This window comes from Janthinobacterium sp. P210006 (assembly GCF_036231885.1).
Classification (GTDB): Bacteria; Pseudomonadota; Gammaproteobacteria; order Burkholderiales; family Burkholderiaceae_D; genus Janthinobacterium; species Janthinobacterium violaceinigrum.
The window spans coordinates 114154-171824 of record NZ_JAZARD010000001.1; the positions used below are offsets into that span (position 1 = coordinate 114154).

General features: G+C 58.0%; 50 protein-coding genes (1 of these 50 running past the window's edge). 34 read left to right on the plus strand and 16 right to left on the minus strand.

Annotated features, from left to right (window positions below):
• Positions 1–999: the 5' portion of a short-chain fatty acyl-CoA regulator family protein gene (locus tag VPH41_RS00515; RefSeq protein ID WP_328568614.1), read on the minus strand. The gene continues 384 nt to the left of window position 1, outside the view; 999 of the gene's 1383 nt are visible here — the first part of the coding sequence; it begins with the start codon at positions 997–999; its stop codon lies beyond the left edge, outside the window.
• 158 nt (positions 1000–1157) lie between these two features.
• On the opposite strand from VPH41_RS00515, the gene VPH41_RS00520 reads away from it, so the two are divergent.
• From VPH41_RS00520 to mmsB, 5 genes are read left to right on the plus strand one after another with little or no spacing between them, the layout of a single operon-like run.
• Positions 1158–2666, plus strand: a complete 1509-nt coding sequence (locus VPH41_RS00520) for a CoA-acylating methylmalonate-semialdehyde dehydrogenase (RefSeq protein WP_152282137.1) — start codon at positions 1158–1160, stop codon at positions 2664–2666.
• Positions 2667–2675: 9 nt separating this feature from the next.
• Positions 2676–3836 carry an acyl-CoA dehydrogenase family protein gene (locus VPH41_RS00525; RefSeq protein WP_133989165.1) on the plus strand — a complete coding sequence of 387 codons (1161 nt, stop codon included), beginning with the start codon at positions 2676–2678 and terminating at the stop codon, positions 3834–3836.
• Positions 3833–4618, plus strand: a complete 786-nt coding sequence (locus VPH41_RS00530; RefSeq protein ID WP_152254840.1) for an enoyl-CoA hydratase — start codon at positions 3833–3835, stop codon at positions 4616–4618. The genes VPH41_RS00525 and VPH41_RS00530 overlap by 4 nt, the downstream gene beginning before the upstream one ends.
• Entirely contained in the window at positions 4611–5741 is a 1131-nt protein-coding gene (locus tag VPH41_RS00535; protein WP_328568615.1) for an enoyl-CoA hydratase/isomerase family protein, read from the plus strand. The genes VPH41_RS00530 and VPH41_RS00535 overlap by 8 nt, the downstream gene beginning before the upstream one ends.
• A gap of 22 nt (positions 5742–5763) precedes the next feature.
• A complete protein-coding gene (mmsB, locus tag VPH41_RS00540; protein ID WP_328568616.1) occupies positions 5764–6669 on the plus strand; it encodes a 3-hydroxyisobutyrate dehydrogenase in 906 nt (301 codons plus the stop codon).
• Between the two features lie 187 nt (positions 6670–6856).
• Here the strand turns inward: mmsB and VPH41_RS00545 are convergent, their stop codons facing one another.
• Together VPH41_RS00545 and VPH41_RS00550 are read right to left on the minus strand one after the other, a co-directional pair.
• The gene (locus tag VPH41_RS00545; RefSeq protein ID WP_152282134.1) at positions 6857–7438 is read right to left on the minus strand and encodes a hypothetical protein; all 582 of its coding nucleotides are present in this window, start codon (positions 7436–7438) and stop codon (positions 6857–6859) included.
• Positions 7439–7479: 41 nt separating this feature from the next.
• On the minus strand, positions 7480–8085 hold the full coding sequence (locus tag VPH41_RS00550) for a hypothetical protein (RefSeq protein ID WP_328568617.1): 606 nt from the start codon (positions 8083–8085) through the stop codon (positions 7480–7482).
• A 244-nt stretch (positions 8086–8329) separates the two neighbouring features.
• On the opposite strand from VPH41_RS00550, the gene VPH41_RS00555 reads away from it, so the two are divergent.
• Positions 8330–9055: an HAD family hydrolase gene (locus tag VPH41_RS00555; protein ID WP_328568618.1), complete on the plus strand. Its 726-nt coding sequence runs from the start codon at positions 8330–8332 to the stop codon at positions 9053–9055.
• A 115-nt stretch (positions 9056–9170) separates the two neighbouring features.
• Positions 9171–10187, plus strand: a complete 1017-nt coding sequence (gene hrcA / locus VPH41_RS00560; RefSeq protein WP_034745713.1) for a heat-inducible transcriptional repressor HrcA — start codon at positions 9171–9173, stop codon at positions 10185–10187.
• Between the two features lie 48 nt (positions 10188–10235).
• On the opposite strand, the gene fur is transcribed toward hrcA, so the two are convergent.
• A complete protein-coding gene (gene fur, locus VPH41_RS00565; protein WP_034778781.1) occupies positions 10236–10667 on the minus strand; it encodes a ferric iron uptake transcriptional regulator in 432 nt (143 codons plus the stop codon).
• A gap of 195 nt (positions 10668–10862) precedes the next feature.
• On the opposite strand from fur, the gene VPH41_RS00570 reads away from it, so the two are divergent.
• Genes VPH41_RS00570 through VPH41_RS00580 form a run of 3 tightly spaced genes read left to right on the plus strand, consistent with a single transcriptional unit; the run spans position 10863 to position 12662 of the window.
• The gene (locus VPH41_RS00570; protein WP_328569598.1) at positions 10863–11498 is read left to right on the plus strand and encodes an outer membrane protein assembly factor BamE; all 636 of its coding nucleotides are present in this window, start codon (positions 10863–10865) and stop codon (positions 11496–11498) included.
• A 19-nt stretch (positions 11499–11517) separates the two neighbouring features.
• On the plus strand, positions 11518–12327 hold the full coding sequence (dapB, locus tag VPH41_RS00575; protein WP_152282132.1) for a 4-hydroxy-tetrahydrodipicolinate reductase: 810 nt from the start codon (positions 11518–11520) through the stop codon (positions 12325–12327).
• Between the two features lie 8 nt (positions 12328–12335).
• Positions 12336–12662, plus strand: a complete 327-nt coding sequence (locus tag VPH41_RS00580) for a barstar family protein (RefSeq protein ID WP_328568619.1) — start codon at positions 12336–12338, stop codon at positions 12660–12662.
• 54 nt (positions 12663–12716) lie between these two features.
• Here the strand turns inward: VPH41_RS00580 and VPH41_RS00585 are convergent, their stop codons facing one another.
• Complete coding sequence (locus VPH41_RS00585; protein WP_328568620.1) at positions 12717–13964, minus strand: CaiB/BaiF CoA transferase family protein; 1248 nt, start codon at positions 13962–13964, stop codon at positions 12717–12719.
• A complete protein-coding gene (locus tag VPH41_RS00590) occupies positions 13964–15142 on the minus strand; it encodes an acyl-CoA dehydrogenase (RefSeq protein ID WP_152282129.1) in 1179 nt (392 codons plus the stop codon). The genes VPH41_RS00585 and VPH41_RS00590 overlap by 1 nt, the downstream gene beginning before the upstream one ends.
• Positions 15143–15302: 160 nt before the next feature.
• Between VPH41_RS00590 and VPH41_RS00595 the strand changes: the two genes are divergently transcribed.
• Positions 15303–16199, plus strand: coding sequence for a LysR substrate-binding domain-containing protein (locus VPH41_RS00595; protein WP_193317418.1), 897 nt, complete (start codon positions 15303–15305; stop codon positions 16197–16199).
• 6 nt (positions 16200–16205) lie between these two features.
• Here VPH41_RS00595 and VPH41_RS00600 read toward each other — a convergent pair whose 3' ends face one another.
• Entirely contained in the window at positions 16206–16598 is a 393-nt protein-coding gene (locus VPH41_RS00600; RefSeq protein ID WP_328568621.1) for a VOC family protein, read from the minus strand.
• Between the two features lie 52 nt (positions 16599–16650).
• Entirely contained in the window at positions 16651–17439 is a 789-nt protein-coding gene (locus tag VPH41_RS00605; protein ID WP_328568622.1) for an AraC family transcriptional regulator, read from the minus strand.
• 131 nt (positions 17440–17570) lie between these two features.
• Between VPH41_RS00605 and leuS the strand changes: the two genes are divergently transcribed.
• The 23 genes from leuS to VPH41_RS00720 all read left to right on the plus strand — a co-directional run bounded on the left by leuS (position 17571) and on the right by VPH41_RS00720 (position 49032).
• Positions 17571–20210 carry a leucine--tRNA ligase gene (leuS, locus tag VPH41_RS00610; RefSeq protein ID WP_328568623.1) on the plus strand — a complete coding sequence of 880 codons (2640 nt, stop codon included), beginning with the start codon at positions 17571–17573 and terminating at the stop codon, positions 20208–20210.
• 2 nt (positions 20211–20212) lie between these two features.
• Entirely contained in the window at positions 20213–20812 is a 600-nt protein-coding gene (locus VPH41_RS00615) for an LPS-assembly lipoprotein LptE (protein WP_328568624.1), read from the plus strand.
• Between the two features lie 10 nt (positions 20813–20822).
• Entirely contained in the window at positions 20823–21839 is a 1017-nt protein-coding gene (holA, locus tag VPH41_RS00620) for a DNA polymerase III subunit delta (protein ID WP_058048018.1), read from the plus strand.
• 23 nt (positions 21840–21862) lie between these two features.
• Positions 21863–23134 carry a glutamate-5-semialdehyde dehydrogenase gene (locus tag VPH41_RS00625; RefSeq protein WP_328568625.1) on the plus strand — a complete coding sequence of 424 codons (1272 nt, stop codon included), beginning with the start codon at positions 21863–21865 and terminating at the stop codon, positions 23132–23134.
• Between the two features lie 84 nt (positions 23135–23218).
• The gene (locus tag VPH41_RS00630) at positions 23219–23656 is read left to right on the plus strand and encodes a CopD family protein (protein ID WP_034745744.1); all 438 of its coding nucleotides are present in this window, start codon (positions 23219–23221) and stop codon (positions 23654–23656) included.
• Between the two features lie 10 nt (positions 23657–23666).
• A complete protein-coding gene (locus tag VPH41_RS00635; protein WP_287776881.1) occupies positions 23667–24281 on the plus strand; it encodes a 2-hydroxychromene-2-carboxylate isomerase in 615 nt (204 codons plus the stop codon).
• A 156-nt stretch (positions 24282–24437) separates the two neighbouring features.
• The gene (locus VPH41_RS00640) at positions 24438–25643 is read left to right on the plus strand and encodes a THUMP domain-containing class I SAM-dependent RNA methyltransferase (protein WP_405002792.1); all 1206 of its coding nucleotides are present in this window, start codon (positions 24438–24440) and stop codon (positions 25641–25643) included.
• A 73-nt stretch (positions 25644–25716) separates the two neighbouring features.
• Positions 25717–26997 (plus strand): multidrug effflux MFS transporter, encoded by a 1281-nt coding sequence (locus VPH41_RS00645; RefSeq protein ID WP_264372543.1) that lies wholly within the window; start codon positions 25717–25719, stop codon positions 26995–26997.
• 203 nt (positions 26998–27200) lie between these two features.
• On the plus strand, positions 27201–29354 hold the full coding sequence (locus tag VPH41_RS00650; protein WP_328568626.1) for an HDOD domain-containing protein: 2154 nt from the start codon (positions 27201–27203) through the stop codon (positions 29352–29354).
• A 5-nt stretch (positions 29355–29359) separates the two neighbouring features.
• A complete protein-coding gene (locus VPH41_RS00655; RefSeq protein WP_152254858.1) occupies positions 29360–31564 on the plus strand; it encodes an EAL domain-containing response regulator in 2205 nt (734 codons plus the stop codon).
• A gap of 3 nt (positions 31565–31567) precedes the next feature.
• Complete coding sequence (locus tag VPH41_RS00660; RefSeq protein ID WP_328568627.1) at positions 31568–33142, plus strand: SEL1-like repeat protein; 1575 nt, start codon at positions 31568–31570, stop codon at positions 33140–33142.
• 365 nt (positions 33143–33507) lie between these two features.
• On the plus strand, positions 33508–34146 hold the full coding sequence (locus tag VPH41_RS00665) for a DUF4197 domain-containing protein (protein WP_328568628.1): 639 nt from the start codon (positions 33508–33510) through the stop codon (positions 34144–34146).
• Positions 34147–34526: 380 nt separating this feature from the next.
• The gene (locus VPH41_RS00670) at positions 34527–37463 is read left to right on the plus strand and encodes a YjbH domain-containing protein (RefSeq protein WP_328568629.1); all 2937 of its coding nucleotides are present in this window, start codon (positions 34527–34529) and stop codon (positions 37461–37463) included.
• A 56-nt stretch (positions 37464–37519) separates the two neighbouring features.
• Positions 37520–39454 carry an SLBB domain-containing protein gene (locus VPH41_RS00675; RefSeq protein WP_328568630.1) on the plus strand — a complete coding sequence of 645 codons (1935 nt, stop codon included), beginning with the start codon at positions 37520–37522 and terminating at the stop codon, positions 39452–39454.
• Between the two features lie 52 nt (positions 39455–39506).
• Entirely contained in the window at positions 39507–40718 is a 1212-nt protein-coding gene (locus VPH41_RS00680) for a GumC family protein (RefSeq protein ID WP_328568631.1), read from the plus strand.
• Between the two features lie 86 nt (positions 40719–40804).
• Positions 40805–42181: an MATE family efflux transporter gene (locus tag VPH41_RS00685; RefSeq protein ID WP_328568632.1), complete on the plus strand. Its 1377-nt coding sequence runs from the start codon at positions 40805–40807 to the stop codon at positions 42179–42181.
• 10 nt (positions 42182–42191) lie between these two features.
• Positions 42192–42752, plus strand: a complete 561-nt coding sequence (locus tag VPH41_RS00690) for an acyltransferase (protein ID WP_328568633.1) — start codon at positions 42192–42194, stop codon at positions 42750–42752.
• Positions 42753–42755: 3 nt separating this feature from the next.
• Positions 42756–43385 (plus strand): acyltransferase, encoded by a 630-nt coding sequence (locus tag VPH41_RS00695; protein WP_328568634.1) that lies wholly within the window; start codon positions 42756–42758, stop codon positions 43383–43385.
• Positions 43367–44515: an NAD-dependent epimerase/dehydratase family protein gene (locus VPH41_RS00700; RefSeq protein WP_328568635.1), complete on the plus strand. Its 1149-nt coding sequence runs from the start codon at positions 43367–43369 to the stop codon at positions 44513–44515. Before VPH41_RS00695 ends, VPH41_RS00700 begins: the two co-directional genes overlap by 19 nt.
• Positions 44516–44786: 271 nt before the next feature.
• Positions 44787–45671: a glycosyltransferase family 2 protein gene (locus VPH41_RS00705; protein WP_328568636.1), complete on the plus strand. Its 885-nt coding sequence runs from the start codon at positions 44787–44789 to the stop codon at positions 45669–45671.
• A 36-nt stretch (positions 45672–45707) separates the two neighbouring features.
• Entirely contained in the window at positions 45708–46901 is a 1194-nt protein-coding gene (locus tag VPH41_RS00710; RefSeq protein ID WP_328568637.1) for a glycosyltransferase, read from the plus strand.
• Positions 46898–48115, plus strand: a complete 1218-nt coding sequence (locus VPH41_RS00715; protein WP_328568638.1) for a hypothetical protein — start codon at positions 46898–46900, stop codon at positions 48113–48115. The genes VPH41_RS00710 and VPH41_RS00715 overlap by 4 nt, the downstream gene beginning before the upstream one ends.
• On the plus strand, positions 48112–49032 hold the full coding sequence (locus VPH41_RS00720) for a glycosyltransferase family 2 protein (protein WP_328568639.1): 921 nt from the start codon (positions 48112–48114) through the stop codon (positions 49030–49032). The genes VPH41_RS00715 and VPH41_RS00720 overlap by 4 nt, the downstream gene beginning before the upstream one ends.
• A gap of 408 nt (positions 49033–49440) precedes the next feature.
• Here the strand turns inward: VPH41_RS00720 and rfbD are convergent, their stop codons facing one another.
• The 8 genes from rfbD to VPH41_RS00760 all read right to left on the minus strand — a co-directional run bounded on the left by rfbD (position 49441) and on the right by VPH41_RS00760 (position 57402).
• Positions 49441–50313 carry a dTDP-4-dehydrorhamnose reductase gene (rfbD, locus tag VPH41_RS00725; RefSeq protein WP_442906211.1) on the minus strand — a complete coding sequence of 291 codons (873 nt, stop codon included), beginning with the start codon at positions 50311–50313 and terminating at the stop codon, positions 49441–49443.
• Between the two features lie 38 nt (positions 50314–50351).
• On the minus strand, positions 50352–50897 hold the full coding sequence (rfbC, locus tag VPH41_RS00730; protein ID WP_152254872.1) for a dTDP-4-dehydrorhamnose 3,5-epimerase: 546 nt from the start codon (positions 50895–50897) through the stop codon (positions 50352–50354).
• Positions 50898–50918: 21 nt separating this feature from the next.
• The gene (gene rfbA / locus VPH41_RS00735; protein WP_328568640.1) at positions 50919–51812 is read right to left on the minus strand and encodes a glucose-1-phosphate thymidylyltransferase RfbA; all 894 of its coding nucleotides are present in this window, start codon (positions 51810–51812) and stop codon (positions 50919–50921) included.
• Positions 51812–52891, minus strand: a complete 1080-nt coding sequence (gene rfbB / locus VPH41_RS00740; RefSeq protein ID WP_328568641.1) for a dTDP-glucose 4,6-dehydratase — start codon at positions 52889–52891, stop codon at positions 51812–51814. Before rfbB ends, rfbA begins: the two co-directional genes overlap by 1 nt.
• Positions 52892–52972: 81 nt before the next feature.
• Positions 52973–53794: a 2OG-Fe(II) oxygenase gene (locus VPH41_RS00745; protein ID WP_328568642.1), complete on the minus strand. Its 822-nt coding sequence runs from the start codon at positions 53792–53794 to the stop codon at positions 52973–52975.
• Between the two features lie 54 nt (positions 53795–53848).
• On the minus strand, positions 53849–55312 hold the full coding sequence (gene wbaP, locus VPH41_RS00750) for an undecaprenyl-phosphate galactose phosphotransferase WbaP (RefSeq protein ID WP_328568643.1): 1464 nt from the start codon (positions 55310–55312) through the stop codon (positions 53849–53851).
• A gap of 63 nt (positions 55313–55375) precedes the next feature.
• Positions 55376–56794 carry a mannose-1-phosphate guanylyltransferase/mannose-6-phosphate isomerase gene (locus VPH41_RS00755; RefSeq protein WP_328568644.1) on the minus strand — a complete coding sequence of 473 codons (1419 nt, stop codon included), beginning with the start codon at positions 56792–56794 and terminating at the stop codon, positions 55376–55378.
• 251 nt (positions 56795–57045) lie between these two features.
• Positions 57046–57402 (minus strand): diacylglycerol kinase, encoded by a 357-nt coding sequence (locus VPH41_RS00760; RefSeq protein ID WP_328568645.1) that lies wholly within the window; start codon positions 57400–57402, stop codon positions 57046–57048.
• Positions 57403–57671: the final 269 nt, after the last annotated feature.

Genomic DNA, 57671 nt, shown 5'->3' on the forward strand with positions numbered 1-57671 from the left:
ATTGCCCGCGCGGTCGACGCGCACGAAGAAGAAGGGCAAGCCCGCCGCATCGGGGCGCTGCATGGTGCTCAGCCGGTGGCACACGGCTTCAAAACCCACGCCGAACTGGTGCGCCAGGCGCTCGATATCGTAGGCGCGGCTTTCCGCCGCCTGCAAAAAGCGCTGGTAGGGCATCAGCAGGGCGCCGGCAAAGTAATTCGAGAATGCCAGGCGCGCGCCCGTTTGCGCGGCCGCGCCGGACAAGCCCGCCGCCAGCACGAGCGCGTCGATCAGCTCGCTGTGTTCGAGCAGGCTGATCTGCGCCGCCATCTGGAACGCGCGCTGGCCGCCCGTCAGGGTGTCGGGCAGCCACAATATGTGTTGCTGGGCATCGTAGCGGTGCTTGCGCACCATGCCCGCGTCGCCATCGGACAGTTGCACCCGGATGCCGTGGCGTTCCAGCAGACGCCCCTGCAGCGCATCGAGCGTGCGCAGGGACGGATCGAGTTCGCCCGCCACGCGCTCCGCGGCCCGGTCCAGCTCATCGATGTAATTTTGCCGCCGGTTCAGGTATTCGCGCACCTCCTCGTCCGTGGATGGCGCCGCCGAGCTGGCGCCGCGGCTGCCGTCGTCGAGGCGCGCGGCCAGCGTATCGGCCCGTTCCGCCATCACCCGGTAGCGCCGCTGCAACAGCAGGATCGAGCGGGCCAGTTCCGGCATGTTTTCCACCAGCATTTTCAATTCCGCCATCGAAGTGGGAGGCGCGTCGGGCAATTCGCCGAACACGTCGCGCACGTCGGCCACCAGGCTGGCGCTGTCGTGTTCGGAAAAGATTTGCGGATCGACGCCCAGCACGCTGCCGATGCGCAGCAAAATCGGCACCGTCAGCGGGCGCTGGTTGCGTTCCATCTGGTTCAGATAGCTGGGCGAGATGCCCAGGGACTTGGCCAGCGCCACCTGCGTCATGCGCCGTTCCTCGCGCAGGCGCTGCAGGCGCACGCCCATGAAAACCTTCGCCATCGCGTCTCCTCTTCCCCCGGTTTGCGGAATCTGCAAATTTACAATCTTTGCAGATTAACAGATTCATCTTTGCATTATCTCGCATTTTCACGCCTTGTTCGTGGCGGCGATTGTGCGAATAATGCAAACAGACCTATACCCACACAAGGAGACACCGAGTGACCACGCAAAACGCTATTCCGACCGTTCCCCTCTTGATCAACGGCGAGTGGGTTGAATCCCAGACCACCGTCTGGCGCGACGTCGTCAACCCCGCCACGCAGGAAGTCCTGGCCAAGGTGCCGTTCGCCACGCCGGACGAAGTGAACGCGGCCATCGCCTCGGCCCAGCGCGCCTTCAAAACCTGGCGCAAGACGCCGATCGGCGCCCGCGCGCGCATCTTCCTGAAACTGCAGCAGCTGATCCGCGAAAACATGGCCGACCTGGCCGCCACCTTGACCATGGAACAGGGCAAGACCCTGCTGGACGCGGAAGGCGATGTGTTCCGCGGCCTGGAAGTGGTGGAACATGCCGCCAATATCGGCACCCTGCAAATGGGCGAATATGCGCAAAACGTGGCCGGCGGCGTCGATACCTACAGCGTGATGCAGCCGCTGGGCGTGTGCGCGGGCATTACCCCGTTCAACTTCCCCGCTATGATCCCCTTGTGGATGTTCCCGATGGCGATTGCCTGCGGCAATACGTTTGTCTTGAAACCGTCGGAGCAAGATCCGCTGGTGACGGAAAAGCTCGTGCGCCTGGCCTTGCAGGCGGGCATCCCGGCCGGCGTGCTGAACGTGATACACGGCGGCGAGGACGTGGTCAACGCCCTGTGCGACCATCCGGACATCAAGGCGATCTCGTTTGTCGGCTCCAGCAAGGTGGGCACGCATGTGTACCAGCGCGCCAGCCTGAACGGCAAGCGCGCGCAATGCATGATGGGCGCCAAGAACCACGCCGTCGTGCTGCCGGACGCCAACAAGGAACAGACCCTGAACCAGTTGCTGGGCGCGGGCTTCGGCGCCGCCGGCCAGCGCTGCATGGCCGCCTCCGTCGCCGTGCTGGTGGGCGAGGCGCGCGAGTGGCTGCCGGAACTGGCGGCCAAGGCGCAAACCCTGACGGTAGGCGCAGGCAAGGACAATCCTGACCTGGGCCCTGTCATTTCCTGCGCAGCCAAGGAGCGCGTGTTCAGCCTCGTCGCCAAGGGTATCGAGCAGGGTGCCGTGCTGACCCTGGACGGCCGCGACGTCAAGGTTGATGGCTATCCGAACGGTAACTTCGTGGGACCGACGATTCTCTCCGGCGTGAAACCCGGCATGGTCGTGTATGACCAGGAAATCTTTGGCCCTGTCCTGATCGTCGTCGAAGTCGACACCCTGGACGAAGCGATTGCCCTCGTCAACGCGAATCCGAACGGCAACGGCACGGCCCTGTTCACGCAAAGCGGCGCGGCGGCCCGTTACTTCCAGGAAGAAATCGACGTGGGGCAAGTCGGTATCAACGTGCCCATTCCCGTGCCCGTTCCCCTGTTCAGCTTTACGGGTTCGCGCGGCTCCAAGCTGGGCGACCTGGGCCCGTTCGGCAAGCAGGTCGTGCTGTTCTACACGCAGACGCAGACGATCACCCAGCGCTGGTTCACGGATGCGGCCTCGGTGGGCAAGGTCAACACCACCATCAGCCTCAAGTAAGGAGCTGTCATGGACTTTGAACTGAGCGACGAGCAGCGCGAGTTCCAGCAGGCGGCGCGCGCGTTTGCCGAAGGCGAACTGGCGCCGCACGCGGCGCATTGGGATGCGGAATCGATCTTCCCGGTGGAAACCATTGCCAAGGCGGGTGAGATGGGCTTTTGCGGCCTGTACACGCCGCAGCGCTGGGGCGGCCTGGGTCTGTCGCGCCAGGATGCGGCCATCGTGTTTGAAGAGCTGGCGGGCGGCTGCACCTCGACGACGGCCTACATCACGATTCACAACATGGCCACCTGGATGCTGTCGCGCTGGGGGCAGGAAGCCCTGTGCGACGAGTGGGTGCCGGCCCTGGCCGCCGGCCAGAAGCTGGCCAGCTATTGCCTGACGGAACCGCAATCGGGTTCCGATGCGGCGTCCCTGCGCACGAAAGCCGTCAGGGACGGTGACTTTTACGTACTCGACGGCACGAAAGCGTTCATCTCCGGCGCGGGCCAGACGGACATGCTGATCGTCATGGCGCGCACGGGCGGCGAGGGCGCGGCCGGCATTTCCGCGTTTGCCGTGCCGGCGAATTTGCCCGGCATCGTGTATGGCAAGAAAGAAGAAAAGATGGGCTGGAACAGCCAGCCCACGCGCATCATCAGCTTCGACCAGGTGAAAGTGCCTGTTGCTAACTTGCTGGGCGCGGAAGGCGAAGGGTTTGCCATCGCCATGAAGGGCATCGATGGCGGACGCATCAATATTGCCGTGTGCTCGGTGGGCACGGCCCAGGCCGCCCTCACGCGCGCGCAGGCCTACATGAAGGAGCGCACGCAGTTCGGCCGCGAGCTGGCGCAATTCCAGGCCTTGCAATTCAAGCTGGCCGACATGCTGACGGAACTGGTGGCGGCGCGCCAGATGGTGCGCCTGGCGGCCTGGAAACTGGACCAGGAAAGCCCGGACGCCACGGCATATTGCGCCATGGCAAAACGCTTCGCCACGGATGTGGGCTTCAATGTAGCCAACGATGCGCTGCAGCTGCATGGCGGCTACGGCTACATCCGCGAGTACCCGCTCGAGCGCCATGTGCGCGACACGCGCGTGCACCAGATCCTGGAAGGGACAAATGAAATCATGCGCCTGATTGTCGCGCGAGCGATCTTGAAAGACGGCGCCACGGAGACCTTACGATGACCAAAGTGTATACCAATCTGCTGCTCGAGCGCCGTGGTCACACGGCCCTGGTGACCCTCGACAACCCGCCCGCCCACACGTGGACCCTGGCCAGCCTGAACGCGCTGAGGGACCTGGTGGCCGACCTGAATGGGGACCCGGACGTGTATGCACTGGTGATCACGGGCGGCGGCGCCAAGTTCTTCTCGGCCGGCGCCGACTTGAAAGTGTTTGCCGACGGCGACAAGGACATGGCCTTCAAGATGGCCGCCGCGTTTGGCGAGGCGTTCGAGGCGCTGTCCGCGTTTCGCGGCGTCAGCATCGCCGCCATCAATGGCTATGCCATGGGCGGCGGTCTCGAATGCGCGCTGGCCTGCGACATCCGCATTGCCGAGGAACACGCGCAGATGGCCTTGCCGGAAGCGTCCGTCGGCTTGCTGCCGTGCGCGGGCGGCACGCAGCACTTGCCGTGGCTGGTGGGCGAAGGCTGGGCCAAGCGCATGATCTTGTGCGGCGAACGGGTCGATGCGGCCAAGGCCCTGGCCATCGGCCTGGTCGAGGAAGTTGTGCCGACCGGCAAGGCTGCCGCCACGGCGCTGGCGCTGGCCGCCAAGGTGGCCCGTCAAAGCCCCAGCAGCGTGACGGCGTGCAAGACCCTGATCCAGGGCGCGCGCAGCCATCCGCTGGTCGCTTCCCTGCCCGATGAACGCACGCTGTTCCTGGGCCTGTTCGATACCCAAGACCAGAAAGAAGGCGTGCAAGCCTTCCTGGAAAAACGGCCGGCGGAGTGGAAGAATGGTTGAAATCGTCAATGTCGAGACAGTGAAACTGGAAGAGCGCGACTGTCCCGGCGGCATGAAGCTGGGCGTCATCACGCTCGATGCGCCGAAGTCCCTGCACGCCTTGACCCTGGACATGATCCGCGCCATCGATGGCGCCCTCGTGCGCTGGGCCGTTGACGACGCCGTCGCCTGCGTGGTGCTGCAATCGTCGACCGACAAGGCATTCTGTGCCGGCGGCGACGTGCGCAGCCTGCGCGGCGCCGTGGCGGAGCAGCCTGGCGTCGTGCCCAACCCGCAGGCGCTGGCTTTCTTTGCCGAGGAATACCGGCTCGACCACCGCATCCATACGTATGCGAAACCGCTGCTCGTGTGGGGCGGCGGCATCGTCATGGGCGGCGGCCTGGGCCTGATGGCAGGCGCCAGCCACCGTGTGGTGACGGAAAGCACGCGCATCGCCATGCCGGAAATCACGATTGGCCTGTTCCCCGACGTGGGCGGCAGCTGGTTCCTCGGTCGCATGCCGGGGCGCAGCGGCCTGTTCCTGGGCTTGACGGGCGCACCGCTGAACGCGGCCGATGCCCTGTTTGCGGGCCTGGGCGACCATTTCCTGCGCCAGGAAGAGCGCATCATGGTGCTCGACGCGCTGGCGCTGGCGCAATGGCAAGCGAGCCCGCAGGCGAACCACCAGCAGCTGGGCCGCTTGCTGCGCGGCTTGTCGGCGCCAGCGTCCATGCTGCCCGTCTCCGAAGTGCGCGCCAATTTCGATGCCATCGCCGCGCTGACGCAAGCGCCCACCTTGCCCGAAGTGGTGGCCGCCATCGCCGCGTATGACGGCGATTCGGCCTGGCTGCAAAAGGCCGCCCACTCGCTGGACAAGGGCGCGCCCAGTTCGGCCGCCCTGGTATGGGCCATGCGCGAACGCACGCGCCACATGAGTCTGGCGCAAGTGTTCCAGCTGGAGCTGATCGTTGCCGTGCAATGTTGCGCCCATGGAGACTTCAGCGAAGGCGTGCGCGCCTTGCTGATCGACAAGGACAACGCGCCGCAGTGGCAGCCGGCCAGCCTGGCTGACGTCAGCGCAGCGTATCTGGACGAGTATTTTACGGCGCCATGGACGCAGCATCCCTTGGCTGACTTATCTTAAAAGAACAACAGGAGACATACACATGCAACATATCGCTTTCATCGGCCTGGGCAACATGGGTGCGCCGATGGCCCGCAACCTGGTAGCCGCCGGCTTCCACGTATCCGTGTACGACCTGGCGCCGGCCGCCGTGGCTTCGCTGGTCGAGGCGGGCGCCACGGCGGCCGCGTCCGCCAGCGCGGCCGTGCAGACGGCCGACGCCGTCATCACCATGCTGCCAGCCAACAAGCACGTGCAGGAGCTGTATCTGGCGGCCGGCGGCGTGCTCGATTCGGCCAAGCCGGGCGCCCTGTTCATCGATTGCAGCACCATCGCCGCCGATGTGGCACGGCAAGTGGCGCAGGCGGCCGGCGAGCGGGGTTTTGCCATGATCGATGCGCCCGTCTCGGGCGGCACGGCGGGTGCAGCCGCCGGCACGCTGACCTTCATCGTCGGCGGTAGCGAAGCGGCCTTGCAGCAGGCGCGGCCCCTGCTGGAAAAGATGGGCAAGAACATTTTCCATGCGGGCGAGGCGGGTGCGGGCCAGGTGGCGAAGATTTGCAACAACATGCTGCTGGGTATCTTGATGGCCGGTACGGCCGAGGCGCTGAACCTGGGCGTGGCGCATGGCCTCGATCCGAAAGTGTTGTCCGACATCATGGCCAAGAGTTCGGGCCGCAACTGGACCCTGGAAGTGTACAACCCGTGGCCCGGCGTCATGGAGGGCACGCCCGCGTCGCGCAACTACACCGGCGGCTTCGGCACGGCGCTGATGCTGAAAGACCTGGGACTGGCGCAGCAGTCGGCCTTGTCGGCTAACGCGCCCACGCCATTGGGCGGCCTGGTGCGGCAGCTGTACCAGATGCATGCGCAGGCGGGATATGCGCAGCAGGATTTCTCCAGCATCGTGCAAATGCTGCAGCCTGGTTTGCAGACGCCTGCCGCCTGAGAAATTTTGGGCAAAAAAAAGCCCGCTGGTGAAAGCGGGCTAAATCCAATTCTTGGAAGAGTTGGAGGAGACAGATGCATTATGCTGCATCGCCACATATAACTCCAATTTATCTTTGGAATATCAACTATAGATTTCCGTGATATCTCTTCCTGGCAGCCGCAAAACGGCTGCCAGTGTCACCGCATCAGGCCGGATTGCAGATGACCTGTACGGTGGTCACGTTCGCTTCGCCCATGACGCCGACGCCGGTGTTCGGGGCCACGTCGCACTTCAGGCCAGTCGGCTGCGTGAACACGCTGATGCCATACTTGTCGCCATCGGCAACACGCGTTCCCAAGGTGAAGGTCGTGCTGGACTTGAGTACCGTGGTTTGCGACGTGCCGTTGATCAGGACCAGGCCGTCGGCTGTCAGGCCCGTCACCGTGCCGCCCACCGTATAAGTGTTTTGCAAGCACGAGACCGCTGCCTGGATGCTCAGGTAGTGGCCAGCCGAACCGGAACCGCCACTGATGCCGCAAGTCATGTGAGCAGGCTGTTGTTGCACGGTAATGTCGTACTCGGTGCCATAGTCGATGCGCTGGGCAAAGGCAAACTTGGTCTGGCCGGATGCAATCGGGAGGTTGACGCCGCCGTTGGCCAGGATCAGGCCGTTGGTGTTCAGGTTGCTGACGGTGCCGCCGACTTCATACGAGGCCTTGCCGCCGCAAGCGGCCAGTCCCAGGGTCAGCAACAGCGCGGTCAGCGGGCGCAGGCAGGATAACTTCATGTATTTCTCCAATGCAATATAGTAGTGACGAAGCGCGTGGCTTACAGCGCCGTGCAGTTCAGTGCGGTACCGGTCGTGGCGGCTGAACCCATGGTGCCGTTGACAACGCGGCCGTCGGCGCTGGTGTTGGCAGAGGCCGCGAATTTGCACGTCTGGCCTGCTGGATAGGTCGATATGGAAATATTGTAGGCGATGCCGTCATCGATGGCGGGGAAGGTATAGGCGGTACTGCCTTTGAGCGGGCTGGTGCTGAGATTGCCGATCGCCAGGGTCAAGCCGTCGGCGGTCAAGCCCGTGATGGCGGCGCTGAGCGGGTAGGAATTGGTCTTGCAAGTCACCACGGCCGTGGTCACGGAGTAGCTCGATGCCTTGCCCGCGCCATTGGCGATACTGCAGACGGCGCCCTTGGGCTGCTGCGCGATGGTGATGTCGTAGCGGTCATCGGTATTGACCAGCTTGGTGAAAACAAAGCTGCTCTGGCCCGCAGGAACCGGCAGGCTTTCCCCGTTATTCAGCAGAATCAGGCCATCTTTGGCCAGGCCGTTGACTGCGCCTTGCAGGTACAGGTTGCCGCCGCTGCCGCCGCAGGCTGCCAGTGTGGCGGCGCAAGCCGCCGCCAGCATCGAGCGCAGGTACAAATTTTTCATACATTCTCCAAAACGAATTAGGTTGGGTAGCGCAACACGGACGCTGGCGCCGCATTGGAATGGCGCCTATTTTAGTCTATCTGGCAAGCTCGATGATCTTGCCTTGTATCACCCTGTAACAATTTTTCTCCGGGAAGCGCTGGCCTGGCCCCATTTCACGGGGGCGCAGCCATGCTGGCGGGGGCGATCGGTGCGACAATAGATGCAGGCTGCGCACCGTGGCGCGGCATTCACCGTGAGTCCCATGTCCCTTGCCCCTGTAAAACCCGCCGTGCCGCCCAAGGCCATCCTGTTCGACCTCGACGATACCCTGTGGCCCATCGCGCCCGTGATTGCCGCCGCCGAAACGCTGCTGCATGACTGGCTGGCCACGCATGCGCCCAAGGTGGCGCAGCAGTTTTCCATCGAGGTGCTGCGCCAGCACCGCCTGGCCATGCTCAACGAGCAACCGCATTTCCATGGCAACCTGATCGAGTTGCGCCGGGCCGGCCTGCTGTCCGCCTTCGAGGCGGCCGGCGAAGATCCCGCCCTCGTCGACGGTGCCATCGCGCAGTTCCTGGCCGCGCGCAACCGCGTCCGGCCGTATGACGACGTGTTGCCCGGCCTGGCCTGGATGCGGCAGCGCATGCTGGTCGGTTCCATCTCGAATGGCAATGCGGACCTTGAAATTATCGGCCTGGCGCAGCATTTCAAGGTATCGATCGCCGCCAGCGAGTTTGGCGTGGCCAAGCCCGATGCCAGCATCTTCCTGGCCGCCTGCGCGGCGCTGGACGTGGCGCCCCATGAAGCCGTGTATGTGGGCGACGACCTGTATTTCGACGTGACGGGAGCGCAAGGGGCGGGCATGCGGGCCGTCTGGATGAACCGCAAGGGCAGCGATGCCCACCTGGCCGCCGGCGTGCAACCCGACGCCATCTGCGCCAACTTTGACGACTTGCTGCTGTGGCTGCAGCAGCAACTGGAAGATTGATCGCCGCGAAACGGGCGAACGTGCATAATAGGCGCTGTTGATGCACGTTCGGCCGCTTTCGCTGCCGCTTGCCTAAAAGAATACTTGCTTAAGATACTTGCTTAAATAAAACACCATGCAACTCGATACACGTGCCCAAACACTGCTGAAAGCCCTGGTCGAGCGATATATCGCCGACGGCCTGCCGGTCGGTTCGCGCGCCTTGTCGAAAATTTCCGGCCTGGACCTGTCGCCGGCCACGATCCGCAACATCATGGCCGATCTGGAAGAGCTCGGCTATGTGTCCAGTCCGCACACTTCGGCCGGACGCATACCCACGCCGCGCGGCTACCGCATCTTTGTCGACACCTTGCTGACCGTCCGGCATCTGGACGAGCACCTGGTGGAGTCGCGCATGCGCCTGCAGACGCCGCAGCCGCAAAAAACCATCGCCAACGCGGCGCAGATGCTGTCGTCGCTGTCGCAGTTTGCCGGCGTCGTGCTCAGCCCGCGCCGCGAATCCGTGTTCCAGCAGATCGAGTTCCTGCGCCTGTCGGAAAAGCGCATCCTGCTCGTCATCGTTGCCCCCGGCGGCGACGTGCAGAACCGCCTGCTGCTGACGGAAGCGGATTACACGCCGGCGCAACTGGTGCAATCGGCCAACTATATCAATCAGAATTATGGCGGCCTGTCGTTCGACGCCGTGCGCGTGCGCCTGCAGGGCGAATTGCGCCAGCTGCGCGACGATATGGGAAGCCTGATGCAGGCGGCCGTGGAAGCGGGCAGCGAAGCGATGGCCGACCATAGCGACGACATGGTGATTTCCGGCGAGCGCAACTTGCTCAGCGTGAGCGACCTGTCTTCGAATATGCATTCGCTGCGCCAGATGTTCGACATGTTCGAGCAAAAGACGGGCTTGATGCAGCTGCTCGATGTATCGAGCAAGGCGACGGGCGTGCAGATTTTCATCGGCGGCGAATCGAACCTGGTGCCGATGGATGAAATGAGCGTGGTGACGGCGCCGTATGAAGTCAACGGCAAGATCGTGGGAACACTGGGAGTGATCGGACCGACGCGCATGGCTTACGAGCGCGTCATCCCGATTGTCGATATCACGGCCAAGCTGCTGTCAAGCGCACTGAGCCATCATTGATCGTACTGCCTGGCGCGCTGGCCGCCCCATGGGAGCGGCCAGCTGTGGTCAGGCTGTTTTGTGCGGGCAAGCCGTCTTGATGCAGTTGCCGTAGATGGCCAAAGCGTGTTCGGCGATCTTGAAGCCGCGCTCTTCGGCTACTTTTTGCTGGCGGACTTCGATGTCTTCGTCGAAGAATTCTTCGACCCGGCCACAATCGAGGCACACCAGGTGATCATGGTGGGAACCTTCGTTGAGTTCGAAAATCGCCTTGCCAGTTTCAAAATGGTTGCGATTGAGCAAGCCAGCTTGTTCGAATTGCGTGAGGACGCGGTACACAGTTGCTAAACCGACATCCATATTGTCGGCCAGCAGAATCTTGTAGACGTCTTCCGCGGTCAGGTGGCGTACCGGGCTACTCTGGAAGATATCGAGTATCTTCAGCCGTGGCAGGGTGGCTTTCAGGCCGCTTGCCTTGAGATCACTAGGATTGTTACTCATGTTTGTTGCTCGTATGTGGGTCAGGTGCTTTATCATATAGCGTTTTAGCGGGGAGTGCCAAAATATGCATTTTTTGGCAGGCCGGCCACTCCTGGCGTTTTGTTCATCAAATTGAGGTCATTTATGCGCGTAACACCGGCTGTATTGCCATCTCTCTGGCACCGTATTTCATTTCGAGCACCAGTCATGGCAGGCATGGTCTGTGTCGCGCTGGCCATGTCCGGCTGCGCCAGCCGTGGCATCCTTGGCGAAAAGCCGGCCGCCAGCCAAAAAGAAGGCAAGGAACTGGTTCCTGAACAGGGCGCCCAGACGACCACCATTACGCCGCTGCAAAAATTCATGTGGTTTTTCTCGCCGTATCGTCCAGACATTCAACAAGGCAACTTTGTCTCCGAAGAGATGCTGGCCCAGTTGAAAGTGGGCATGACGCGCGACCAGGTGCGTTTCGTCCTGGGTACCTCGCTGCTGACCGATATCTTCCATGCCGATCGCTGGGATTATCCATTCCGCCTGGCCCGGGGCAGTGGCGAAACCACCAGCAGCCGCGTGGTCGTGTACTTCGGCAAGGATGGCAAGGTTGAACGTTTCGAAGGCGGCAACTTGCCGACGGAGAAAGAATACATCGACCGTATCGCGGGCCCGTCGCCGTTCGCCAAGGTCGCCAAGGCTGATGTGCCGGCCGCTGCCGTACCATCGCCCGTGGCGCCGAGCGCCGTGCCCGTGCCGGCCGATGCGGCTCCCGCCATTCCTGTGAGCAAGCCTGACGTGGCTCCCGCACCGGCCGCGGCGCCTGCCGCCGAGCCTGCACCCGCTGCCGAACCCACCAAATAAGTTGCTGTAAGAGAATAAAATGACTGAACTGAAAATTGCCATCGCTGGCGCCAGCGGCCGCATGGGCCATATCCTGATCGAAGCGGTCAGCAATGCGCCCGACGCCGTGCTGGCCGGCGCGCTCGACCGCGCAGGTTCGCCTGCTGTCGGCCAGGATGCGGCCGCCTTCCTGGGCAAGCCTGCCGGCGTGCTGATCGAATCAAGCCTGGCCACGGGCCTGGCGAACGCCGATTTCCTGATCGACTTCACGCGTCCCGAAGGCACTTTGCAGCACCTGGCGTATTGCGCCGAGCACGGCATCAAGATGATCATCGGCACCACCGGTTTCGATGACGCGGGCAAGGCCGCCATTGCCGCCGCCGCCGAAAAGACGGCCATCATGTTCGCACCGAACATGAGCGTGGGCGTGAATGTCACCATGAAATTGCTGGAACTGGCCGCGAAAAGCCTGTCCGAAGGCTACGACATTGAAATCGTCGAAGCGCATCACCGCTTCAAGGTCGATGCGCCGTCGGGAACGGCCCTGCAAATGGGCGAAGTGGTGGCCGGCGCCTTGGGGCGCGACCTGAAGGAATGCGCCGTGTACGGCCGCGAAGGCGTGACGGGCGAACGCGACCCGTCGACCATCGGCTTTGCCACCATCCGCGGCGGCGATATCGTGGGCGACCATACGGTGTTGTTTGCCGGCATCGGCGAGCGCATCGAGATCAGCCACAAGTCGAGCAGCCGCGTCACCTACGCCCACGGCGCCCTGCGCGCCGCGCGTTTCCTGGCGGACAAGCCGACCGGCCTGTTCGACATGCAGGATGTGCTGTCGCTGAAGAACTGAGGAGCACCATGGCCACTGCCATCCTGAATGGAAAAGACATCACCGACGCAGCGAGTTTCCACGCGCAATGCGCGCAAGCGTTCGGTTTCCCCGAGTTCTACGGCAACAGCATGGATGCCTGGGTCGATTGCCTCAGCTACCTGCGCGACGAGGACGGCATGAGCAAGTTCCGTCTGCAGCCGAACGAAGTGCTGGATATCGTGGTGCAAGATGCGGAAGCAATGAAGGCGCAAGTGCCTGATTTACTGGAAGAAATCACGTTCTGCATCGCCGGCATCAATGAGCGCTATGAAGATTACGGTGAAAAACCGGCGCTGAAGCTGGTGCTGAAGTAAGGCAGCAGACATACAAAAACGCCGGACAGTGTTGCCACTGCCCGGCGTTTTTCTTTAGACGACCTTGCGTTCGCGCAAACCGTCGATCTGGCCGCCATCAAGGCCCAGCCATTGCTGCAACACCTCGTCCGTATGTTGCCCCAGCAACGGCGGCGGCAGGCGGTACTGCACCGGCGAGCCGGACAGGCGCACGGGATTGGCCACCAGCGCCACCGTGCCCGCCGTCGGATGCGGCATTTCCACTTTCAAGCCACGCGCCACCACTTGCGGGTCGGCAAAGACCTGGTCGATGCGGTTGACGGGGCCGCATGGCACGGCTTGCGCCTCGAATGCACTGATCCACTCGGCCGTCGTGCGCATGACGGTGGCCTGGCGCATCAAGGGGATCAAGGTCGCCCGGTGTGCCACGCGCTGCGGATTGGTGGCGAAACGCTCGTCCTGCGCCCATTCCGGGTGGCCGGCGATGGCGCAAAAGCGCGAGAATTGTCCATCGTTGCCGATCGCCAGAATCATGTCGCCATCGGCCGTGGGGAAGTCCTGGTAGGGCACGATGTTCGGATGCGCATTGCCCATGCGCTGGGGCACTTTTCCTCCGCACAAGTAATTGGCTGCCTGGTTGCCCAGCGCCGCCACTTGCACGTCGAGCAGGGCCAGGTCGATATGCTGGCCCAGGCCCGAGCGTTCGCGTTCGGCCAGCGCCGCCTGCACGGCAATGGTGGCGTACAAGCCCGTCAGGATGTCCGTCTGCGCCACGCCCACTTTTTGCGGGCCGGCGCCGGGCTGGCCATCGGGCACGCCCGTGATGCTCATCAGGCCGCCCATGCCCTGGATCAGGAAGTCATAGCCGGCGCGCGCCGCGTACGGCCCATCCTGGCCAAAGCCCGTGATGGAGCAATAGACGAGACGCGGATTGAGGGCCAGCAAGCTGGCCGCGTCCAGGCCGTATTGCTTCAAGCCGCCCAGTTTGAAATTTTCCAGCAGTACGTCTGCCTCGGCGGCCAGCCGGCGCACGAGGGCTTGCCCTTCCGGGGCGGCCAGGTCGATGCACAAGGAGCGCTTGTTGCGGTTGGCGCACTGGAAGTAGGCGGCCTCGGCGGTGTCGCGGCCGTCTTCATCCTTCAGGTAGGGCGGGCCCCAGGAGCGCGTGTCGTCGCCGCGTCCCGGTTGTTCAACCTTGACCACGTCGGCGCCCAGGTCGGCCAGCATTTGCCCGGCCCACGGGCCGGCCAGCACGCGCGACAGGTCCAGCACGCGCAAGCCGGTCAGCGGCGCGGGCCGCAGGGTGGAAACCAAGGCGTCCATTAGTTGAACGCGGCGATGCCGGTGATGGCGCGGCCGATGATCAGCGCGTGCACATCGTGCGTGCCTTCGTAGGTGTTGACCACTTCCAGGTTGACCAGGTGGCGGATGACGCCGAACTCGTCGGAAATGCCGTTGCCGCCCATCATGTCGCGTGCCACGCGGGCGATGTCCAGCGCCTTGCCGCAGCTGTTGCGTTTCATGATCGAAGTGATTTCCACGGCGGGCGAGCCTTCATCCTTCATGCGGCCCAGGCGCAGGCAGCCTTGCAAGCCCATGGTGATTTCCGTCAGCATGTCGGCCAGTTTCTTTTGCACCAGCTGATTCGCGGCCAACGGACGGCCGAATTGCTGGCGGTCCATCGTGTACTGGCGCGCTTTCAGGTAGCAGTCTTCGGCCGCACCCAGCGCGCCCCAGGCGATGCCGTAGCGGGCGCTGTTCAGGCAGGTGAACGGGCCTTTCAAGCCGCGCACGTCGGGGAAGGCGTTTTCTTCCGGGCAAAATACTTCATCCATGACGATTTCACCGGTGATGCTGGTGCGCAAGCCCACCTTGCCGTGGATCTCGGGCGCCGACAGGCCTTTCCAGCCTTTTTCCAGCACGAAGCCGCGGATCGCGCCTTCATCGTCCTTGGCCCAGACGACAAACACGTCGGCGATCGGGCTGTTGGTGATCCACATCTTGGCGCCGGACAGGCTGTAGCCGCCCGGTACCTTGCGCGCGCGCGTGACCATGCTGCCGGGATCGGAGCCGTGGTTCGGTTCCGTCAGGCCGAAGCAGCCGATGTATTCGCCCGTGGCCAGTTTCGGCAGGTATTTCTGTTTGGTTTCTTCGTTGCCGAAGGCGTTGATCGGCACCATCACCAGCGACGATTGCACGCTCATCATCGAGCGGTAGCCCGAATCGACGCGCTCGACTTCGCGCGCGGCCAGGCCGTAGCAGACGTAGTTCAGGCCGGCGCCGCCGTACTGTTCCGGAATGGTCGTGCCCAGCAAGCCCAGTTCGCCCATTTCGCGGAAGATGGCAGCGTCCGTGCGTCCGTGGCGGAACGATTCAAGTACGCGCGGCACCAGGCTGCCCTGGCAATAGTCGCGGGCCGCTTCCAGCACGGCGCGTTCGTCGCCCGTCAGTTGTTCTTCCAGTAGCAGGGGGGAATTCCAGTCGAATACGGTTTTGCTCATCACAGGCCTCGCAGGTGAGCGCCGGTGATCGGCGCAAGATTGAATATGGCTCATGGTAGGTTTTTGCCTAGCCTTGCGCAAACGATTTTTTCGCACCCAGACATGCGTATCATGCATATCTTGCGGCATACTGGCGGTCTTTTACCGGCCGGATATCCCCATGTCACGCAAAATCCCCATGCTGCAAGCCTTGAATTGCTTCGAGGCGGCCGCGCGCCACCAGAGCTATACGCATGCGGCGCGCGAATTGTCGCTGACGCAAAGCGCCGTGTCGCGCCAGATTTCATCGCTGGAAAGTTTTCTCGGTGTGCAACTGTTCCAGCGCACGCGCCATGGCGTGCTGCTGACCAGCGCCGGCGCCGCCTATGCGCGGCAGATCGCGGCGCGCCTCGATGGCCTGGAGCGCGACACGCTCGACACCATGGCGCGCCAGGGCGGTGGCGGCGCCTTGCAGCTCGCTTCCGTGCCCACGTTTGCCACGCGCTGGCTGATGCCGCGGCTGTCCTCGCTGGCGGGGCAGCACCCGGACATCGTCGTGCATATCGATGCCTATACGAAACCGTTCATGTTTGCCGATACGGAATACGACGGCGCCCTGTATGCGGGCACGCCCGAGCAACTGGCGCGCTGGCCCGGCACGCGCGCCACCTTGCTCATGCATGAAGAGATCGTGCCCGTCGCCAGCCCGCGCCTGCTGGCGGCGCGCAGCCATTGGCAGCCGCAGGACTTGTTGGAGCTGACCCTGCTGCAGCAAAGTACGCGCCCGGGCGCCTGGCGCCAGTGGTTTGACGCCATGCAAGTGGATGGCGCACTGGCCCGTTATGGTGCCCGCTATGAATTGTTTTCCATGCTGGCCATGGCCGCCGTGCAAGGGCAGGGCGTGGTCTTGCTGCCGCGCATGCTGGTGGAGGCGGAACTGGCGCGCGGCGAGCTGCGCATCGCGTGCGAGCGCCCACTGCGGGGGCAGCGGGCCTATTACCTGATTACGCCGGAAGCGGCGCATGAAAAAACGGCCTTGCAGCAATTCCGGCTGTGGCTGCAAGGCGAAGCCGCCTGAGGCAACTCAAACCACCTTGGCCGTATCGAAATGGGGATTGTCGATGAGGCCGATCTGGTTGCCGAACGGGTCGAGCAATTCCACCGTGCGGATGCCGTCGCCCACGTCCGTGATCGGGTGGTGCAGGGTGCCGCCCAGTTTGATGATGCGCTCGACTTCCTGTTCGATGCCTTCCACGCCCCAGTACGTCACGCTGCCTTGCGTGCCCGCTTCGCCGCCGGGCAGCAGGCCCAGCTCGAAGCCGCCGATGGCAAACCCCACATAAAACGGCTGGTCGAAATACGGCGCCGTGCCAAATACCTGGCTGTACCAGGCCTTGGCCTGGTCCAGGTCGGGGACGGGATAGGTGACGGTGCGCAAGCCCTTGATCATGTTCTGCTCCTGTTGGTTGAAATGCATGACGCCATGATGCCACCGGCGCGCGGCGCGCGATTGGAAAAATGGAAGGTGGTCACGCGCGCCGGCCCGTCAGCCATGCCTCGGGCGAGCTGTGGGCGAAATCCTGGAAGTCGTGGATCAGGTGCGACTGGTCGAAATAGCCATATTTCAAGGCCACTTGCGCCCAGTCCGGCTGTCCCGCCAGGCTCTTCACGCCCAGGCTGGCGGCACGGAAGCGGCAGATACGGGCAAACAGCTTGGGGCTGATGCCGACTTGCTGGCGAAACTGCTGCGCCAGGTGCTGGCGCGACACGCCCAGCTGCCGTGCCAGGCCCTCCACGCGCACCAGGCCCTGCGCGCCTTCGATGGCCGCGATGGCGTGGACGGCCACGCCCGCCGGCGCCAGGGGCGGCCCGGCGCGCAGGCGCAGCAGCAGATAATCTTGCAAAATGGCAATGCGTTGCATATTGCTTAGGGGATCGCTCCACAGCGCATCGTCCAGGCGTGCCGCCAGGTCGCGCCCCCACAGTTGCTGCAATCCCGCGCGGCCATCGTTGAGTTCGCACAAGGGCAGCTGGAAGAAGCGCGCCGCCGCGCCCGGCTTGAAGCGGGCCGCCACCGTCTGCACGCGGCCCTGGCTGACGACGGCAATCGGCGCCGTCATCATGCCGACGGCAAAGCTGGCATCGTGCTGGTCCTGGCACAGGATGTCGATGCAATTGTCGGGCAAGACCTGGTGCGTGAGGGGCGTGGCGCCCGTTTGCACGCGGCACGTCCAGACGCAGTCCAGCCAGGGCCGCAGGGCGGGGATGGGCGGATATTCCTGGTAGACGATCATGGCCGGCGTTGATGCAAAGAACAAGATTGTGACATATGACACAGCATAATTGGACACCGGCAAAAATATGCGAGACGGGGCCGCCAGCGCGCCGCGCTATCGGGTGGCGACAACCAGTATAATGCTCGGTTCATATCCACTATTGGCCGCACATCATGCAAGATAAATATAGTCCCGCCGACGTCGAACAAGCCGCCCAATCGCACTGGAAGGCGATCGACGCCTATAAAGCCGTCGAACACGACCCGCGTTTCCCAAAAGGCAAGTATTTTGCTTGCTCGATGCTACCTTACCCTTCGGGCAAGCTGCACATGGGTCACGTGCGCAACTATACGATCAATGACGTGATGTACCGCTACCTGCGCATGAACGGCTACAACGTGCTCATGCCGATGGGCTGGGATGCGTTCGGCATGCCGGCGGAAAACGCGGCCATGGCCAACAACGTGCCGCCCGCGCAATGGACGTATTCGAACATTGCCCACATGAAGCAGCAGATGGAATCGATGGGCCTGGCCATCGACTGGTCGCGTGAAATGACCGCCTGCAAGCCCGAATACTACAAATGGAACCAGTGGATGTTCCTGAAGATGCTGGAAAAAGGCATCATCTACAAAAAGACCGGTACCGTGAACTGGGACCCGATCGACCAGACCGTGCTGGCCAACGAACAAGTGGTCGACGGCAAGGGCTGGCGCTCGGGCGCGCTGATCGAAAAGCGCGAAATCCCCATGTACTACGCGCGCATCACCGATTACGCGGAAGAGTTGCTGGCGTATGTGGATGACAAGCTGCCGGGCTGGCCCGAGCGCGTGCGCATCATGCAGACCAACTGGATCGGCAAGTCGACCGGCGTGCGCTTCGCCTTCCCGCACACGATCGCGGATGCCGAAGGCAGCCTGATCGGCGACGGCAAGCTGTATGTGTTTACCACGCGTCCGGACACCGTCATGGGCGTGACCTTCTGCGCCGTGGCCGCCGAGCACCCGCTGGCCATCCACGCCGCGCAGACCAATCCCGCACTGGCCGCCTTCAACGCCGAATGCAAGCTCGGTTCCGTGATCGAAGCGGACATGGCAACGATGGAGAAGAAGGGCATGCCGACGGGCCTGTTCGTCACCCATCCGTTGACGGGCGCGCAGGTGGAAGTCTGGGTCGGCAACTACGTGCTGATCACCTACGGCGATGGCGCCGTGATGGGCGTGCCGGCGCACGACGAGCGCGATTTCGGCTTTGCCAAGAAATACGACCTGCCGATCAAGCAAGTGATCGAAGTCAAGGGCCAGGAATTCTCGACGGATGCCTGGCAGGAATCGTATGGCAGCAAGGATGGCGTCTGCGTCGCTTCCGGCAAATACGACGGCCTGCATTTCGCCTCCGCCGTCGATGCGGTGGCCGCCGACCTGGCCGAACTGGGCCTGGGCGAAAAGAAAACCACGTTCCGCCTGCGCGACTGGGGCATTTCGCGCCAGCGCTACTGGGGCACGCCGATTCCGATGATCCATTGCGCCGACTGCGGCGTGGTGCCTGTGCCGGAAAAAGATCTGCCGGTGGTGCTGCCGGAAGACTGCGTGCCGGACGGCACGGGTAATCCGCTGAACAAGTATGAAGCTTTCCTCCAGTGCGACTGCCCGCAGTGCGGCAAGCCGGCGCGCCGCGAGACGGACACCATGGATACCTTCGTCGATTCGTCGTGGTACTACATGCGCTATACCTCGCCAGGCTCGAACGACGCCATGGTCGACGCGCGCAACGATTACTGGATGCCGATGGACCAGTACATCGGCGGCATCGAACACGCCGTCATGCACTTGCTGTACGCGCGCTTCTGGACCAAGATCATGCGCGACTTCGGCCTGGTCAAGTTCGACGAGCCATTCGTGAACCTGCTGACGCAAGGCATGGTGCTCAACGAAACCTACTTCCGCAAGGATGCGGCGGGCAAGACCACCTGGTTCAACCCGGACGACGTGCGCCTGTCGCTCGATGACAAGGGCCGTCCGCAAAGCGCCATCCTGGTGGCCGACGGCCAGCCGGTGGAAATCGGCGGCACGGAAAAAATGTCGAAATCGAAGAACAACGGCATCGACCCGCAAGCGCAGATCGAGCAGTACGGCGCCGACACGGCCCGCCTGTTCACCATGTTCGCCTCGCCGCCGGAACAGACGCTGGAATGGTCGGGCAGCGGCGTCGAAGGCGCGAACCGCTTCCTGCGCCGCGTGTGGAACTTCGGCTACGCGCAGTCGGCCGGCATCCAGGCGGCACTGGCCGGCGGCGCCGCGCCTGCCACGGGCGACGCACAGAAAAACCTGCGCCGCGAATTGCACAAGCTGCTGCAGCAAGCCGATTACGACTTGAAGCGCATCCAGTACAACACCGTGGTGTCGGCCTGCATGAAGATGCTCAACACCCTGGAATCGGCCAAGCTCGACGACAGCGCGCAGTCGAAGGCCCTGATCGCCGAAGGCTTCTCCATCTTCCTGCGCCTGCTCAACCCTGTCGCGCCGCACATCACCCACGTGCTGTGGCAGGAGCTGGGCTACGCGGGCGTGCATGGCGACCTGCTCAACGCGCCGTGGCCGCAAGTCGACCCGGCCGCATTGGAACAGTCCGAAATCGAGATGATGATCCAGGTGAACGGCAAGCTGCGCGGCTCGATCACGGTGGCCAAGGATGCGGACAAGGCCAGCATCGAAGCGGCCGCGCTGGCGTGCGAAAGTGTGCAAAAGTACGTCGAGACCACGCCGAAGAAGATCATCGTCGTGCCAGGCAAGTTAATCAGCATCGTGGTGTAATCATGACGACCTCCTCTTCCGTATCGCTGCTGGGCGGGCGCGCATGGCGCGCCATGCTGGCCATTGCCCTGACCATGCTGTTGTCGGCCTGCGGCTTTCACTTGCGCGGTTCGAACGGCAGTTTCATGCTGCCGTTCGCGACGATGTATATCGGCTTGCCCGATACGTCGCCGCTGGCGATCGGCCTGAAGCGCTATATCCGCGCCATCGGCAGCACGGAGGTGGTGAACACCAAGGATGGCGCCGACGCCATCCTTGAAGTGCTCAGCGACCCGGAGAGGAACCGTACCAAGACCATTCTGTCGCTGAACAAAAATGGCCGGGTGCAGGAATACCAGCTCGGCTACTCGATCAATTTCCGCGTCGTCGACAAGGCCGGCAACCAGTTGCTGGTACCGACTACCATCAGCCTGGTGCGTCCGATCACCTTCGACGATTCGCAGGTGCTGGCCAAGGAAACCGAGGAAGCGGCGCTGTACCGCGACATGCGCAACGACCTGGTGCAGCAGATCATGCGCCGCCTGGCCGCCATCAAGCCGGTGCTGCCGGCCATGTCGGTGGCGCCCGTGACGCCGGTCGCACCGCCTGCCCCGCAGCAGTAACGGGGACGCCATGCAATTGCGGATAGACGCGCTCGACGGGCATGTGGCCAAGCCGCTGGCGCAGCTGTATGTGATCACCAGCGACGAGCATTTGCTGGCGCTGGAAGCGGCCGACAAGATCCGCCGCGCGGCGCGTGCGCAGGGTTACTCCGAGCGCGACGTGCTGACGGTGGAGCGCAGCTTCAAGTGGGGCGAACTGCTGGCGGCGAACCAGGAGCTGTCGCTGTTTGGCGATAAAAAACTGATCGAACTGCGCATCCCCACCGGCAAGCCGGGCAAGGATGGCGGCGCGGCGCTGCAAAGCTATGCGAAAAACCTCAGTCCCGACAACCTGACCCTGATCACCTTGCCCAAGCTGGACTGGGCCACGCAGAAGGCGGCGTGGGTGGCCAGCCTGCAGCAGGCGGCCGTGTATATCGACATCCCGAATGTGGAACGGGCGCAGTTGCCGGCCTGGATATCCCAGCGCCTGGCCGCGCAGGGGCAGAGCGCCGAACGGGCCAGCATCGACTTCATCGCCGAACGCGTGGAGGGCAATTTGCTGGCGGCGCATCAGGAAATCCAGAAACTGGGCTTGCTGCATGCTGCGGGCAAGCTGACGTACGAGCAAGTGCAGGACGCGGTGCTGAACGTGGCCCGCTACGATGTCTTCAAGCTGTCCGAAGCCATGCTGGCCGGCGATCCGGCGCGCCTGGTGCGCATGCTCGAAGGCTTGAAGGGCGAGGGCGAGGCGCTGCCGCTGGTCTTGTGGGCCGTCTCCGAGGAAATCCGCACGCTGTTAAAATTGAAGGCCGGCATGGCGCAAGGGCGTCCATTGGGCGCGCTGCTGAAGGAATACCGCATCTGGGGACCGCGCGAGCGGATGATGGAGCCGGCCCTGCGGCGCATTTCGCTGCCCGTGCTGGAAGCGGCGCTGCAGCAGGCGGCGCAGGTGGACAAGATGATCAAGGGCTTGCGCGCCAAGGGCTACGCGGGCGATGCCTGGGATGCCATGCTGCAGCTGGGCCTGAAGATCGCCCGAGGCTAGTTTTTTACTATATGGATACGAGCATGGACATCACAGAATATATGCAGGACGTGGGCACGCGCGCACGCGCCGCGTCGCGCGCCATGGCGCGTGCCGACAGCGCCACGCGCAACCGCGCCTTGAGCCTGATCGCCGCCGCCATCGTGCGCGATGCGGACCTGCTGCGCGCGGCCAACCAGCGCGACCTTGACGCGGCGGCCGCCGCCGGTCTGGCGCCGGCCATGCTCGACCGCCTGACCCTGTCCGACGCCGCCATCGCCACCATGGTCGAAGGCTTGACGCAGATCGTCGCGCTGGCCGATCCGATCGGCGAAATCTCGAACATGAAGTTCCGCCCGACGGGCATCCAGGTGGGCCAGATGCGCGTGCCGCTGGGCGTCATCGGCATCATCTATGAAGCGCGGCCGAACGTGACGGTGGACGCGGCCGGCCTGTGCATCAAGAGCGGCAACGCGACGATTTTGCGCGGCGGCTCGGAAGCGATTCACTGCAACCGCGCGCTGGCCAAGCTGGTGCAGGAAGGGCTGCTGGGGGCAGGCTTGCCGGCCGATGCCGTGCAGGTCATCGATACCACCGACCGCGCCGCCGTCGGCGCCCTGATCACCATGCCGCAGTACGTGGACGTCATCGTGCCGCGCGGCGGCAAGGGACTGATCGCACGCCTGATGGACGAGGCCACCGTGCCGATGATCAAGCATCTCGACGGCATCTGCCACGTCTATATCGACGCCAAGGCGGATCTGAAAAAAGCGCTGGAAATCGGCTTCAACGCGAAATGCCACCGCTATGGCACCTGCAACACCATGGAAACCCTGCTGGTGTCGCGCGCCATCGCCGCGACCGTGCTGCCGCAGCTGGCCGAACTGTACCTGACCAAGCAGGTGGAACTGCGCGCCGATCCGGAAAGTCATGCGATCCTGGCCGCCGCTGCCTATCCGCACCTGGTGCCCGCCACCGAGGAAGACTGGCGCACCGAATACCTGGCCGCCATCCTGTCGGTAAAAGTGGTCGACGGCATCGACGAAGCGATGGACCACATCAACCGGTATTCGTCGAAACACACGGAAGCCATCATCACGGAAGACTACAGCGATGCACTGCGCTTCCTGCGCGAAGTCGATTCCGCTTCCGTAATGGTGAATGCCTCGACGCGTTTCGCCGACGGCTTCGAATATGGCCTGGGCGCCGAGATCGGCATTTCGAACGACAAGCTGCACGCGCGCGGCCCGGTGGGACTGGAAGGCCTGACTTCGCTCAAATACGTGGTCTTTGGCCACGGCGAAGTGCGCAAGTAAGAAACGTAGGTAGTACGCGTGCGCGGGCGGCCCACGAGGTGGCCCGTGCTCTCATTTCTGTAGCTCTCTGACACTGGGAACCCCATGCTTTTTCTCTGGACCAAAGCCTTCCACATCATCTTCGTCATGTCCTGGTTCGCCGGCCTGTTTTACTTGCCGCGCATTTTCGTGAACCTGGCGATGGAGACGGAAACAGTGGCGACCGAGCGGCTGCTGCTGATGGCGCGCAAGCTGTACCGCTTCATGTCCCTGCTGGCGTTGCCGGCCATGGTGCTGGGACTGGCGTTGATGTGGATGTTGTACGGCGGGGGCGAAGGCCGCATGAAGATGCCGGGCTGGATGCACGCCAAGCTGACGTTCGTGGTGCTGCTGCTCGGCTATCACCACGCCTGCGGTTCCATCCTGCGCAAGTTTGAAAAAGGTCTCAACAAGCGCAGCCACACCTGGTTCCGCTGGTTTAACGAGGTGCCGGTGGTGATGCTGCTGGCCGTCGTCGTGCTGGTCGTGGTCAAGCCTTTCTAAGGGAGTCGAGATGAGTGCAAGCCAGAGCAAAGTCGTGCAGTATTTCTTCGCGCCCCACTCGCCATGGACCTACCTGGGCCACGCGCGCCTGATGGCCATCGCCGCGAAGACGGGCGCGCAGATCGACGTGCGGCCCTTCGACCTGGGCAAGGTCTTCAGCGTGTCGGGCGGCCTGCCGCTGGCCAAGCGCGCGCCGCAGCGCCAGGCGTACCGCCTGGCCGAACTGGCGCGCTGGTCGGCCTTCCTGCAAGTGCCTTTGAATCTGCAGCCGAAGTTCTTTCCCGTGTCGCCGGAAGCGTCGGCCAAGCTGATCATCGCCACGCGCCTGGCGCATGGCGTGGAAGCGTCGCTGAACCTGGCGCACGCCATCATGCGGGGACTGTGGGCCGAAGAGCGCAACATCGGCGACGAAGAGACGCTGGTGCAGATCGCCGTCGACGCGGGCTTTGATGGCCGCCAGTTGCTCAAGACGTCGGAAACGGCCAGCGTGCAGGCCGAATACGATGCCAACACGGAGGCAGCAACTGCCGCTTCCGTCTTCGGCTCGCCGTGGTACATCGTCGATGGCGAGGGTTACTGGGGCCAGGACCGCCTCGATTTTGTCGAGCGGGCGCTGGAAAAGTAGTTTGTAGAGAGTAGTCAGTAACCCCAAGAGCAGAACTGGGGTCGGTCCCCGCAGGATCGGGATGTGCCCCACTGGGACGCATCCCCCTCAGGGTCCGACCCCGGCCTTTTTTGGGGTTTTCATTGAACGTGTTTTTCAACGGATAAAAGGTACACCATGGCTTCATATTTTTGCCCATGCCCGCGCGGCATGGAAGCGGCGCTGGCCGAGGAACTGGGCGAGATTGCCCAGGACAGTTCGACCATGAAGGTCCACAACCAGGTGCCGGGCGGCGTACATTGCTCGGGCGACCTGCTTGATTCCTACCGCATCAACCTGCATTCGCGCATTGCTTCGCGCGTGCTGATGCGCATGGCCCATTCCGGCTACAAGACGGAAAACGATATCTATGACCTGACCCTGGCGCAATCCTGGGAAGACTGGTTCGGCGTGCACCACACGATCCGCGTCGACGTCACGGCCGTGAAGTCGCCGCTGCGCAGCCTGGAATTCACGACATTGAAGATCAAGGATGCGATCTGCGACCGCTTCCGCGACCAGTTCAACGAGCGTCCGTCGGTCAACACCAAGACGCCGGACATGCGCATCGTCGGCTTCCTCGACGCGCACACGTTTACCGTGTATCTCGACACCTCGGGCGAAGCCCTGTTCAAGCGCGGCTGGCGCGAAGAGACGGGCGACGCGCCGCTGCGCGAAAACCTGGCCGCCGGCCTGCTGCGCGTGTCGGGCTGGAAGCCGGGCATGGTGCTGTTCGACCCGATGTGCGGTTCCGGCACCATCCTGGCCGAAGCGGCGCAGATGCTGCAAGGCATTCCGCCGGGCGCTTCGCGCCAGTTCGCCTTTGAAAACTTCCACGACTTCGATCCGGCGCCGTGGAATGCCATGAAAAACGCCATCAAGGTCAATCCGCTGCCGGCCGAGCCGACCATTTTCGGCAGCGATATCTCGGGCGACATGGTGGCGATGACGCGCCATAACCTGCGTTGCGCCGGCGTGCGCTTCGAGGTGCCGCTGAAGCAGATCGAGGCGCAGGAAGTCAAGCCGCCAAGCGACGTGCCTGGCATCATGCTGACCAACCCGCCTTACGGCGAGCGTATCGGCGTGCGCGGCGACAGCACCATTCCGGAAGATGAACTGTCGACGTCCTTCTATTCGGCCATGGGCACGACCCTGAAGCAGCGTTTCGCCGGCTGGACCGTGTTCCTGTTTACGGCCGACCTGGGCCTGCCCAAGCTGCTGCGTCTGAAAGAAGCGCGCAAGACGCCATTCTTCAACGGCGCGCTGGAATGCCGTCTGTTCCGTTTCGATATGGTCGCCGGGTACAACCGTAGAGAAGAAGCCAAGCCGAAGCCACAGCAGTAAGCGTTCGTCGCAAGACCCCGCAGTAACCCCGCGCGCGGACCGTCACCGGTCCGCGCGCCACTTTGGACCCACCATGTTTCCCACCCCTCCGGCCGATGTGCCGCCCGACCCGGTCACGCCCGTTCCGCCTCCCACACCGAGCCATATGGCGCCTTTGAGCCGCGGTGCGCTGGCCATGATGCTGGCCGGCCTGTCGATGCTGGGACCCCTGTCGATCGACACCTATCTGCCTGCCTTTGGCGCGATCCAGGGTTCGCTGCAGGCGTCGCCGCTGGAAGTGCAGCAGTCGCTGACGTTCTACATGCTGGCCTTTGCCGGCATGGTGCTGTGGCATGGCGCGATCTCGGACACCTTCGGCCGGCGCAACGTCATTCTCGTGTCCCTGCTGATGTTTGCCATCGGCTCGCTCGGCTGCGCTTCGGCGCACACGGTGCACTATCTGTGGTTCTTCCGCATCATGCAGGGCGTGTCGGCCGGCGCCGGCGTGGTGATCAGCCGCGCCATCATCCGCGACCTGTATTCCGATGCGGCGGCGGCCCGTTTGCTGTCGCTGGTGACGATGATCTTTTCCATCGCCCCGGCCGTGGCGCCGATTCTCGGCGGCTGGATCGTCATCTGGTTCGACTGGCGCTCTATCTTCCTGTTCCTCGCCTTTTACACGGTGATCCTGCTGGCGTTCTGCTACTGGCGCCTGCCCGAAACCCTGCCGGTGGAAAAGCGCCAGCCCTTCAATCCCCGCTTTTTGGCGTCGAGCTATGGCCAGATCCTGCGCTCGCCCCTGTTTCACATCAAGGCCGGCATCGTCGCCCTCAATTTCGCGGGCCTGTTCCTGTTCATCACGGCCGCGCCGGAAATGCTGCCCAAGCAGCTGCACCTGGGGCCATCGCAGTTCGGCTGGCTGTTCATCCCCTGCGTGAGCGGGATTTTCATGGGGGCGCTGGCGGCCAACCGCATCGCCGGCAAGGTCACGTTCGCGCGCCAGATCGGCATCGGCTTCGCCTTCCTGCTGTGCGCAGCCAGCGTCAATGTCGTGTACCACCTGTTCCTGCCGCCATCGCTGCCCTGGTCGGTGCTGCCCCTGTTCTTCTACACCTTCGGCATGTCGCTGGTGGGGCCGGGCGCGACCTTGCTGGCGCTGGATCTGTTCCCGCATATCCGCGGCACGGTGGCCTCGTGCCAGTCGTTCGCCAGCACCTTGCTCGGTGCCGTGGTGGCTGGCGTGATCTCGCCGCTGCTGTCCGGTTCCGTGCTGTGGCTGGCGTCGGGCCAGCTGGGGTTTACGGCGCTGGCACTGGCGCTGTGGCTGCTCTCGCGGCGCTTCCGCCACCGTTTACTTGGTGCCATCAAGGCATAAGTTTCCATCGCAGAACGCTGGATTTATTTCAACTTAATTTTCTATATTGCAAGTAATATCCGAGGCTTATGATAAGATGACTTTTTTCCCGGCATCCTCTCAGGCAGTCTATTTTTTGGTTACAGGAGTGGAGGATTCCTCTGAACGTGGCCGCGCTTCGCTGCTGAGCGCTCTTCCTTATCGAACCGGCAATGCCTGATACGATGCATCAATCTGATCACGATATTCGCAATCGCCTGCTGATTGCCCGCCTGCCGGCCATGCCGCAGATCCTCATCAAGCTGATCGCCCACCTGCAGGCCGACGATGCCGGCATGCCGGAGCTGGCCGCGCTGATCGCCAAGGATGCGGGCATGACCAGCAAGATCCTCGGCGTGGCCAACAGCTCGGCCTACCACCGCCAGGGCAAGGTCGTCAGCCTGGAACAATCGCTCGTCTCGCTGGGCACGGACATGATCAAGACCCTGGTCATCAGCGAATCCGTCTTCCAGACCTTTAACAGCTTTCCCCATTCCGGCAGCACGGATTTGCGCGCCTTCTGGAAAAGCTCGCTATCGGCTGCCGTCATGGCGCGCGCGCTGGCCAAGGCCATGGCCTATCCGCACGCCGAGGAAGCGTATCTGGCAGGCTTGCTGCACAACGTGGGCCGCCTGGCCTTGCTGGCCACGGCGCCGAAGGAATACGCGTTCAATTTCACGGCGCGCGACGATGCCGCCCTGTGCGCGGTGGAGCAGCGCACCCTGCAGATCACGCATGCCGAAGCGGGCGCCTGGCTGATCGAACGCTGGCATCTCGATTCCTTCCTGGCCGACAGCGTGCTGTATCACCATGAACCGCTGGCGCGCCTGGAAGCGAGCCATCCCCTGATCCGCATCGTGCGCCTGGCGCATCTGCTGTGCAGCCATGCCGACGATGCGGAGTCGATCGCGCAGGCGGCAAGCCTGTGTGCGCTGGACGTCGCGGCGCTGGAAGACCTGGCCGGCAGCGTGGCGCGCCAGGTGGAGCAGGCCGCGCAGCACCTGGGCATCGACCTGGCCGGCGCGGACGATATCGTCACGCCGCCCGCATATGCGCCGCCAGCCGTCGATCCGGTGCAGCAGCGCCTGTCCGATGAAGTGCGCAACATGGTACTGGTGTCCGAGGTGGGGCAGACCTTTGCCCGCCAGCAGGGCGAGAGCAGCCTGCTGGAAGCCATTACGCGCTCGGCGCGCATCCTGTTCGACTTCGACACGGCCGTCATCCTGCTGCAAAACCCCACCGGCCATGCGCTGGTGGGCGTGGCGGCGGGAGAACATCAGCAGCGCCTGGCCGGTTTTTCGATCCCGCTGGCCAAGGGCGGTCCGCTGGCCGCATCGGCCCTGGAATGCAAGCAGGCGTTCTTAAAGCGCGACATGCCGGCGCTGGGCATCGTCGAGGAGCAGCTGTTCCGCATTCTCGGCACGGACAGCCTGGTCTGCGTGCCGCTGGTGGCGGGCCAGCGCAGCCTGGGCGTGCTGATCGGCGGCGTGGCGGCGTGGCAGATTCCCGCCTGCCAGAAGCGCGAGGGTTTCCTGCGCGCGTATGCCAACCAGGCCGCCACGGCGCTGGAAACGGCCATCAGCGCGCGCGGCCTGGCACGGCGCCAGCTCGATCACGTGGCCGAGGAATACCGCGCCGCATCGCGCCGCGTCGTGCATGAAGTGAATAACCCGCTGTCCATCATCAAGAACTACCTGAGCGTGCTCGATCACAAGCTGGAGAAGCAGGAGCCGGTGACGGGCGAGATGTCGATCCTGAACGAGGAAATCGACCGGGTCGGCCAGTTGATCAGCGGCCTGGCCGATCTGCAGCCGGCGGCGGCCAGTGGCGTCACCGATTGCGCGCGCGTGGTCGACGACGTGCTGCGGCTGTTCCGCGCCACCGATTTCCTGCCGCCGAAGATCGAAGTGGTCACGCGCATGCAGGATGCGCCATGCGAGGTGGAGGCCGATGCCGACATGCTCAAGCAAATCCTGCTCAACCTGCTGAAAAACGCCGTCGAAGCCTTGCCCGATGGCGGACGCATCGAAGTGGCGAACCGTGGCCACGTCAACCGCGACCGCCGCCTGTACCTGGAACTGTGCGTCAGCGACAATGGCGCCGGCCTGGCGCCGGAAGTGCTGGCCAATCTGTTTTCTCCCGTGCGCAGCAACAAGGAAGGCGCGCATCACGGCCTGGGCCTGTCCATCGTGCATGACCTTGTCACGCGCCTGCATGGCGTGATCGGCTGCCGCAGCAGCAAGTCCGGCACCTCGTTTGAAATCCTGCTGCCCATTCCCTTGCCGGCGGCCGCCGCAGCCGCGCTGCCCGCCCCCGGCAACACCGCCCTGTCTTCGTAACGTCCATGAACTCCTCCGCCATTCCATTTGACCTGGAAAACAGCCCGCGCATCCTGCTCGTCGACGACGAGCCCCGTTTGCTCGCCTCCCTCCACGAATTGCTGAAGGACCGCGGCTACCAGCTGTACACGGCCACCTGCGGCAGCGAGGCGCTGGCGCAGTTGTCGAAACTGCGCTTCGACCTGATCCTGCTCGACCTGCGCCTGCCCGACATGAGCGGCCATGAAATCATGGACCACATCAACCGGCGCGGCATCGAGGGCGACGTGATCGTCATGAGCGGCGACGTCGGCATCGAGGCGGCCATCGGCGCCCTGAAACGCGGCGCCTATGATTATCTGCGCAAGCCCTACAGCCGCGAAGAGCTGCTCAAGACGGTGGAGAACGCGCTGCAAAAGCGCAAGCTGGCGCTGGAGAACGAGCGCATCGCGCTGCAGCTGGAAAACTCGGAAAAGATGTACCGCTACCTGGTCGACAGCTCGCCCGACATCATCTATACCCTGAACCACGAAGGCCGCATCACCTTCATCAACGACCGGGTGCACCAGTTGCTGGGCTTTAGCCGCGAAGAACTGATCGGCAGCCATTACTCGATTCTCGTCCACGATGAAGACCAGGAGCGGGCGCGTTATGCCTTCAACGAGCGCCGCCTCGACGAGCGCGCCTCGCGCAATGTGGAACTGCGCCTGAAGTGTCATAGCGGCAGCGGCAGCGACCGTACCTTCAACAATACCCTGATGACGATCCCGCTCAATTCGATCGGCATGCACAGCCTCGATCACGAAGCCCGCAAGCAGGAATACTTCGGCACCTACGGCGTGGCGCGCGACATCACCGACCGCAAGCGGGCCGAGGAAGTCATTTCCTACCAGGCCTACCACGACATCCTGACGGACCTGCCGAACCGCATGCTGTTCAAGGACCGCCTGGGGCTGGCCGTGATCCAGGCGCGGCGCAAGCTGACGGAGCTGGCCGTGATGTTCATCGACCTGGACCGCTTCAAGCTGGTCAACGATACCCTGGGCCACGTGAAGGGCGACGAGCTGCTGCAGCAGGTGGCGCTGCGCCTGAAGGATTGCCTGCGCCGCGGCGATACCCTGGCGCGCCAGGGCGGCGATGAATTCACCATCGTGCTGCCGGAACTGCGCGACCGCCAGGATGCGCGCCTGATCGCCGACAAGTTCCTCGAATGCCTGCACCAGCCCTTCGACCTCGATGGCAACCAGGTGCACATTTCGGCCTCCATCGGCATCGCCATTTATCCGGGTGACGGCGAGACCATCGACGAACTGCTGCGCCATGCCGACATCGCCATGTACCAGGTCAAGGCGCTGGGCAAGAACGGCCACAGTTTTTATCACGAGTCCATGCTCGACGTGTCGCACCAGAAGATCGCGCTCGAGCAGAGCCTGCGCAAGGCGCTGGAGCTGAACCAGCTGGAGATGTATTACCAGCCGCAGGTCGATGTGATGACGGGCCGCATCGTCGGCGCCGAAGGCCTGATGCGCTGGAACCACCCGCAACGGGGCTTGCTGACGGCCGGCGAATTCCTGCCGTTCGCCGAGGAAAACGGCTTGATGCTGCCGATCTCGGACTGGATGCTGGGCGCCCTGTGCCGCGATCTGGTGCAGTGGAACGCGGCCGGCGGCGAAGCCGTGCGCCTGTCGCTCAATTTGTCGCCGCAATACCTGGACCGGGGCGACTTTTTCGAGAAGATGCGCGGCGCGCTGACGCGCTACGGCATCGCGCCGGAAAAGATCGAAGTGGAAATCACGGAAAACATCTGCATCCGCAATCCGCAGTATGCGATCGAGCAGTTGAACAAGCTGTGCCAGCTGGGCGTGTCGGTCGCCATCGACGATTTCGGCACCGGCTATTCCTCGCTGTCGTATCTGCACCGCTTCCCCATCCACACGATCAAGATCGACCAGTCGTTTGTGAAGGAAATCCACGACGAGCACGGGCACTATCCCGTCATCCTGGCCATCATTTCCATCGCGCGCGGACTGGGCCTGCACCTGATTGCCGAAGGCGTGGAAACGGAAGGCCAGGCGCGCTACCTGCAGGACAAGGGCTGCACCACGATGCAGGGCTATCTGTACCACCGGCCCATTTCGCTGGGCAGTTTCATCGGCGTGCTGCAGGAGCAGAACCGCCTGATCGCCGGTGCCGCACCGGGCGAACCGCAGCCGCTGGCCATCGAGGCCTGATCCATGCCGCCTGCAGATCCCCGCCACACGGCCGCTCATTACACGGCTGACTACCTGCGCCTGAAAGGACTGGCGGAGAAGGGCAATGCGAACGCCCAGCATAGCCTGGGCTTCATGTATTTCAATGGCCAGGGTATCGAGCAAAGCTATGCGCAGGCATTGCACTGGTATGGCCTGGCTGCCGCGCAGGGACTCGAGCACGCGCAATACAACCTGGGCGTGATGAGCCAGAAGGGACAGGGCGTGCCGCAGGATTTCGTGCAGGCCGCGCACTGGTACCAGCAGGCGGCCGAGCAGGGCTACGCGGCGGCGCAGTACAACCTGGGCTGGCTGTATGCCAAGGGCCAGGGTATCGCGCAGGACAGCGGGCAAGCCATGCTGTGGTTCAGCCGCGCAGCAGAGCAGGGCGACGCGGGCGCGCAAAACAATCTGGGCATGATGTATGACAATGGCAAGGGCGTGCCGCAGGACTTCGTGCAAGCCATCGCCTGGTACCGCAAGGCGGCCGAGCAGGGGTATGCGCGCGCCCAGTTCAACCTGGGCCTGCGCTACGACAATGGCCAGGGCGTGCGCCAGGACCGCCAGCAGGCGAGCGCCTGGATGCGCAAGGCGGCCGAGCAGGGATACGCGCCGGCCCAGTTCAACCTGGCGCTGCGCTATGCAAATGGCGACGTGCTGCCGCAGGACAGCGGCCAGGCCATCGCCTGGTACCGGCGCGCGGCCGAGCAGGGCCACGCCAGTTCGCAGTTCAACCTGGGCCTGATCTACGACAATGGCCAGGGCGTGCCCTGCGATAAACAGGCGGCGCTCGAATGGTACGTGAAGGCGGCCGGCCAGGGGCACGCGGCGGCCCAGCACAACCTGGGCCTGCACCATGAACATGGTGCGCAGGACTATACGCGGGCGCAGGTGTTCTACCGCCAGGCGGCCGGGCAGGGTTTTCCCGCGGCACAGTATCAGCTGGGACTGCTGCATGAACATGGGCAGGGCATGCCTGTCGATGCGCAGGAAGCCATCTTCTGGTACCGCAAGGCGGCCGACCAAGGGCATGTGCGGGCGCAGTTCGACCTGGGCCTGCGCCATGAACATGGCCAGGGCGTGCCGCAGGATCTGGCGCTGGCGCTGGAATGGTACCGCCGCGCCGCTGAGCAGGATTACGCGCCGGCGCAATACATGCAGGGCGTGCTGCACGACCGCGACGACGGCCCGGCGCCCGACAGCCAGCTGGCTTGCGCCTGTTATTGCCGCGCCGCCGCGCAAGGCCACAGCCTGGCCCAGTTCGCGCTGGGCCTGCGGCACGACAATGGCCAGGACGTGCCGCAGGATTATGCCGCCGCCTGGGACTGGTATGCGCTGGCCGCGCGCCAGGGCCATGCGCGGGCGCAAATGAATCTGGGCTTGATGGCGGCCAGCGGCCAGGGTGGCCCGCTCGATTTGCAGCAGGCGTATATCTGGCTGTCGATGGCGGCGGCGGCCGGCGTGGCCGGCGCGGAAAAATCCTTGCGCCAGACGGCGGCGCGCATGCGCGAGACCGACTTGATACAGGTGCGCCAGCGCCTGGCAGCGCTGGCCGATTAACCTCGATTGCATATCGCGGCATTGCCTGTGCGAAACGGGCGTGCCGGGCCATGCCGACAGCTGTTTCGTTGATCCGCAGGCGTCTTTCGCCCGCCGGCGCGCGCCGGCCCCTCCCATCCATACCATGCGGCACCGTCCAAACGTGCGTGGATACAACAGGATTTGTTGTATCGTGCGCTCCCGCGCCGGTACCCACGTATATTTCTTCAGCGACAAAAGTGCCGGCGCCGCCGTGGTTTGCTATGCTAAGGGTTCAAGAATCGCCCGATGCGCCATTGGCTCTTACACAAAGGATGATTATGCGCCCGAAATTTCTCCCCGCTCCCTCCGCCGCCCTGTTGTGCGCTGTGGCGTTGTGCTCGTCCATGGCAATCGCGGCCACCCCGCTCGCGGCCCTGACCAATCAGGAGGCCAGCAGTGGCTTGAAGGCGGCGCTGGATGCCGGTTCCGCCGCTGCCGTAGCCAAACTGGGCGTTGAAAATGGATTCCTGAATAACGACAAGGTCAAAATCAAGCTGCCCGGCATCCTGGAGCAAGCCAAGCCCTTGCTGAAGATGACGGGGCGCGGCCAGCAACTGGACGATCTGGTGGTGGCGATGAACCGTGCCGCCGAGTCTGCCGTGCCCATGGCCAAGCCCTTGCTGCTCGACGCGGTGAAGTCGATGAGCGTGACGGATGCGAAAAATATCCTGTCCGGTGGCGATACTTCGGTGACGGACTTTTTCCGCCAGAAAACATCCGCACCCCTGGCCGTCAAATTCCTGCCCATCGTGAAATCCGTCACCGACCGCTCGGGCCTGGCCAGCAAATACAACAGCACCATGAGCCAGATCGGCAAGACGGGCCTGGTGCCGCAGCAGCAATCGACGGTGGAAGCTTATGTCACGGACCGTGCGCTGGACGGCCTGTACCTGATGATCGGCGAGGAAGAAAAAGCCATCCGCAGCAATCCGCTTGAATATGGCAGCAAGATTATCGGCAAAGTGTTTGGCAGTTTGAAGTGAATGTTTAAGCCTGCAGCAAGGCCGCAGGCGGCGTTTGCGCCACATTGACAGGTGTGGCGCAAGGGAAACAAGTTAAGCATTTGCTACAAGAAAACAATGTTAAAATTCTGCGACATAAATTCCTGAGGCATGGTCAAGCAACTATCAACTGCTCAGGAGTGCCTGGTTTTAGTGGCGAACTGATGCGTGGCATTGCAAGATGCCCGTCGGTTGGCCTTTTTTCGTTTCATTCACGTTTCCCCAAGCTCATTGATTTTCTGAATACATTGTCAGGAATTCCAGGTGCAGGATATTTTAGGTAGCCGGATTTGTTAAGCGTACTCAGAAAATCAATTAAATATACCTGGTGTGGTTGCTTGGTGCTTGGCGCGCCTTCGGCGATGGCCGCCACCCCGAATCATGGTGGCCAATCCGGGTATATCAATATGCCCAGTGCCTTGGTGGAAACAGACGGGACCTTCAGCGTCGGGTATAGCTACGACAGCCCGTATGGCCAGTTGTGGGTCACGGCGGATATCCTGCCTTTCCTGCAAATGACGGGGCGTTATGTGTCGATCACGGGCATTCCCGGTTTTACCAACACGCCCGGCGAATACGGCAGCGGCTATGGCCGCTACAAGGATAAGGTCGTCGACGGCAAACTGCGCCTGTGGAGCGAATCGGAGTGGATGCCGTCGGTCGCCGTCGGCATGACGGATCTGTTCGGTACCGAGTTGTTCAAGGGCCAATATTTGGTTGCCACCAAGACTTTTGGCGCCAGCAAGAATATCGAAGCGAGCTTGGGTTATGCGCACAAGCGCCCGGACGGCGTGTTTGCCGGCGCACGCTGGACCCCGGCCGCGCTGCCGCGCTGGTCGGTGGTGGCCGAGTACGATACCACCAATTATCTGCGCGATTTCCGTGCCAGCGAAACGAACGCCGGCAAGCGCCGCAAGGGCGCGTCCGTGGGCCTGGAATACCGCTGGGGCTGGCTTGCCCTGCAGGCGGCGCGCAACCGCGACCAGTTCAGCGTGAACGCCTATGTCAGTATTCCGTTTGGCGAACGCGAGTTCGTTCCCAAGGTGTATGAGCCACCATATTTCGTGGATGACAAGAATCCGCCGCCGCTGCCCAGCAAGGAAGAATGGCACCGCGACGCCGTGTATGGCGCCGACCTGGTCAATGCCCTGGCGAAGCAGGACTACAAGAACATCCGTGTCGAGCAAGAAGGCAATGTCCTCAGCCTGAGCCTGACCAACAGCCGTATTTCGAATATGGGCCGGGCCGTTGGCCGTGCTGCGCGCACCGCCGTCGCCTTCACGCCGAAGGGCGTGACGACCCTGCGCATCACGTACACCAAGCTGGACCAGCCAATCGCCACCTACGAATTCTTTGACCTGCCAAAACTGAACGACTATCTGGCCGGCAAGATCGACCGCAAGGCGTTCCTCGACGTCGTCCTGCTGCGTTATCCGGAGAAAAGCGACGTCATCCGCGATGATCAGCAAAGCTGGCTGCAGGAATTCCTCGACAAGCCAGCGCCTGTCGTGGCGGCCGCACCGGCACCGGCACCGGCACTTGCGGCGGCTCCTGCCAGCGCGCCTGCTGCCGTTGCGCCAGCGGCAGCTACCCCTGCCGTTTCCGCGCCAGCTCCAGCCAAGGCTGCCAGTGTCCTCAAGGACGATGGCAAGCTGGCCGTCGGTGTCGGCGTCGATGGCGACGTGGTGCAGATCAAATCGCTGGACCGGGAAGCGAACCGCTTCAAGGTCGCCCCGAAGGTGGGCTTCTTCTTCAATGATCCGAGCGGCGCCTTCCGTTATTCGATATCGGCGGTCGCCAATTATGACCGCCGCCTGGGCGATGGCCTGTACCTCAATAGCGCCGCCAGCCTGCAGTTGCTGGAAACGGTGTCGGGCGTCAAGCAGCCATCGAACAGTAACTTGCCGCACGTGCGTACCGATGTGGCGGAATATTTGCGCGGCGGGCGATTCTCGCTGAGCCGCGTCTTGCTGAACAAATACAACAATCCCGCCGAACGCGTGTATACCCGCATGTCGGCGGGCCTGTATGAAGATATGTTCCGCGGCGTTGGCGGCCAGGTGTTGTACCTGCCGAAGGACAGCCGCTGGGCGGCCGATGTGGCGGTCGATGCCTTGCAGCAGCGTGGCTATAAAGGCTTGCTCGATACACTCGACTACAAGACGGTGACGGCGATCGGTTCCCTGCATTACCGCTTGCCGCACGACATTACCGTGACGGCCCGCGCCGGTCGCTTCCTGGCGAAAGACACGGGCGTGCGCATGGAGTTCAAGCGCCGCTTCCAGTCCGGCATCGAAGTCGGCGCCTGGTACACGCATACGAATGGCAACGATATCACCAGTCCCGGTACGCCATCGAAGCCTTACCAGGACCGTGGCGTTTTCCTGTCCGTCCCGCTGAACAGCATGTTGCCGATGGACACGCAATCGACGGCCGGCTTCGCCATCTCGCCATGGACGCGCGACGTGGGACAGATGGTGGCTTCGCCTGGCGACCTGTACGACATGTTCGAGCGTCCGCGCGCCGACATGCACAGCTACGATGGCCTGGGTAACTTTGCCGAGCGTCCGGACGAGCAGCACCTGCCGGCCGTCAATCCGCCGGACCGGCCGTTTGTCAGCCCATGGCCAGCGTTTCGCGCGCGGCTGGATCAGTCGGCTTCCGCCTTGCCGCAACCGGCCGAGTGGGTCAAGGCCACGGCCCTGATCGGCGGCGTGGTGGTGGCTTCCGCATTGGCCGACAAACCCGTCGACCGTTTCGTCAAGAAACACGAGGACTCGAAGGTTTACCGCAATTGGGACAAGCTGGGCAAGGCCATGCCGTATGCGGCGGTGGGCGCCGCTGCCGCTGCTTTCGCCTTGGGCGATGACCGCATGCAAAATACGGGACTCATTTCCCTGCAATCGGTTGCTGCGGCAACGGGCCTGGCCGTGGCCGGCAAATATGCGTTTGGCCGCGCCCGTCCAGAAGAAGACCTCGGCGCGTGGAGCCGTGTCGGCAGCAGCAGTTCCCGTTCGAATTCCTCCTTCCCTTCCGCGCATGCCGCGATCGGCTTTGCTGCCGTGACGCCGTTTGCCAAGGAATACGATGCGCCCTGGCTGTACAGCGTGGCGGCCGTGGGTTCCGCCGGCCGCGTGTTTGGCCGCAAGCACTGGGTCTCGGATACGGTCGCCGGCGGTATCCTGGGCTACGCCATGGGCAGCTGGCTGTGGCACGCGCAGCGCGACCAGAGCAAATCGGGTTTGTCGATCAATCCCGGGCCGAAAGAAATCAGCGTGACCTGGCAGGGCAAGTATTAAGCGCGCATGGCGCCCCCTTTACTCATACAACATCATTCATCCAGACAAAGACCAGCATGAAAAAGCAACTTCGTACTCCCCCGCCTTTCGTGAAGCACATGATTTTCTCGGCGTGCCTGCTGGGCGCCGGCTCCTCCTTCGCCGTCGAGCAGGAGTTTGGCGTGGTCGATACGCCGCGCGCGGATCTTGCACGCGCGCAGGCGAACGAAATGGGCGGCAGCGCCTTGCCCAGCATCCGCAGCGGGCGCGCTGAACAGCGTCAGGTGAAAGGTTTGCCCGGTAGTACCGCCAGCAAACGCGCCGTATCCGATACCGGCATGGATGCGATGCTGGACGCGCCAGTTGGTGCCTTTGAAGAGTACGTTGATGGCGTGACGGGGAAAAAGCTGAGCATTTTCGGCAAGGATTTGTTCAGCGGCGTACCGGCCACCTTTGCGCCGCTCGATGGCGTCCAGGTGAACCAGGAATACGTGATCGGCACGGGCGATGAGTTGCAGGTACGGGGCTGGGGCATGGTCGATATCGACGTCAGTGCCACGGTCGACCGCAGCGGTGCGATTTTCATCCCACGCGTCGGCTCCATCAAGGTCAGCGGCGTGCAATACAAAGACCTGCAGGGCTACCTGAAGAAAGCCATTGGCAAGATCTACACCAATTTCGACCTGACGGCGAGCATCGCACAAACGCGCGCCGTGCAAATCTACGTGGTTGGCCATGCAGTACGTCCTGGCACCTATACCCTCAATTCCATGAGCTCCATGCTCAACGCCCTGTTTACTTCGGGTGGTCCGGACGCTACTGGCAGCATGCGCAATATCCAGCTCAAGCGCGGCAAGGACACCGTCACCACGTTCGACCTGTATGACATGCTGGTCAAGGGTGACAAGAGCCATGACGTCACCCTGCGTGATGGCGACGTGATCTATATTCCTGAAGTGGGCCCGCTGGTGGCCTTGACGGGTAGCGTGAAGCAACCGGCTATTTTCGAATTGAAAGGCAGTTCCAGCCTAGCGGATTTGTTAAGCTGGGCCGGCGGTTTTGATTCTGCCGCGGAAACGAAGCAAGTGATCGTCGAGAAAAACGTCGATAACCAATACAAGACGGTCGTGGAGTTGACCGCCGATAAAGGCATGATCAATAGCCAGTTGGCAGGTATTGCGATCAACCCTACCGATATCCTGCGGGTGTTCGCGCCAGGTGCCGTCCCAGTCCAGGCGCAAATCCAGAATGAATACGTGCGCGTGGCCGGGGAAGCAAAGCAGAGCGGCATTTTTCTGTTGAAAAAAGGCGAAACCCTGCGCGAGCTGGTTGCACGCGTTGGCGGCGCCAATGAAAACGGCTACCTGTATGCCACGCAGCTGAATCGTGAGTCTGTGCGCCGTGCGCAGCAAATCAAACTGAACCAGGTGGCTGACCGTTTCGAGCGCGACCTGGAATCGAACGCAACCCAGCGCATGGCCGCCAGCAGCGACAGGGAGAGTGCGGCGAAAGCTGCGGCCGAAGTGGAACAACAGCGTCGTATCGCGCAAAAATTGCGCAGCATTAAAGCGGAGGGCCGTATCGTCCTCGATCTGCCAGGTGTCGATACTCAAGTCAAAAATCTTCCGGACTTGCCGCTGCAAGATGGTGATTCCATCCTGATTCCGCGCCGCCCTGGCACCGTGGATGTCCTTGGCTCGGTATTCCAGCAAAACGCCTTTGTTTACCGCCCGCAGCGGACAGTGAATGATTATGTTCAACAGGCCGGCGGCATTACGGCGAATGCGGATAAATCCGAAATGTATGTCATTCGTGCCGACGGCACGGCGCAAAGCGGTCAAGGCACTGGATGGTTCAGCGGTATCGGCGGCAGTGCCTTGAATCCAGGGGATACCGTTGTGGTGCCGGAGAAAATCGACCGAAGCACATTTATGCAGAGTCTGAAGGAATGGACTGCGATTTTCTATCAGTTTGGTCTAGGTGCTGCTGGTTTGAAAGTGCTGAAAGATTGATACGGCATTTAGCTGGACGCATATAAAACCATACTCTATTTGAAAGCAAACGATGTCCGAGCATGTGGAAATTCAGAATAAACAACATTCAGTAAATAAAGCGGAAGAGGATGGTATCCATTTACTCGATGTGTGTGCCGCCCTGGTACGCCAGCGAAGAATCATTATCATTCTCCCGTTGATTACAGGTGCACTGGCGTTAACGGCGAGTTTGCTGATGACGCCGAAGTATGTGAGCACGGCTGTCATCATGCCGCCGCAGCAACAGAGTTCTTCTGTTTCCTCGATGTTGGGGCAACTTGGTGGGTTGGCCGGGGGAGTAGGGGGTATTGCTGGATTAAAAAATCCCAATGATTTGTATGTGGGGATGCTGCAAAGCCGAACGATTGCGGATAATTTAATCGAGCGCTACAAGCTCAAGGAGCGCTTCAAAAAAAATACGATGGATGAGACGCGCGAGAAATTGACAAAGATACGTGCCTTATCCAATGGGAAAGATGGCTTGATTGGCATTTCCATCGAAGACAAGGATCCAAAATTTGCCGCGGAGCTGGCTAATGCCCACGTTACAGAATTGGCTGCCTTGACAAAAGGCTTGGCCATTACAGAAGCGTCGAGACGCAGAGCTTTTTTTGAGAAGCAATTGACAGCTGCCAAAGATGATTTGGCGAATGCAGAAGTTGCCATGCGTAAGATGCAGGAATCCACCGGCATGCTCCAGCTGGAAGGCCAGGTAAAAGGAATTATCGCCAATGAAGCTCAGCTTCAGGGCACTATTGCCGCGAAGAATGTGCAACTTCAATCTATGCGTAGTTTTGCGACAATCAATAACCCAGAATATATGCGATTGCAAGAGGAAGTACGCGGTCTGCAAAACCAGTTGGAAAAGCAACAGAATGGCAAGGGGCGGACTGGTGATGTAATGATCCCAAGCGGAAAAATTCCGGAGGCAAGTATTGAGTATGTACGAACTCTGCGCGATGTTAAATATTACGAAACGATTTTCGAATTGCTGGCAAAACAGTATGAACTGGCAAAAATTGATGAAGCCAAGGATTCATCCATGATCCAGCAGCTTGACCTGGCTGTGCCAGCCGAGGAAAAAACAAAACCCAAACCTTTGGCCTTGACAGTGGTGGCATTTATTGGCGGCGGTGTGCTTGCGATTTTGATTGCATTGTTGCGCGATACCTATATTTCATCACGGAAGAGTGAAAAAAATATTCAGCGCTGGCTGGTGCTTAGGAATGCGTGGAAAAAATAATCAATATCGCATGACTTTGATTTTGAAAATATTTTCCCGGTGCCGAATAAATAAACAGATTTTAATGTAAATGGTTTTTCCAACAAATGACGACTGCATCATTACGTAATATTTTTTTAAAGAATGCTGTCGCCAATGTAATCGGTGGTATAGGTTCTGCGCTGTTTAATTTATTGCTTCCAGCGTTGGTGGTGCGATATCTGGGGAAATTGGAATTCTCAGTATGGAGTTTGGCGTTACAGGTATTGATCTATCTGCAGTTGTTCGGTTTTGGTCTGCAAACGGCGATGACAAAATTTATCGCTCATGCACATGAACTGAACGACCTGGATGACCAAAGAAAAACAATGAAGGCCGGGCTTGTTATCGTAACCGGTTTTGTTTTTGTTGCGATGTTCGCAGTGACAGTTCTTGTTATTTTCTATCCATTATTATTCAAGAATATACCGCCGGAATTAATCGGCGAATTTCGTATTTGTATATCGTTGCTGGGAATTTCTGCAGCTTGGCAGCTATTTGCCCTGATACCTATGGGGGTGTTTGTAGGTTTGCATAGAAATATCATTCCAGTAAGTGGGCAATTATTTGTTCGTATGTTCAGTTTGCTTGCTTTATGGCTGGTGTTAAAAAATGGCGCAGGCTTACTCGTACTGTCATTAACCATGGCATTGAGTAGTGCGCTCATTGTGCCAATTAATTTCCTGGCCATACGCCGGTGGGCGTCGGCGTTGATAACGGCGCTGGGGCCGATGGAGAAAAAACGGTTTGGGGATTTGCTGAAGTATTGCGGGAATCTAGCAATATGGAATATTGCCATGCTTTTGGTGAATGGTCTGTCAATAATGATCGTTGGTCATTTTGATTTCAAGAACGTGGCAGCTTATTCCTTGGCATCTACCGTTATTGCGATCATGATCGGTTTGCAGCAGGCAATTATTTCACCATTACTGCCTGCGGGAGCAAAATTAAATGCGCGGGAAGAAACACGGCATGAATTGCCAAAATTAATGATAAGTGCGACGCGTATTTGTATTGCTGGATTGATTCTGTCTGTTATCGGGCTGTATTTTTTTGGCGTCAATTTCTTGCAAGCATGGCTGGGTAAGGGATATAGCGAAGATATACTGAAATTATTATTGATATTGGCAATTGCCAATATGATACGAAATATAGCGCTTCCATATTCAATGTTATTGCTTGCTATTAATATGCAAAAGCAAGTACGCCTTACCGTTTTTGTCGAAGGTGTTGTAACTCTGCTGGCAAGCATAACGCTAGGATATCAATATGGTGCATTTGGCGTGGCATATGGTGCATTAATAGGATCTCTTTCGGGTTTCTTTTGCAATTATATGTTCAACTTCTCTTCAACAAGACTGATTGTTCCGGATATATTTCTATTCACTTTGAAATCTGGCGTTTTTCTTTCTTTGCCTGTGGCTGCATTTATATTGGTATTTTAATGGGGATCTTATGTTTGAAGGGTTAAGGAAATTTTTCTTTTGTGCCAAGAATAAATTTGTCAAAAAATCAAAAACATCTTTCTTCTCAATATATACCAATTCTAAACACATTACTGTTGGCAAAAATGTCACGATAGGGAAAGGATCGGTAATATTCCCTATACGAAACGTGAGCGGTCAGGAGTTTAATGCCCATATTGAAATAGGTGATTTGGTTTATATCGGACATCAGACTCAGCTTCATTCCGTTGGCCATATGAAGATTGGTCGCGGAAGTGTTCTTAGTGATTATGTTTATTTGTCCGATGTCGCCCATGGTTTGTCGCCTGTTAAAGGCCCTATCATGCAGCAACCTTTGGAGTCAAAGGGAGCAGTTATTATTGGCGAGAACTGTTTTATAGGATATGGCGTGGCAATTTTACCAGGAGTACAGCTTGGGGATAGCTGCGTTGTTTCTGCCAGGGCGGTTGTTACAAAATCTTTCCCTGCTTACACAATGTTGGCAGGCAGTCCAGCCAGGATTATCAAGAAATTTGATTTTTCGACTGAAGAATGGGTTTCTGTATATTAAAACATGAATAAATTGAAAAAAATTTTCCAGGAAGATATTTTTAATATTTTCAACTTGTTGGATCTTTTTTTGGTTAGAGTCAAAACGAAATGTTTTTATAAATTGTTTTTTGGTTCGATTGGAAAAAAATCAGTAATTTATAAGCCAACTTTAATTGCCAATCCAAAAAACATCTTTATAGGTGATTTTGTCACTATAAGAAATGGTGCAAGAATAGAGGTAGTGCGAACCAACGGGAATTTTTCGCCGAGGATTTCAATTGGAAATAATGTCAATATTGAACAAAACGTGCATATCGTTTGCGGGTCAAATATATCCATCGGCGACAATGTTTCGATCACTGGTGGTGTAGCAATCGTTGATATTGTTCATCCATACGAAAATGTTGATGATGAGAGCAAAATCGGTTCACGTCTTCAATGTGAAGGAAATTATGTCGATATTGCGGAAAATGTATTTATCGGCTACGGCTCTATAATTATGCCGAATGTTAAAATAGGTAAAAATTCAATAATTGGCGCGCATTCTGTTGTGAATGTAAATGTTCCCGCATTTTCTGTTGTTGCGGGAAATCCGGCAAAAATTATAAAGACGTATTGCTTTAAAGATAAAGAATGGAAAAAAACATCATGAAGATATTAATTACTGGCGGCGCAGGATTTATCGGCTCAAATCTGGCATTGCATTTGGTTAGTCTGGGACATGAAGTCACTATTTTGGATAATTTGTCGCCTCAAATTCATGGCGAAGATCCTGTGGTAACTTCGCCACTATTTCAAAGCATCAAGGATAAGACAAATTTTCTGCTGGGCTCTGTCACTGATGTTGCTGCTTGGGAAAAGGTTTTGCCTGGCCAGGACGCGATTGTGCATCTGGCTGCTGAAACTGGTACGGGACAGTCAATGTATGAAATCAAGCGCTATGTTGATGTGAATATTGGCGGTACCGGAATTATGCTGGATTTGCTGGCGAATGGTCGCTACCAGGTCAAAAAGGTTGTTGTGGCTTCATCGCGGTCGATTTATGGCGAAGGAAAATATCATTCGCCTTCTTTGGGCATCGTCTATCCTGGTGCACGAAAAGATGCGGATATGCAGGTTGGACGCTTTGAACCATTGTGCCCGCAGACGGGTGAAGCTCTGACGTTGTTAGCTACCGATGAAGAATCGAAAATTCATCCGTCATCGGTTTATGGTATTACCAAGCAAAATCAGGAACAAATGGTAATGACCGTTTGTGCTTCCATCGGGATCGGAGCGACAGCGCTTCGCTATCAGAATGTCTTCGGTCCGGGGCAATCCTTGAGCAACCCCTACACAGGCATTTTGTCAATCTTCTCGACACGTATTAAAAATGGCAATCATCTCAATATTTTTGAAGATGGTAAAGAAAGCCGAGATTTTGTTTTCATTGATGATGTGGTCGATGCAACTACGCTGGCGTTGATGGAAGATGCTGCAAACGGGCAAGTTTTTGGTATTGGCTCCGGCGTTGCGACCGAGGTTTTGACCGTAGCTCAAACCTTGGTGCAGCACTATGGTATTGACGTGCCAATTAAGATCACGGGGGCGTACAGGTTAGGTGATATTCGTCATAACTTTGCCGATCTGAGCAAGGCCAATCATTTATTGAAATTTATACCTAAAGTGGATTTCAGTACGGGCATTGCACGTTTTGCCGATTGGGTCAATTCTCAAGATGTATCTGTCGACGGATATGACCAGAGCATTAGCGAAATGAAGAAGCGCGGACTTTATAAGTAATGGTAACTGAGGCAGAAATTTATTCTACTTGATAATTTAAAATTTCATCACCATTGGTGCAATGTGCCATGTGCTGATATGTATTGAATGCAGAAAAGACAGCGTGTCATGCTGCCCATTGCCGCACATGGACGATGTGGCAGTACAAGACATCGCTCAAGATCATACGTTTATATAACGATCATGTTGTCCGTCATCTGCATGATTCGTGTTTTGGTGATCGAAGTAACAAGTAGAGTAATTTGAATTGAGAATTTCAAGGAACTAATTTATGAATCCGCGTGTTGGTTTGGTAACTGTGCTATTTAATAGTGCGGATGTGCTGCCTGGTTTTTTTCAGAGTTTGAGTGCTCAGTCTTATCGTGATTATTGGTTGTATATCATTGATAATAGTTTGGATGAGCTATCCTTCGAATCGGCAAAAAAAGAAATAGAAAAATACAATATAAGAAATGTCACTCTAATTAAAAACGACAAGAATGTCGGTGTTGCTGCTGCTAATAATCAGGGCATCGTTCTTGCTCTGGAGGCGCAATGCGAGTATGTGCTTGTATTAAATAATGATATTGAGTTTGCTGATACGGAATTATTTTCGTCAATGGTTGCAGTTGCCGATGCGAACAATGAAAAGCTGGTTACCCCAAAAATATATTTCTATGACTCAGATTTGATTTGGTGTGCGGGCGGATCGCTCAGCGAATGGCGCGGCGTTGTCCGGCATTATGGCGAAATGCAGCCGGATTCTGAAAAATACTCGAGCGATTGCTATGTCCAGTACGCGCCCACTTGTTTTATGCTGGTACATAAAGACGTGTTTGATCGTGTTGGATTAATGGACGAAAAATATTTCGTATATTACGACGACGTTGATTTTATTTATCGTTCAAACCAGGCAGGATTTAAATTGAAATACTGGGCTGAAGGAGAGGTCCGGCATAAGGTGAGTAGCAGTACTGGCGGAGATGAATCCCCTTTTTCTGTTTATTATACGAATCGTAATAGGATTTATTATATCAGGAAAAATTTCAAAGGCATGAAAAAGTCTGTTGCTATTTCTTATACGGTACTGACGCGTATTGTTAAAATGGCCAATTTTTCAAATCTTAAACGATCGCGGAAAATGTACGACGCGATGATTGCCGGTTTTTTTATGTGAATTCATAAATAAAGATGTATAGTAAAGTGGATTTATATGAAAAAAAATAAAAGCGTGCTGTTGATTTGCTTTGACATACCATTTCCAGACAACTATGGTGGTGTTATCGATGTCTGGAAGAGAATCGTACACTTAAAAAAGATGGGCTTTACTGTTCATGTGATTAGTTTCTATCTGAGTGAAAAAAGATTGCAAGCTTTCAATGAATCAGAAGAGGGGAAATTGGTCGACAGGCATTTTCCGATCAAGTCAAAATTGATGCCGTCGTGGAAATGGATTACCTATCCCTTGTCGATGGCAATTCGATTTTTCAGCGAAAAAGATGCTCGTAATCTTGGAAGCCAGCTTTATTCTCATTACGATTATGTTATCGTTGAGCATACCAAACTGCTGCTGTCATTTTTTACAATGCTTCAGAAATTCAAGATAAGTTTCGGCAAGAAATATTTGCGCATGCATAACTGCGAAGCCGAGTACTATCTGAGCATGGCGCAAGCAGAAAAAGGAATTATTAGAAAGTTATTTTACCGTATTGAGTCATTGAAATATCGGCATTATGAGAAAAAGATGTTGGCGAACCAATTTGTGGATGAAATACTATTTATTTCAGATAGAGACAAGGAAATTATTGGCCCTGTAGACTTGCCGACATCTGTATTGCCTATACTGACAGACCATGCTTATTCCTTGAGTACTTACGAAAATAAAATTAATACATTATTGTTTGTAGGGAATCTTGATCTTTCGGATAATATTGAAGCCGTTAAGAGGCTATATGCATATCTCGCAGATTGGCTGGCACTTAATTCTGATGTGAAACTAGTGATTGCCGGCAAGAAGGTTGAGTCCGATATGAATCCCTTTTCAGATTTTTCGCTTGAAAATGTTGAATTGTTTTTCAATATCAGCAATGATTTCAAAGAAAATCTTATGAATCAGGCAAAGGTATTTTGCTCCTTTTCGATGAATCCTGCAGGAGTGAAACTCAAGACATTGGAGGGGGCTTCATTCGGACTGCCAATACTGGCAAATAATAATGCGGTGAATGGCTCTGGATTGGAAAATTCGGTTCTCAATATCGATTCAATGAGCAAGGAAGATGTATATGCTGAATTGACGAAAATAATGAGAGATGGAGATTATTTTCAGGAGAAAGTCGAATTATTGTTCAAGAGTTACAATGAGCTTGTTGTTGATTCGATAAATTCTTACGATCGTGTATTTTCATGATTATCAAACTCGTTGCATTATTATTGCCGTTAATGATATTCAACACCATTAGTTTTGGTGCCGTTCCTCTTCCTTTTGTAACGCTTTTACTGGCACTTACTTGCGCTATCATGATGTGGAAACGGAAAATCATCCCCGGATTTTCCTATACGGCACCATTGCTTTCCTTGTTGGTAATATCTTTTTGCAAGGCAATATTTTTTCTGGGGACCGATAGCATTGTTGATGTGGTGAAGATATCAACAATGCTGATCGCATTGGCTGGAATATATTTTATTTTCAAAGAAAATTTGCAGGATTTCCTTCAATGGTATTTCTACGCAATGATTTTGATTTTACTATATATGGTATATCAATTTGTTGTATTGGCTGCGGGGCTTGATCGTAGCGCTTGGGGTGTAAATCTGCCGGTGGAAATGTGGAATGCCAACGCCTGGCATGTGTCAATTATAAGAGACGGCATTATTCGTGTTCAGGGTTTTGCTTACGAACCTGCGTATCTGGCAATATTTTTGGGTTTTGCTCTGTTTTGTGCCAATAGTTTTCCTGGTTACAGGAAGTGGACGATTTTCATAGTTGTTGGATTGTTCGCAACAGGCTCAAGAAATACCATGGTTTTTTTGGTGGTTTTTTACGGATTGCTTTTTTCCTATAAAAAATTGAGCGAAAATCTTATCGGTTTTATTTATCTATTATCCTTCTTCTTCCCGGTCGCCACTTTCTTTCTGTTGGATTTGAATGATGGATTTGATGTTTCCATCTTGGCGCGTGCACTGCCATATAAGGTAATTGCGGAGAATATATTTTCTGATTTTTGGTCTAGTCTGATTGGCGTCGCGTCGTATGTGGATGCTATCGATAACAGCGCGTATTTGTATGGTTTTTCTGATGTGGTAATTTCAGAAAAGGTTAATGAAGACCCGAAGAGTTTCATAGCATATTTAATTTTGCATTTCGGATTCCTGGGGTTTTTTGTATTTATATTTTCTCAATGGTGGTTCCTGAGAAGGTCGAAAATTTCATTGATCTATATGACCTCCTTTAATCTTCTTTGCTTCAATATAAATGTATTGTTTTGGCCAATTTATTGGTGTGTGTACGCATTGTCAATAGTGATACAGAAAAAAATCACCGTAGCTACTGAAGATATTTCAAGTAAAAACGATGTAACTGATGCCGAGCACGGCACTTCGATAGGGTTGTTGAAAAAATGACAGATGCTGTTTCGTTTGCAGTTGTAGTGCCAACATTGAATGCTGGCCCGGCTTGGCAGCAATGGATTGATGGCTTGAAGAGTCAATCGGCGACACCGGATAAAGTTTTGATTGTCGATTCGTCTTCCAACGATGCTACTGCGGATATTGCCGCCGCAGCTGGTTATGATGTTTTGCGAATTGAACGGAAAGACTTTAACCATGGAACCACACGGCAGTTAGCGGCTGAAAGGCTGGGTGATGCCGAGATTATTATTTATCTTACGCAAGATGCAATCTTGGCTGACCAAGATGCATTGAAAAATTTGCTCTCCACCTTTGCTGATCCGTCCGTTGCCATTGCCTATGGACGCCAATTACCTCATCGCGATGCAAAGCCTATCGGTGCGCATGCCAGAATTTTTAACTACACTGAGAAGTCCGAGGTGAAATCTGCGAATGATATTTCGCGCCTTGGACTAAAAGTGGCGTTTGTGTCAAATTCTTTTGCCGCATATCGACGAGCTGTACTGATGTCGATTGGTGGGTTTCCTTCGGATAACATTTTCGGCGAGGATACGTATGTATCAGCGAAGGTGATACTGGCGGGGTTGAAGGTGGCGTATGTCTCTGACGCTAAGGTATTTCATTCCCATGATTATTCCGTAATCCAGGACTTTCAGCGTTATTTCGATATAGGTGTTTTCCATTCCCGCGAGCCATGGCTTCGTTCCGCGTTTGGTGGAGCTGAAGGGGAAGGAAAAAGATTTGTTGTCTCGGAACTGAGATTCCTGATGAAAAATGCAATTTTTCTTATTCCATCTTCCATGTTCCGTACGCTTGTTAAATATGTAGGCTATCGTATGGGTTTAATAGAGCATCGTTTGTCGAAAAAAACCAAGCTGAAGCTGAGCATGCATAAAGGTTACTGGTCCTGAGTGACGGATTAATCAGCTGGCGAAAATCTCGCCAGCTTGGCCGCTATGAAGCCATTGCCATGCAGATCGTGCTCTCCTTCACGTCAATACGCCGTTCATGGCCGCGCACTCATCGCCGCTAAGGCATCAGCCTGGTGAAGATGCGTTCAACGCCCCAAGGTCTGGCCTGGATAGCAACGCCTTCTGGCCTTCCAGATGCCAGACCACTTCCATCATCAACTCCAGCAAAGCGGCCTTATCGTGCCATTGCCGGCGGCCGTACCCGGCATCACCGACAGGAGGCGTCATGGAGCAGCAATGGAACGATCAACTGCATCCTTCATTCTTCACATCGGTCGATAGCCTCGCTTGACGGCCACAATGGTTCTGGACTCATCACGACATGCAAGGTATCGCTGTGCTGATTATTTAATCCTGACAAAGAGCTAAGGCATCAGCCCACTGCGGCAGTCCGCAAAACGTATCCATCAGCAGACGCGATGACAGTTGCGAGTTAGTTGGCCGTTTTGCAGGGACAGGATAGTCTTTCGCCAGTATCGGTTTTAACTGAGGTTTTTTCGTCACCGAGGGATGGCCCATAATTGCCTCAGTAAACCCGAACCAGGTGGTTTTTCCCTGCGCCGTCAAATGATACACGCCTGCATGTTCGGACCACCATGCTTGCTGATCTGCATGGACCAGACTTTGTGCCACGATGTGGGCTGTCGTGTCGGCAATGGTACGGCTCCAGGTGGGTGCGCCGAACTGATCTGAAACGATACTCAGTTCGTCACGTTCCCGTGCCAGGCGAAGCATGGTCAGCAGAAAGTTCTTGCCATGCGTGCTGTACACCCAGCTGGTGCGCAGGATCAGGTGCGGAATGCCGGCAGCCTGGATCGCTTGCTCGCCGGCCAGCTTGCTGCTGCCATAGACATTCACAGGGCAGGTCGGATCGGTTTCCGTGTAGGGACGGTCTTTCGACCCGTCGAAGACATAATCAGTGCTGTAATGAATCATTGCAGCGCCTAGTTTCTTTGCTTCTTCCGCCATGACGCCCGGCGCTTCGCCATTGATGCGCATTGCCAGTTCCGGTTCGCTCTCCGCCTTGTCGACGGCCGTGTAGGCAGCCGGATTGACGATCAGCGTAGGTTTGACACGACGGATCACGTCGCGGATCTGGTCCAGATCCGCGAGGTCCATCTGGCTGCGGTCGAGTGCAATGATCTCTCCCAGCCCTTGCAGGCTGCGTTGCAGTTCATAGCCTACTTGGCCGGTTTTTCCTGTAATTAAGATACGACTCATATTTTTCTCGTGAATGGTGGCGCGGCAATACGCGTGACTCAGGCGAAGATGTCCGCATTCGACAGCAGAACGCCGGCCTTGTCCTTACCGGACAGCAGCGGTTCGCCATCGAGCGGCCAGTCGATGCCGATGGCCGGATCGTTCCACAGGATGCTGCGTTCGAACTCCGGCGCCCAGTAGTCGGTCGTCTTGTACAGGAACTCGGCGCTGTCGCTGGTGACCACGAAGCCATGGGCAAAGCCTTCTGGTATCCACAGCTGGCGTTTGTTGGCCGCCGACAAGGTGACTCCTACCCAATGGCCGAAGGTCGGCGAGCTTTTACGCAGATCGACGGCGACGTCGAAGACTTCGCCGGCGGTGACGCGCACCAGCTTGCCTTGTGCCTGCTGAATTTGGTAATGCAGACCGCGCAAGACGCCCTTGGCGGACTTGGAATGATTGTCCTGCACGAAATCGCGCGTGGCGCCAGTCAGTTCGGCAAAGCGCTTCTGATTGAAACTTTCGTAGAAAAAGCCCCGGTCATCGCCGAACACGGTCGGTTCGATAATCAGGACGTCAGGTATGGCGGTGGTTTGAATTTGCATGGTGTGATAAGCCATTCGGCTTTAGTATATTTTTTCTTCCAGCAGGCGCAGCAGATACTGGCCATAGGCATTCTTTTTGAGTGGCTGGGCCAATGCTTCCAGTTTGGCTGCGTCGATGTAGCCGCGGCGGTAGGCGATTTCCTCTGGGCAAGCAACTTTCAGTCCCTGGCGATTCTCGATGGTGGCGATGAATTGGCCCGCTTCGAGCAAGGATTCATGCGTACCCGTATCGAGCCAGGCCATGCCGCGACCCATCAGTTCGACGTTCAGCTGTCCCCGCTCCAGATAGGTGCGGTTCACATCCGTGATTTCCAGTTCGCCGCGTGGGGATGGGGCGATGCCGGCAGCGATATCGCATACCTGGCTATCGTAGAAATACAGGCCCGTGACGGCATAGTTCGATTTCGGCTTGAGCGGTTTTTCCTCGATGCTGATGGCGCGCCGCTGTTCATCGAAATCGACCACGCCATAGCGTTCCGGATCGTGCACGTGATAAGCGAATACGGTCGAGCCGCTGGTGCGTGCCGACGCTTCGCGCAACTGCGTTTCGAAGTCATGACCGTAATAAATGTTATCGCCCAAAATCAGCGCAGATGGCGCATCGCCGACAAACTCTTTGCCGATGATGAATGCTTGCGCCAGGCCGTCCGGGGTCGGCTGTACGGCGTAGCTGAGCTTGATGCCCCACTGGCTGCCGTCGCCCAGCAATTCCTGGAAGCGCGGCGTATCTTGTGGCGTGGAAATGATCAGGATGTCGCGTATGCCGGCCAGCATCAGGGTGGTCAGCGGATAGTAGATCATCGGCTTGTCATATACGGGCAGCAGCTGCTTCGATACGGCCATGGTGACGGGATACAGGCGCGTGCCGGAGCCGCCGGCCAGGATGATCCCCTTGCGTTCGATGGTGGTTCCCATTATTGCTGCTCCTGGGCCGTGTCGCGTGCCGCGTAGTTCTTCTCCACCCATTTCAGGTAGTCGCCCGACTGGACGTCGCGTACCCAGGCCTGGTTATCCAGATACCACTGGACCGTCTTGCGGATGCCGGTGGCGAAGGTTTCGGCCGGTTTCCAGCCCAGTTCGCGCTCGATCTTGCGCGCATCGATGGCATAGCGGCGGTCATGGCCAGGACGATCCTGCACATAGGTGATTTGCTCGCGATAGCTGCCCGATGCTTTTGGATCCAGCGTATCGAGGATGTCGCACAGGGTATGCACGACTTCCAGGTTGGCCATTTCGTTCCAGCCGCCCACGTTGTAGACCTCGCCCAGACGGCCCGCTTCCAGGACGCGGCGAATCGCCGAGCAATGGTCGCCCACGTACAGCCAGTCGCGCACTTGCATGCCATCGCCATAGATGGGCAAGGCCTTGCCGGCACGCGCATTGCTGATGATGAGCGGAATCAGTTTTTCCGGGAAATGGAAGGAGCCATAGTTGTTCGAGCAGTTGGTCGTCAGCACGGGCATGCCGTACGTATGGAAATACGCGCGCACCAGATGATCGGACGCCGCCTTCGATGCCGAATAGGGACTGTTGGGCGCATAGGGCGTCGTTTCCGTAAACGGCGGATCATTCGGTCCCAGGGTGCCATAGACCTCGTCGGTCGAAACGTGCAGGAAGCGGAAGCCGTCCTTGGCCTCGCCCGTCAAGCCGCTCCAATAGGCGCGTGCCGCTTCCAGCAGGCTGAAGGTGCCGTTGACGTTGGTCGAAATGAATTCGCCAGGGCTATGGATCGAGCGGTCGACATGGCTTTCCGCGGCAAAATGCACGATGGCGCGTGGCTGGTGTTCTGCCAGCAGGCGCGAGATGTGCGCGGTATCGCAAATATCGCCACGCACAAAGATATGCCGCGGGTCTTGCGCCAGGCTGGCCAGATTGCTGAGATTGCCAGCATAGGTCAGCTTGTCAAAATTGATCACGGGCTCATCGTTGAGCGCCAGCCAGTCTCTTACAAAGTTGGAACCGATGAAGCCGGCACCGCCAGTTACTAAAATCATATTAAGATCCTTCTGTCCGACATACGAATTTTCAACTCTTCATTGTCGATACTTATTTGAATTTTTGAAAAATTATGCGAATTATTTTTCTTTTTTGTAAACGTGAGGATTCTCGACGATGCCTTTTTTGAATATTTTTCTGACAGCCATTCGTGCTTTAATATCCGCCTGCAAGAAGATATCGCGTAAAACCTGTTCCGGCCGTCCGCGGAAGGATGTCACGTGGAATTGATCCGTGCTTCTTAAGGATTCATCCGAAAAATAATAGTTTGAGACGCAACCGCGCGCGCTGCCATTGGATGAAATAGGGCTTACTGAATGCCAAGAAGCATCATGTGTCGCCATGACGGCAAGCCGATTAAATTTGCTGTGAATCGTGATTTGCGGGTTCTGCAAGCCATCGGGCCATATTTCAAGATTGCCGCCATTTTCAATAGGCCACTCAGGAGTCACATAATATAAAAGATTCAATACGCGCCAACGTTCACGCTCTTTATCGTGCGAGTTATCCAGATGCGGATTCAAGAAATGCTTGTCTCCCATCAATGAGATACCGCCAGCGTATAAGTTTTCGTCGGGATACAGTCCCGATATTTTGCAGATTTTTGAAATCAATTCAACCACACGTGGGTCTTGAAACGCATAAATCGCTTCTTCCAGAATGGGATTGTATTGATCCATTTGTGCCGCAATGAATTTATACTCTTTGAGACTTTTTTTAAGTCTCATATTTTTTCCATCTGGAAAGCAGCTGAATATATTTCTTGCTATGTCGTCAGGCAATAAGTCATCTATATAAAAATATCCGATCTTTTCCTTTGAGTTTTCGTACTGCAAAGATATTTCATCAATGGAGGACTGTATTTTATTTACAATAATGTCAGCAATCTCAAGTCGATTCATTTTTCACCTCGGAGTTGTTGGATTTTTAACGTGTATATCGATATAAAACAATGGCTAATACGCGCCATCTTTCTTGAAAATGACTTTAACCGTTTTCAGCAGGATGACGATGTCATTGAATAAAGACCAGTTCTTGACATACCAGGCATCGAGATAGACGCGGGTATCGTAGCTGACATCGTTTCTGCCGCTCACTTGCCATAGGCCGGTGACCCCCGGTTTTGCCTCCAGATAATAGTCGATCTGGTTGCCATAGCGTTCCAGTTCGGCATCGACTACAGGTCGTGGCCCGACCAGGCTCATCTCTCCCTTCAGGACGTTCCATAGCTGCGGCAATTCATCGAGACTGGTGCGGCGCAGGAAGTGGCCGATCGAGGTGATGCGCGGGTCGTTTTTCAGCTTGAAATCACGGTCCCATTCGGCACGGGCTTCAGGATCGCGCTCCAGTAACTCCTTGAGCAAGACGTCCGCGTTCACGGCCATGGTGCGGAATTTGTAGCACAGGAAATGTTTGCCATTCTGTCCCACGCGCTTGTGGCCGTAGAAGACGGGACGGCCCGATGCCATGACCTTGGCGGCGATCCACAGCAAAATGGGAGCGCCAACGATCAGCACGCCGATCGAAGCGGTCAGGTCAAAGCAGCGTTTGATCAGTTGCAAGCCGGGCCGCGCCAGGTTGTTGCGCATGGTCAGCAGCAGTACTTCATGCGTAAAGAAATGGTTGACCTCCATGCCGTACAGGGGCAAGCCGCGTACGGCCGGTACTACTTGCATATTGGCAACGCAACGGCTGATCTGCTGGATCATGCCTTGATAAGCGTCAATGCCACCTTGCTCCAGAGCCACCACAGCGTGGGGGTCTCCAAGCAGCTTGAGTGTCTGTTCTGGACTGTTGCCAAGCGGAATACACGGCACGCTCTGTTTATTGCGGTTGACATAGTGATGGTCGAAGCGCTCCTGGCCTTCAGGAATCAGGAAGGCAATCAGGCGATAACCCATCAAGGCTTCTTCATCGAAGGCGCGCGCTGTTTGCAAGGCATTGTCACCCCAACCGATGATGACCATGGGGCGTATCCAGCCGCCAGCTTTCATCAGCAGGTATTTGACGATGCCACGCAGCAGCAAGACACAGCAAGGTACCAGCAACCAGGAGGCCAGCAGCGCCGCGCGTGAAGAATCACGTTTGTCGAGGAATACCAGGGCCGCGTCGATCAGGCCCATCACCATGGCAATTTTCAGCAGCTCCTTGATTTCATTGGAGTAAGGGCGGCGCTTGGCATGGTGGCCCTTCAATTTAAAGATCCCCAGGGTGATCAGCGATAGCAGGCTGTAGCTGAGCATACGCGAGCTATCCAAGCCCCAGCTGTTCAGCTCGGCGGTATCGAGGAGCCATGTTCCTGCGAGCCAGAATGCAGCAAACATGGCGAGTGCATCCGCAAAGGTGAGGAAATATTTCTCTGCCCTGCTGCTGCAATACCATTTCACTTCTTGTACAAAGATGCCTTCGATTGGTTTCATGATGACTTGCTAAACCTTATAAACTTCAGTGTGAATTGCTGGCTATGCCGCTTGTCCGCTCGGTCAGACGCGACCGTAACGGTCTTCAAAGCGGACGATATCGTCTTCCCCCAGATAGCTGCCCGATTGAATTTCAATTAACTCCAGCGGTACTTTTCCCGGGTTGGCCAGCGAATGGACGACACCGAGGGGGATATAGGTAGATTGGTTCTCGGTCAACAAGTAGGTTTTGTCGCCATTGGTGATCTCGGCCGTGCCTGATACTACGATCCAGTGTTCGGCACGATGGTGGTGCATCTGCAGCGATAACTTCGAGCCAGGCTTGACGGTAATGCGTTTGACCTGGAAACGTTCGCCATTACCAATAGAATCATAGGAGCCCCACGGCCGGAAGACTTCGCGGTGCATGGTGGCCTCCGGGCGCTCTCTGGCAATCAACTGGGCGACCATGGTCTTGGCATATTGCGCCTGGGCCGCATCCATGACCAGCACGGCATCGGCGGTTTCCACGATAACAGTATTGCGCATGCCAATGGCGGTGACCAGGCGGCTATTGCCGTGGATCAGGCAATCGTTGCAATCCTGCATCAACACGTCGCCTTGCGCACTATTGTTATTGGCATCCTTTTCCGCGACATCGAAGACGGCGGCCCAGGAGCCGATATCGTTCCAGCCAGCATCAAGGGTGACGGTTGCCGCAAGGTCGGTGCATTCCATGACGGCATAGTCGACGGCAATGTCGGGGCTGGCAGCGTATGCGTCGCTATCCAGGCGAATGAAGTCGCGGTCACGCTTTGCGTTGGCGAAGGCGGCGCGGCAGGCAGCCAGGACGGCGGGTTGGTAGCGCTCCAGCTCTGCCAGATAGCGGCTGGCACGGAACAGGAAGATGCCGCTGTTCCAGAGGTAGTCGCCGCTGGCAACATACTGTTCTGCCAGGGGCAAGGCAGGCTTTTCCACGAAATCAAGCACGCGCCGGACTAGCTCGCTGGCGTCTCCTTCGGCGCGAATATAGCCATAGCCCGTTTCTGGTCCCGTTGGGGTAATGCCGAACGTGAGTAAATTACCTTCTTCCGCGGCAGTACGTGCCAGTGCAATGGCGCGGTGGAATGCGGGCGCATCCAGGATCACATGGTCGGCAGGCTGTACCAGCAGTACCGGGTCATCGCCGTTGGCCATCGCCTGCAGGGCGGCCGTGGCGATGGCCGGTGCGGTATTGCGGCGCATGGGCTCGAGCAGCATGCGACTTTCCTCCAGCCCGATCTCACGTAGTTGCTCCGCCACGATGAAACGCGATGACTCGTTACATACCAATAGCGCAGGCGCCACATTGTCGATGCCTGTCAGTCGCTGCAATGTCTGTTGCAGCATGCTGTCCTGACCGGAAAGGCGCAGAAATTGCTTCGGAAACGCTTCGCGCGACAGTGGCCATAAACGCGTGCCGAAACCGCCGCAAAGAATCACCGGTACGAGGGGAGTATTCATTTATGCTTCTGGATAAATTTAAACTGCATTATTTAGTGCAACTGAATGGTTAATCATTCGACATAGATAGAGATTTGCCGAGTATTCTGCGATCGCATGGGAACGGTGGACGTTCGCATCGGTCAAATACTGCAGGGAGGGGTCTATCCTAATAAGTTATTGATTTCTTTGTATTTTTGGTCACTGTGCCTATTTGCCAGCAACGCATTTTATTCGGTATGACATTGTAGATTGCCAGGCCGTTTCCCTTCCTAGCGCACAACGTTTTCCACCAAAAAAGCAACAAACACGCACAGTGCCGTCAAACTGAGGAGCAAGACAGCGCCTGCTGCGCAGTCTTTTGCAATCTTGATGCTTGGGTGCAGGGACGGGTGGACGTGATCGATCAGGTGCTCAAGCGCGGTGTTGAACAGTTCCGCCGCCAAGACCATGCCGCAATTAAGCAAGAGCAGGGCCCACCAGATCAAGGGCGGTTTGCTCCAGGCCAGCACGACGACGACCATCAGGGCGGCCAGACACTGCAGGCGAAAGCTCGATTCCGCGCGGAAGGCAGCATTGATGCCTTGCAGGGCAAATCCCATGCGCCTGAAGAGGGGCTGGTTCTTCATGGCAACTGAAGCGATGGAGCGGGGTATTTCACGAACATGAAAGCGGATCTCTTAATGAATAGATGAGCATCGCAGGCATGGCCATACGAAGGACATCATTCGTCCACAACAGAAAGACTGATGCTGATCTTTTTGATGTTTGATAAAAAGTAAAAAAGCCCGTTTTCAAATGAAAAGGGCTTTTGTTGTAAGAAATTACATGTTTTTGGCATGTTAGTTCTTACGGTACCAGGCCTTCACCTTTCGGCTCGACATCAAGCTGCAGGATC

What these genes read in the sequence shown, in the direction of transcription:
- VPH41_RS00545 (WP_152282134.1), bottom strand. Translation starts at nt 7,438, where the DNA reads ATGAAGTTATCCTGCCTGCGCCCGCTGACCGCGCTGTTGCTGACCCTG.
- VPH41_RS00675 (WP_328568630.1), top strand. Translation starts at nt 37,520, where the DNA reads ATGAAAAAGCAACTTCGTACTCCCCCGCCTTTCGTGAAGCACATGATT.
- VPH41_RS00665 (WP_328568628.1), top strand. Translation starts at nt 33,508, where the DNA reads ATGGCAATCGCGGCCACCCCGCTCGCGGCCCTGACCAATCAGGAGGCC.
- VPH41_RS00760 (WP_328568645.1), bottom strand. Translation starts at nt 57,402, where the DNA reads ATGAAGAACCAGCCCCTCTTCAGGCGCATGGGATTTGCCCTGCAAGGC.
- VPH41_RS00630 (WP_034745744.1), top strand. Translation starts at nt 23,219, where the DNA reads ATGCTTTTTCTCTGGACCAAAGCCTTCCACATCATCTTCGTCATGTCC.
- VPH41_RS00570 (WP_328569598.1), top strand. Translation starts at nt 10,863, where the DNA reads ATGGTCTGTGTCGCGCTGGCCATGTCCGGCTGCGCCAGCCGTGGCATC.
- rfbD (WP_442906211.1), bottom strand. Translation starts at nt 50,313, where the DNA reads ATGAGTCGTATCTTAATTACAGGAAAAACCGGCCAAGTAGGCTATGAA.
- wbaP (WP_328568643.1), bottom strand. Translation starts at nt 55,312, where the DNA reads ATGAAACCAATCGAAGGCATCTTTGTACAAGAAGTGAAATGGTATTGC.
- VPH41_RS00710 (WP_328568637.1), top strand. Translation starts at nt 45,708, where the DNA reads ATGAAAAAAAATAAAAGCGTGCTGTTGATTTGCTTTGACATACCATTT.
- VPH41_RS00525 (WP_133989165.1), top strand. Translation starts at nt 2,676, where the DNA reads ATGGACTTTGAACTGAGCGACGAGCAGCGCGAGTTCCAGCAGGCGGCG.
- VPH41_RS00705 (WP_328568636.1), top strand. Translation starts at nt 44,787, where the DNA reads ATGAATCCGCGTGTTGGTTTGGTAACTGTGCTATTTAATAGTGCGGAT.
- fur (WP_034778781.1), bottom strand. Translation starts at nt 10,667, where the DNA reads ATGAGTAACAATCCTAGTGATCTCAAGGCAAGCGGCCTGAAAGCCACC.
- VPH41_RS00685 (WP_328568632.1), top strand. Translation starts at nt 40,805, where the DNA reads ATGACGACTGCATCATTACGTAATATTTTTTTAAAGAATGCTGTCGCC.
- VPH41_RS00720 (WP_328568639.1), top strand. Translation starts at nt 48,112, where the DNA reads ATGACAGATGCTGTTTCGTTTGCAGTTGTAGTGCCAACATTGAATGCT.
- VPH41_RS00595 (WP_193317418.1), top strand. Translation starts at nt 15,303, where the DNA reads ATGTCACGCAAAATCCCCATGCTGCAAGCCTTGAATTGCTTCGAGGCG.
- VPH41_RS00555 (WP_328568618.1), top strand. Translation starts at nt 8,330, where the DNA reads ATGTCCCTTGCCCCTGTAAAACCCGCCGTGCCGCCCAAGGCCATCCTG.
- VPH41_RS00690 (WP_328568633.1), top strand. Translation starts at nt 42,192, where the DNA reads ATGTTTGAAGGGTTAAGGAAATTTTTCTTTTGTGCCAAGAATAAATTT.
- VPH41_RS00535 (WP_328568615.1), top strand. Translation starts at nt 4,611, where the DNA reads ATGGTTGAAATCGTCAATGTCGAGACAGTGAAACTGGAAGAGCGCGAC.
- VPH41_RS00660 (WP_328568627.1), top strand. Translation starts at nt 31,568, where the DNA reads ATGCCGCCTGCAGATCCCCGCCACACGGCCGCTCATTACACGGCTGAC.
- VPH41_RS00755 (WP_328568644.1), bottom strand. Translation starts at nt 56,794, where the DNA reads ATGAATACTCCCCTCGTACCGGTGATTCTTTGCGGCGGTTTCGGCACG.
- hrcA (WP_034745713.1), top strand. Translation starts at nt 9,171, where the DNA reads ATGCAACTCGATACACGTGCCCAAACACTGCTGAAAGCCCTGGTCGAG.
- VPH41_RS00615 (WP_328568624.1), top strand. Translation starts at nt 20,213, where the DNA reads ATGACGACCTCCTCTTCCGTATCGCTGCTGGGCGGGCGCGCATGGCGC.
- leuS (WP_328568623.1), top strand. Translation starts at nt 17,571, where the DNA reads ATGCAAGATAAATATAGTCCCGCCGACGTCGAACAAGCCGCCCAATCG.
- VPH41_RS00680 (WP_328568631.1), top strand. Translation starts at nt 39,507, where the DNA reads ATGTCCGAGCATGTGGAAATTCAGAATAAACAACATTCAGTAAATAAA.
- dapB (WP_152282132.1), top strand. Translation starts at nt 11,518, where the DNA reads ATGACTGAACTGAAAATTGCCATCGCTGGCGCCAGCGGCCGCATGGGC.
- VPH41_RS00655 (WP_152254858.1), top strand. Translation starts at nt 29,360, where the DNA reads ATGAACTCCTCCGCCATTCCATTTGACCTGGAAAACAGCCCGCGCATC.
- VPH41_RS00695 (WP_328568634.1), top strand. Translation starts at nt 42,756, where the DNA reads ATGAATAAATTGAAAAAAATTTTCCAGGAAGATATTTTTAATATTTTC.
- VPH41_RS00640 (WP_405002792.1), top strand. Translation starts at nt 24,438, where the DNA reads ATGGCTTCATATTTTTGCCCATGCCCGCGCGGCATGGAAGCGGCGCTG.
- VPH41_RS00650 (WP_328568626.1), top strand. Translation starts at nt 27,201, where the DNA reads ATGCATCAATCTGATCACGATATTCGCAATCGCCTGCTGATTGCCCGC.
- mmsB (WP_328568616.1), top strand. Translation starts at nt 5,764, where the DNA reads ATGCAACATATCGCTTTCATCGGCCTGGGCAACATGGGTGCGCCGATG.
- rfbB (WP_328568641.1), bottom strand. Translation starts at nt 52,891, where the DNA reads ATGATTTTAGTAACTGGCGGTGCCGGCTTCATCGGTTCCAACTTTGTA.
- VPH41_RS00625 (WP_328568625.1), top strand. Translation starts at nt 21,863, where the DNA reads ATGGACATCACAGAATATATGCAGGACGTGGGCACGCGCGCACGCGCC.
- holA (WP_058048018.1), top strand. Translation starts at nt 20,823, where the DNA reads ATGCAATTGCGGATAGACGCGCTCGACGGGCATGTGGCCAAGCCGCTG.
- VPH41_RS00590 (WP_152282129.1), bottom strand. Translation starts at nt 15,142, where the DNA reads ATGAGCAAAACCGTATTCGACTGGAATTCCCCCCTGCTACTGGAAGAA.
- VPH41_RS00585 (WP_328568620.1), bottom strand. Translation starts at nt 13,964, where the DNA reads ATGGACGCCTTGGTTTCCACCCTGCGGCCCGCGCCGCTGACCGGCTTG.
- VPH41_RS00635 (WP_287776881.1), top strand. Translation starts at nt 23,667, where the DNA reads ATGAGTGCAAGCCAGAGCAAAGTCGTGCAGTATTTCTTCGCGCCCCAC.
- rfbC (WP_152254872.1), bottom strand. Translation starts at nt 50,897, where the DNA reads ATGCAAATTCAAACCACCGCCATACCTGACGTCCTGATTATCGAACCG.
- VPH41_RS00550 (WP_328568617.1), bottom strand. Translation starts at nt 8,085, where the DNA reads ATGAAAAATTTGTACCTGCGCTCGATGCTGGCGGCGGCTTGCGCCGCC.
- VPH41_RS00745 (WP_328568642.1), bottom strand. Translation starts at nt 53,794, where the DNA reads ATGAATCGACTTGAGATTGCTGACATTATTGTAAATAAAATACAGTCC.
- VPH41_RS00715 (WP_328568638.1), top strand. Translation starts at nt 46,898, where the DNA reads ATGATTATCAAACTCGTTGCATTATTATTGCCGTTAATGATATTCAAC.
- VPH41_RS00580 (WP_328568619.1), top strand. Translation starts at nt 12,336, where the DNA reads ATGGCCACTGCCATCCTGAATGGAAAAGACATCACCGACGCAGCGAGT.
- VPH41_RS00645 (WP_264372543.1), top strand. Translation starts at nt 25,717, where the DNA reads ATGTTTCCCACCCCTCCGGCCGATGTGCCGCCCGACCCGGTCACGCCC.
- VPH41_RS00670 (WP_328568629.1), top strand. Translation starts at nt 34,527, where the DNA reads ATGGCCGCCACCCCGAATCATGGTGGCCAATCCGGGTATATCAATATG.
- rfbA (WP_328568640.1), bottom strand. Translation starts at nt 51,812, where the DNA reads ATGGGAACCACCATCGAACGCAAGGGGATCATCCTGGCCGGCGGCTCC.
- VPH41_RS00700 (WP_328568635.1), top strand. Translation starts at nt 43,367, where the DNA reads ATGGAAAAAAACATCATGAAGATATTAATTACTGGCGGCGCAGGATTT.
- VPH41_RS00600 (WP_328568621.1), bottom strand. Translation starts at nt 16,598, where the DNA reads ATGCATTTCAACCAACAGGAGCAGAACATGATCAAGGGCTTGCGCACC.
- VPH41_RS00530 (WP_152254840.1), top strand. Translation starts at nt 3,833, where the DNA reads ATGACCAAAGTGTATACCAATCTGCTGCTCGAGCGCCGTGGTCACACG.